The 56,687-nt window shown below is 58.8% G+C and carries 55 protein-coding genes (2 of these 55 running past the window's edge); 20 read left to right on the top strand and 35 right to left on the bottom strand.

Features of this window, described 5'->3' with window-relative positions; genetic code table 11:
* Together ACZZ0G_RS20695 and ACZZ0G_RS20690 are read right to left on the bottom strand one after the other, a co-directional pair.
* Positions 1–9: the start of a methyl-accepting chemotaxis protein gene (locus ACZZ0G_RS20695; protein WP_463557351.1), read on the bottom strand. It extends 1,617 nt beyond the left edge of the window; 9 of the gene's 1,626 nt are visible here — the first part of the coding sequence; it begins with the start codon at positions 7–9; the stop codon falls past the left edge of the window.
* Positions 10–139: 130 nt separating this feature from the next.
* The gene (locus tag ACZZ0G_RS20690) at positions 140–1,195 is read right to left on the bottom strand and encodes an amidohydrolase family protein (RefSeq protein WP_463557350.1); all 1,056 of its coding nucleotides are present in this window, start codon (positions 1,193–1,195) and stop codon (positions 140–142) included.
* A 128-nt stretch (positions 1,196–1,323) separates the two neighbouring features.
* On the opposite strand from ACZZ0G_RS20690, the gene ACZZ0G_RS20685 reads away from it, so the two are divergent.
* Both ACZZ0G_RS20685 and ACZZ0G_RS20680 read left to right on the top strand, forming a co-directional pair.
* Positions 1,324–1,740 (top strand): OsmC family protein, encoded by a 417-nt coding sequence (locus tag ACZZ0G_RS20685; protein ID WP_463557349.1) that lies wholly within the window; start codon positions 1,324–1,326, stop codon positions 1,738–1,740.
* A gap of 61 nt (positions 1,741–1,801) precedes the next feature.
* Positions 1,802–2,668: a pirin family protein gene (locus tag ACZZ0G_RS20680; protein ID WP_463557348.1), complete on the top strand. Its 867-nt coding sequence runs from the start codon at positions 1,802–1,804 to the stop codon at positions 2,666–2,668.
* Positions 2,669–2,870: 202 nt separating this feature from the next.
* Here the strand turns inward: ACZZ0G_RS20680 and ACZZ0G_RS20675 are convergent, their stop codons facing one another.
* The 4 genes from ACZZ0G_RS20675 to ACZZ0G_RS20660 all read right to left on the bottom strand — a co-directional run bounded on the left by ACZZ0G_RS20675 (position 2,871) and on the right by ACZZ0G_RS20660 (position 6,579).
* Positions 2,871–3,599, bottom strand: coding sequence for a dienelactone hydrolase family protein (locus tag ACZZ0G_RS20675; protein WP_463557347.1), 729 nt, complete (start codon positions 3,597–3,599; stop codon positions 2,871–2,873).
* 68 nt (positions 3,600–3,667) lie between these two features.
* Positions 3,668–5,572: a molecular chaperone HtpG gene (gene htpG, locus ACZZ0G_RS20670; protein ID WP_463557346.1), complete on the bottom strand. Its 1,905-nt coding sequence runs from the start codon at positions 5,570–5,572 to the stop codon at positions 3,668–3,670.
* Between the two features lie 81 nt (positions 5,573–5,653).
* A complete protein-coding gene (locus ACZZ0G_RS20665; RefSeq protein ID WP_463557345.1) occupies positions 5,654–6,106 on the bottom strand; it encodes a PaaI family thioesterase in 453 nt (150 codons plus the stop codon).
* On the bottom strand, positions 6,103–6,579 hold the full coding sequence (locus ACZZ0G_RS20660) for a PaaI family thioesterase (protein WP_463557344.1): 477 nt from the start codon (positions 6,577–6,579) through the stop codon (positions 6,103–6,105). Before ACZZ0G_RS20660 ends, ACZZ0G_RS20665 begins: the two co-directional genes overlap by 4 nt.
* Positions 6,580–6,737: 158 nt before the next feature.
* Between ACZZ0G_RS20660 and ACZZ0G_RS20655 the strand changes: the two genes are divergently transcribed.
* Positions 6,738–6,974, top strand: a complete 237-nt coding sequence (locus ACZZ0G_RS20655; RefSeq protein ID WP_463557343.1) for a hypothetical protein — start codon at positions 6,738–6,740, stop codon at positions 6,972–6,974.
* A gap of 77 nt (positions 6,975–7,051) precedes the next feature.
* Here the strand turns inward: ACZZ0G_RS20655 and ACZZ0G_RS20650 are convergent, their stop codons facing one another.
* The 12 genes from ACZZ0G_RS20650 to sdhC all read right to left on the bottom strand — a co-directional run bounded on the left by ACZZ0G_RS20650 (position 7,052) and on the right by sdhC (position 21,521).
* Entirely contained in the window at positions 7,052–7,453 is a 402-nt protein-coding gene (locus tag ACZZ0G_RS20650) for an MAPEG family protein (RefSeq protein ID WP_064117358.1), read from the bottom strand.
* Positions 7,453–8,190 (bottom strand): DUF599 domain-containing protein, encoded by a 738-nt coding sequence (locus tag ACZZ0G_RS20645; protein WP_034156247.1) that lies wholly within the window; start codon positions 8,188–8,190, stop codon positions 7,453–7,455. Before ACZZ0G_RS20645 ends, ACZZ0G_RS20650 begins: the two co-directional genes overlap by 1 nt.
* A gap of 262 nt (positions 8,191–8,452) precedes the next feature.
* Positions 8,453–9,766, bottom strand: a complete 1,314-nt coding sequence (gene brnQ / locus ACZZ0G_RS20640) for a branched-chain amino acid transport system II carrier protein (RefSeq protein ID WP_463557342.1) — start codon at positions 9,764–9,766, stop codon at positions 8,453–8,455.
* Positions 9,767–10,169: 403 nt separating this feature from the next.
* The gene (gene sucD / locus ACZZ0G_RS20635; RefSeq protein ID WP_008082972.1) at positions 10,170–11,051 is read right to left on the bottom strand and encodes a succinate--CoA ligase subunit alpha; all 882 of its coding nucleotides are present in this window, start codon (positions 11,049–11,051) and stop codon (positions 10,170–10,172) included.
* Positions 11,051–12,217 carry an ADP-forming succinate--CoA ligase subunit beta gene (gene sucC, locus ACZZ0G_RS20630; RefSeq protein ID WP_007919879.1) on the bottom strand — a complete coding sequence of 389 codons (1,167 nt, stop codon included), beginning with the start codon at positions 12,215–12,217 and terminating at the stop codon, positions 11,051–11,053. Before sucC ends, sucD begins: the two co-directional genes overlap by 1 nt.
* Before the next feature lie 182 nt (positions 12,218–12,399).
* Positions 12,400–13,836, bottom strand: coding sequence for a dihydrolipoyl dehydrogenase (gene lpdA / locus ACZZ0G_RS20625; protein ID WP_102356807.1), 1,437 nt, complete (start codon positions 13,834–13,836; stop codon positions 12,400–12,402).
* Between the two features lie 108 nt (positions 13,837–13,944).
* The gene (gene odhB / locus ACZZ0G_RS20620; RefSeq protein WP_463557341.1) at positions 13,945–15,165 is read right to left on the bottom strand and encodes a 2-oxoglutarate dehydrogenase complex dihydrolipoyllysine-residue succinyltransferase; all 1,221 of its coding nucleotides are present in this window, start codon (positions 15,163–15,165) and stop codon (positions 13,945–13,947) included.
* 44 nt (positions 15,166–15,209) lie between these two features.
* On the bottom strand, positions 15,210–18,041 hold the full coding sequence (locus ACZZ0G_RS20615; protein WP_463557340.1) for a 2-oxoglutarate dehydrogenase E1 component: 2,832 nt from the start codon (positions 18,039–18,041) through the stop codon (positions 15,210–15,212).
* A gap of 251 nt (positions 18,042–18,292) precedes the next feature.
* Entirely contained in the window at positions 18,293–18,997 is a 705-nt protein-coding gene (locus ACZZ0G_RS20610) for a succinate dehydrogenase iron-sulfur subunit (RefSeq protein WP_003223007.1), read from the bottom strand.
* Between the two features lie 11 nt (positions 18,998–19,008).
* Positions 19,009–20,781 (bottom strand): succinate dehydrogenase flavoprotein subunit, encoded by a 1,773-nt coding sequence (gene sdhA, locus ACZZ0G_RS20605; protein WP_008077944.1) that lies wholly within the window; start codon positions 20,779–20,781, stop codon positions 19,009–19,011.
* Between the two features lie 3 nt (positions 20,782–20,784).
* On the bottom strand, positions 20,785–21,153 hold the full coding sequence (gene sdhD / locus ACZZ0G_RS20600) for a succinate dehydrogenase, hydrophobic membrane anchor protein (RefSeq protein ID WP_003222999.1): 369 nt from the start codon (positions 21,151–21,153) through the stop codon (positions 20,785–20,787).
* Entirely contained in the window at positions 21,147–21,521 is a 375-nt protein-coding gene (sdhC, locus tag ACZZ0G_RS20595; RefSeq protein WP_016773673.1) for a succinate dehydrogenase, cytochrome b556 subunit, read from the bottom strand. Before sdhC ends, sdhD begins: the two co-directional genes overlap by 7 nt.
* 363 nt (positions 21,522–21,884) lie before the next feature.
* On the opposite strand from sdhC, the gene gltA reads away from it, so the two are divergent.
* On the top strand, positions 21,885–23,174 hold the full coding sequence (gene gltA / locus ACZZ0G_RS20590; RefSeq protein WP_007919904.1) for a citrate synthase: 1,290 nt from the start codon (positions 21,885–21,887) through the stop codon (positions 23,172–23,174).
* Positions 23,175–24,201: 1,027 nt separating this feature from the next.
* Here gltA and ACZZ0G_RS20585 read toward each other — a convergent pair.
* From ACZZ0G_RS20585 to ACZZ0G_RS20575, 3 genes are all read right to left on the bottom strand, one after another.
* Complete coding sequence (locus ACZZ0G_RS20585) at positions 24,202–25,860, bottom strand: cation acetate symporter (RefSeq protein WP_463557339.1); 1,659 nt, start codon at positions 25,858–25,860, stop codon at positions 24,202–24,204.
* The gene (locus ACZZ0G_RS20580; protein WP_008087300.1) at positions 25,857–26,168 is read right to left on the bottom strand and encodes a DUF485 domain-containing protein; all 312 of its coding nucleotides are present in this window, start codon (positions 26,166–26,168) and stop codon (positions 25,857–25,859) included. Before ACZZ0G_RS20580 ends, ACZZ0G_RS20585 begins: the two co-directional genes overlap by 4 nt.
* A gap of 240 nt (positions 26,169–26,408) precedes the next feature.
* A complete protein-coding gene (locus ACZZ0G_RS20575) occupies positions 26,409–27,260 on the bottom strand; it encodes a glycine betaine ABC transporter substrate-binding protein (RefSeq protein ID WP_463397164.1) in 852 nt (283 codons plus the stop codon).
* Between the two features lie 286 nt (positions 27,261–27,546).
* On the opposite strand from ACZZ0G_RS20575, the gene ACZZ0G_RS20570 reads away from it, so the two are divergent.
* Positions 27,547–29,142: a glycoside hydrolase family 17 protein gene (locus tag ACZZ0G_RS20570; RefSeq protein WP_463557338.1), complete on the top strand. Its 1,596-nt coding sequence runs from the start codon at positions 27,547–27,549 to the stop codon at positions 29,140–29,142.
* 97 nt (positions 29,143–29,239) lie between these two features.
* Here ACZZ0G_RS20570 and ACZZ0G_RS20565 read toward each other — a convergent pair whose 3' ends face one another.
* On the bottom strand, positions 29,240–29,608 hold the full coding sequence (locus ACZZ0G_RS20565) for a hypothetical protein (RefSeq protein ID WP_463557337.1): 369 nt from the start codon (positions 29,606–29,608) through the stop codon (positions 29,240–29,242).
* Between the two features lie 224 nt (positions 29,609–29,832).
* On the opposite strand from ACZZ0G_RS20565, the gene ACZZ0G_RS20560 reads away from it, so the two are divergent.
* Together ACZZ0G_RS20560 and ACZZ0G_RS20555 are read left to right on the top strand one after the other, a co-directional pair.
* Entirely contained in the window at positions 29,833–31,131 is a 1,299-nt protein-coding gene (locus ACZZ0G_RS20560) for a serine/threonine protein kinase (RefSeq protein WP_463557336.1), read from the top strand.
* Complete coding sequence (locus ACZZ0G_RS20555) at positions 31,124–31,912, top strand: MlaA family lipoprotein (RefSeq protein WP_463557335.1); 789 nt, start codon at positions 31,124–31,126, stop codon at positions 31,910–31,912. The genes ACZZ0G_RS20560 and ACZZ0G_RS20555 overlap by 8 nt, the downstream gene beginning before the upstream one ends.
* Before the next feature lie 86 nt (positions 31,913–31,998).
* Here ACZZ0G_RS20555 and ACZZ0G_RS20550 read toward each other — a convergent pair whose 3' ends face one another.
* The gene (locus ACZZ0G_RS20550; RefSeq protein WP_463557334.1) at positions 31,999–32,913 is read right to left on the bottom strand and encodes a DUF808 domain-containing protein; all 915 of its coding nucleotides are present in this window, start codon (positions 32,911–32,913) and stop codon (positions 31,999–32,001) included.
* A 135-nt stretch (positions 32,914–33,048) separates the two neighbouring features.
* Between ACZZ0G_RS20550 and ACZZ0G_RS20545 the strand changes: the two genes are divergently transcribed.
* Positions 33,049–33,657 (top strand): TetR/AcrR family transcriptional regulator, encoded by a 609-nt coding sequence (locus ACZZ0G_RS20545; RefSeq protein WP_008083515.1) that lies wholly within the window; start codon positions 33,049–33,051, stop codon positions 33,655–33,657.
* A gap of 185 nt (positions 33,658–33,842) precedes the next feature.
* Here the strand turns inward: ACZZ0G_RS20545 and ACZZ0G_RS20540 are convergent, their stop codons facing one another.
* The 3 genes from ACZZ0G_RS20540 to ACZZ0G_RS20530 all read right to left on the bottom strand — a co-directional run bounded on the left by ACZZ0G_RS20540 (position 33,843) and on the right by ACZZ0G_RS20530 (position 36,144).
* On the bottom strand, positions 33,843–34,301 hold the full coding sequence (locus ACZZ0G_RS20540; protein ID WP_064390897.1) for an REP-associated tyrosine transposase: 459 nt from the start codon (positions 34,299–34,301) through the stop codon (positions 33,843–33,845).
* A 231-nt stretch (positions 34,302–34,532) separates the two neighbouring features.
* A complete protein-coding gene (locus ACZZ0G_RS20535; RefSeq protein WP_463557333.1) occupies positions 34,533–35,603 on the bottom strand; it encodes an alpha/beta hydrolase in 1,071 nt (356 codons plus the stop codon).
* A gap of 100 nt (positions 35,604–35,703) precedes the next feature.
* A complete protein-coding gene (locus tag ACZZ0G_RS20530; protein WP_038363926.1) occupies positions 35,704–36,144 on the bottom strand; it encodes a GlcG/HbpS family heme-binding protein in 441 nt (146 codons plus the stop codon).
* Between the two features lie 268 nt (positions 36,145–36,412).
* On the opposite strand from ACZZ0G_RS20530, the gene gcl reads away from it, so the two are divergent.
* From gcl to ACZZ0G_RS20490, 8 genes are all read left to right on the top strand, one after another.
* Positions 36,413–38,188, top strand: a complete 1,776-nt coding sequence (gcl, locus tag ACZZ0G_RS20525; RefSeq protein WP_463557332.1) for a glyoxylate carboligase — start codon at positions 36,413–36,415, stop codon at positions 38,186–38,188.
* Between the two features lie 178 nt (positions 38,189–38,366).
* Positions 38,367–39,149 (top strand): hydroxypyruvate isomerase, encoded by a 783-nt coding sequence (gene hyi, locus ACZZ0G_RS20520; protein ID WP_077571696.1) that lies wholly within the window; start codon positions 38,367–38,369, stop codon positions 39,147–39,149.
* Positions 39,150–39,310: 161 nt separating this feature from the next.
* Positions 39,311–40,204 carry a 2-hydroxy-3-oxopropionate reductase gene (locus tag ACZZ0G_RS20515; RefSeq protein WP_463557331.1) on the top strand — a complete coding sequence of 298 codons (894 nt, stop codon included), beginning with the start codon at positions 39,311–39,313 and terminating at the stop codon, positions 40,202–40,204.
* Positions 40,205–40,366: 162 nt separating this feature from the next.
* Entirely contained in the window at positions 40,367–41,641 is a 1,275-nt protein-coding gene (locus ACZZ0G_RS20510; RefSeq protein ID WP_463557330.1) for a glycerate kinase type-2 family protein, read from the top strand.
* Complete coding sequence (pyk, locus tag ACZZ0G_RS20505; protein WP_463557329.1) at positions 41,638–43,053, top strand: pyruvate kinase; 1,416 nt, start codon at positions 41,638–41,640, stop codon at positions 43,051–43,053. The genes ACZZ0G_RS20510 and pyk overlap by 4 nt, the downstream gene beginning before the upstream one ends.
* A gap of 152 nt (positions 43,054–43,205) precedes the next feature.
* Complete coding sequence (locus ACZZ0G_RS20500; protein ID WP_463557328.1) at positions 43,206–44,120, top strand: urea transporter; 915 nt, start codon at positions 43,206–43,208, stop codon at positions 44,118–44,120.
* 21 nt (positions 44,121–44,141) lie between these two features.
* Positions 44,142–44,966: an ion transporter gene (locus ACZZ0G_RS20495; protein WP_463557327.1), complete on the top strand. Its 825-nt coding sequence runs from the start codon at positions 44,142–44,144 to the stop codon at positions 44,964–44,966.
* 104 nt (positions 44,967–45,070) lie between these two features.
* Positions 45,071–46,081, top strand: a complete 1,011-nt coding sequence (locus ACZZ0G_RS20490; RefSeq protein WP_463557326.1) for a sulfate ABC transporter substrate-binding protein — start codon at positions 45,071–45,073, stop codon at positions 46,079–46,081.
* A gap of 240 nt (positions 46,082–46,321) precedes the next feature.
* Here the strand turns inward: ACZZ0G_RS20490 and ACZZ0G_RS20485 are convergent, their stop codons facing one another.
* Complete coding sequence (locus ACZZ0G_RS20485; RefSeq protein WP_463557325.1) at positions 46,322–46,933, bottom strand: DUF5666 domain-containing protein; 612 nt, start codon at positions 46,931–46,933, stop codon at positions 46,322–46,324.
* A 243-nt stretch (positions 46,934–47,176) separates the two neighbouring features.
* On the opposite strand from ACZZ0G_RS20485, the gene ACZZ0G_RS20480 reads away from it, so the two are divergent.
* Positions 47,177–48,364: an MFS transporter gene (locus ACZZ0G_RS20480; protein ID WP_463557324.1), complete on the top strand. Its 1,188-nt coding sequence runs from the start codon at positions 47,177–47,179 to the stop codon at positions 48,362–48,364.
* Between the two features lie 69 nt (positions 48,365–48,433).
* Here the strand turns inward: ACZZ0G_RS20480 and ACZZ0G_RS20475 are convergent, their stop codons facing one another.
* Together ACZZ0G_RS20475 and ACZZ0G_RS20470 are read right to left on the bottom strand one after the other, a co-directional pair.
* Entirely contained in the window at positions 48,434–48,838 is a 405-nt protein-coding gene (locus ACZZ0G_RS20475; protein WP_463557323.1) for a type II toxin-antitoxin system HicB family antitoxin, read from the bottom strand.
* Positions 48,838–49,050 carry a type II toxin-antitoxin system HicA family toxin gene (locus ACZZ0G_RS20470; RefSeq protein WP_108226823.1) on the bottom strand — a complete coding sequence of 71 codons (213 nt, stop codon included), beginning with the start codon at positions 49,048–49,050 and terminating at the stop codon, positions 48,838–48,840. Before ACZZ0G_RS20470 ends, ACZZ0G_RS20475 begins: the two co-directional genes overlap by 1 nt.
* A 220-nt stretch (positions 49,051–49,270) precedes the next feature.
* On the opposite strand from ACZZ0G_RS20470, the gene ACZZ0G_RS20465 reads away from it, so the two are divergent.
* The 3 genes from ACZZ0G_RS20465 (at position 49,271) to ACZZ0G_RS20455 (ending at position 51,701) form a co-directional block, all read left to right on the top strand.
* Positions 49,271–49,927, top strand: coding sequence for a peroxiredoxin-like family protein (locus ACZZ0G_RS20465; RefSeq protein WP_463557322.1), 657 nt, complete (start codon positions 49,271–49,273; stop codon positions 49,925–49,927).
* A gap of 27 nt (positions 49,928–49,954) precedes the next feature.
* Entirely contained in the window at positions 49,955–50,674 is a 720-nt protein-coding gene (locus ACZZ0G_RS20460; RefSeq protein WP_463397176.1) for an SDR family oxidoreductase, read from the top strand.
* Positions 50,675–50,822: 148 nt separating this feature from the next.
* Positions 50,823–51,701, top strand: coding sequence for a LysR family transcriptional regulator (locus ACZZ0G_RS20455; RefSeq protein WP_463557321.1), 879 nt, complete (start codon positions 50,823–50,825; stop codon positions 51,699–51,701).
* 65 nt (positions 51,702–51,766) lie between these two features.
* Here ACZZ0G_RS20455 and ACZZ0G_RS20450 read toward each other — a convergent pair whose 3' ends face one another.
* The 6 genes in view from ACZZ0G_RS20450 to ccmE are tightly spaced (at most 25 nt apart) and all read right to left on the bottom strand, a layout consistent with a single transcriptional unit that may run on beyond the window.
* Complete coding sequence (locus tag ACZZ0G_RS20450; RefSeq protein WP_158830025.1) at positions 51,767–52,171, bottom strand: hypothetical protein; 405 nt, start codon at positions 52,169–52,171, stop codon at positions 51,767–51,769.
* Positions 52,172–52,196: 25 nt separating this feature from the next.
* On the bottom strand, positions 52,197–53,399 hold the full coding sequence (gene ccmI / locus ACZZ0G_RS20445; protein ID WP_463557320.1) for a c-type cytochrome biogenesis protein CcmI: 1,203 nt from the start codon (positions 53,397–53,399) through the stop codon (positions 52,197–52,199).
* Complete coding sequence (locus ACZZ0G_RS20440; protein ID WP_463557319.1) at positions 53,396–53,866, bottom strand: cytochrome c-type biogenesis protein; 471 nt, start codon at positions 53,864–53,866, stop codon at positions 53,396–53,398. Before ACZZ0G_RS20440 ends, ccmI begins: the two co-directional genes overlap by 4 nt.
* Positions 53,863–54,399: a DsbE family thiol:disulfide interchange protein gene (locus ACZZ0G_RS20435; protein WP_016987490.1), complete on the bottom strand. Its 537-nt coding sequence runs from the start codon at positions 54,397–54,399 to the stop codon at positions 53,863–53,865. Before ACZZ0G_RS20435 ends, ACZZ0G_RS20440 begins: the two co-directional genes overlap by 4 nt.
* Positions 54,396–56,384 (bottom strand): heme lyase CcmF/NrfE family subunit, encoded by a 1,989-nt coding sequence (locus ACZZ0G_RS20430; protein ID WP_463557318.1) that lies wholly within the window; start codon positions 56,382–56,384, stop codon positions 54,396–54,398. The genes ACZZ0G_RS20435 and ACZZ0G_RS20430 overlap by 4 nt, the downstream gene beginning before the upstream one ends.
* Before the next feature lie 3 nt (positions 56,385–56,387).
* A protein-coding gene (gene ccmE / locus ACZZ0G_RS20425; protein ID WP_463557317.1) for a cytochrome c maturation protein CcmE crosses the window boundary here: on the bottom strand, positions 56,388–56,687 show its 3' portion. The gene runs 156 nt beyond the window's last position; only the last 300 of its 456 coding nucleotides appear in the window; its start codon lies beyond the right edge, outside the window; the stop codon is at positions 56,388–56,390.

The following is a 56,687-nucleotide window of genomic DNA, read 5'->3' as shown; positions in this document are numbered from 1 at the left end:
GATACTCATTGCTCTGGTTCCTTCCAAAAGCGCTGCATCAACCCTGCAGCTGGTTGCTTAAGAAGGTATCGGCCCGGTGAAAATTTGCGTAAGACCAAAACGTGATATCAAAAGGCCTTAATACTCCGAACCGTCGGCATTAACGATTCAGCGTGGTTTTGCCGGACTTGAGCTCCGTTCGCGGCAAGATCGCCAGGAAGTTATCTCTGGCGACTTTTTTAGCAACACCTTCAGGCAGCGCATCAAGGAACGGTTTAAAACTGTGCATTTCCTCACCGAGCTTGTTGAAACGCCCTACCACGTCGGAGCCAAGCATAAAGCGCTCGGGGTATTTCTCGACCAGTGCCAACCATTCCGGGCGCGGCTTGCCCTGCTCATCCAGCAAGTACGGCGTAAGCATGCTCCATGACAGGTCAATAAACAGATTCGGATAGGCTTCCAGCATGCGGGTCAGGGTTGACAGCAGGAACTTCAGTTGCGTTTGATGCCGATGAATTTCAGCGCTGGTCCCAGCGTGAGCCCAGATGAATCGCGTGTGCGGATGATTACGCAGCGGCTCTTCGACTTCCTTCAGGTACAGTGGATTTTTCTCACGCTTGGAGGTGATGTTCGAATGCAACATCACCGGTAGATCGTTCTCGGCTGCGAGGTGATAAATCTTGGTCATCGCTTCGTTGTTGGCGCGCGGTGTGTCGCCGGACGTCAGCGCCGTAAGATCGTCATGCCGGGTAAACACTTCACCGATGCCCTGCCATAGCCCCGGATACAGATCGAGCATGCGCTGGATGTGCGCGGCGGAGTTCTTGTCGTTGGGGTTGAAGCCCGAGAGGAACGGATGAAAGTAGGGGCGCTGCTCGGCTGACAGCTTTTGCACCGCATCGGCGACGATCACATCGGTCGCGCTGTACCAATAGGCATCGGCGTCATCCCCGGCGTAATAGCGCGGGCGCTTGGGTTCGTCCTCATGCCACTTCTTGGCAACTGGAATGCCGGAAATCATCACATGCTCGATGGAATTGTCCTTCATCGCCGTCAGCAATTTCGCCATGCCCGCGCTTTCCTGGAAAAAATCCACGTAATGCAGGTGCGCATCGCTGTAGGTGTATTCGCGGGCGCTGACGTTGCCGGCAAATACCAACAAACAGGCAAGACTCAAACGATACAGGGACACAAGTAATCTCCAGGAAGTGGGCATAGCCTAGACCGCGCCCCGACAACAAGGGTTCATCCCGCAGGAAAGTGGAACGCGTACCGGTGGGAATGCTCTATAACTGCAAGGTCTTGTTTGATTGAACGACTTTTCCTACTGCCTGTGAGGTTCCCATGACTGTTACCGTCAATACCGTCTCCGCTGAAGGTTTTCGTCACACCGTACAAATTGATGACCACGGACTGTTTACCGACGTGCCGAAGTCGGCCGGCGGCGAAGGCTCGGCACCTGAGCCGCACGACTACTTCGATGCGGCCCTAGGCGCTTGCAAAGCGCTGACCCTGAAGATGTACGCGAAGAAGAAAGACATCCCGCTGACCGGCGTTGGTGTCGACGTCAAACGCGACAACAGTGAAGAGCAGAAAGGCAAATACGTGCTGCACGTTACTCTCACTCTTAAAGGCGTACTCACCGACGCCCAGCGCGAGGAGTTGCTGCGCGTCGCCGACCGTTGCCCGATTCACAAGCTGATGACCACCACTGACGTGACCATCGAAACCCATGCACCGCAGGGCTTCGACAGCCAGTAACCCTCCTCATGCCAGCGGCGGGTTATGCTTCTGGCATCACCCGCTCAGCCTGGAATGCGCCATGGATACGCAACCTCTGATCATCCGCCCGCGCGCCGAAGACGTCGAAGGCCAGCCGATTCTGCGCCCGTTGCCGTCAGCCAAATGCCGCAGCGTCGGGCCTTTCGTGTTTTTTGATCACATGCTCGAGACGGTTTATCCGACGGGCAAAGGCATGAACATCCGACAGCACCCGCACATCGGTCTGTCGACGTTGACGTATTTGTTTGAAGGACAGATCCAGCATAAGGACAGCCTTGGCTCCGATCAGGTGGTCAGTGCCGGCGATGTCAGCTGGATGACCGCCGGCAGCGCGATTGCACACGTTGAACGCACGCCTGAGCCGTTGTGGGACCAGAGCTTTACGATGCACGGCTTGCAGATCTGGCTGGCGTCGCCCAAGGATCATGAGCAAGGCCCGGGGCACTACAGCCATCACCCGGCGGCGACCTTACCGGTCAGCGATAACCTTGGCATACAGATTCGCATGATTGCCGGGTCAGGCTTTTGCCTGGAATCGCCGGTGCCGGTGCTTTCTCCTACGTTGTATGCAGAAGTGAAGATGCAAACGGCGACCACTTTGCTGATTCCGACCGAGCATGAAGAGCGGGCGGTTTATGTGCTGAGTGGGGATGCGCAGTTGAATGGCGAGGCGATTGAGCCGCATGCGTTGGTGGTGCTGCCGGCCGGGGAAGAGATGAGCCTGTTTGCCGAAAGCGATGTGCACGCAGTGGTGTTCGGTGGCGCGGCGCTGGACGGGCCTCGGCGGATCAACTGGAATTTTGTTGCGAGCGATCCGGCGGCGATTGATGAAGCGCGGCGCAAGTGGGCGGCCGGGGACTGGCCGATGGTGCCGGGGGAAGTTGAGCGGATCGAGTTGCCGCGTTAAGCCTTGACCCTCACCCCAGCCCTCTCCCAGAGGGAGAGGGGGCCGACCGAGGTGTCTTGAGTCATACATCGACCTGAAAAATCCTGGCGATTATGGATTCAGCACAGCCGTTTCAGGTCGGCGTAACCCTCAAGCATCCCCCAATCAGTCCCCTCTCCCTCAGGGAGAGGGCTAGGGTGAGGGGCTTGTGCTTTTCAGGCTTTTAGCCCTTGAACACTTCATCCAGCAAATCATGCATCGATTTGAACGCACGCTTGGCGGTCTTCGCGTCATACATCATCTTGCCCGGTACATTGGCATGCGGATCAGTAAACGAGTGCACCGCACCGCCGTAGCTCAGCAACTGCCAATCGACATTCGCCGCGTTCATCTCGTCTTCAAACGCCGGCAGCTGCTCTTTCGGCACCAAAGGATCGGAAGCACCATGCAACACCAACACCGAACCTTTGATGTTCTGCGCATCCGCCGGGTTCGGCGAATCCAGCGTGCCATGGAACGACACCGCCGCCTTAACCGGCGCACCGGTACGAGCCAGATCCAGCGCACAGCAACCGCCAAAGCAGAAACCGAACACCGCCAGTTTCGACGTATCAACCGCCGCTTCGCCCTGCTTCTGCAACTGCTCGAAGGCCGCCTGCATACGCTTGCGCAGTAACGCACGATCATCCTTCAACGGCATCATCGCCGCGCCAGCCTGATCAGCGTTTTGTGGACGCACAGCCTGACCATAAACGTCAGCAATCAACACTACGTAGCCCTTGGCCGCGACCGACTTGGCGATCTCTTCAGCACCCGCGCTGACACCCATCCAGTTCGGCGCCATCAACAAACCCGGACGCGCGCCCGTGTGTTCGGCGTCGAACGCTAGACGACCTTCATAAGGCTGGCCATCAATCTGATAGACCACGGAACGTACAGTGACTTGGCTCATTTCTGACTCCTGATTGGTTAAACACCAGAATGAAAAAACCCGCCGAAGCGGGTTTTTCTACGACTTGATTAAACCGACAGTTCAACCAGCAGCTTGTTCAGGCGGCGCACATAGGCGGCCGGATCCTTCAAGCTGTCGCCAGCAGCCAATGCTGCCTGATCGAAGAGGATGTGCGACAGGTCGCCAAAACGCTCTTCGCTCTGCTCGCCGTCGAGTTTCTCGATCAGCGGGTGGCTTGGGTTGAACTCGAAGATCGGCTTCGAGTCCGGAACCTTCTGCCCGCTGGCTTCAAGGATCTGACGCATTTGCAGACCCAGATCCTGCTCGCCGATGGCCAGGATGGCCGGCGAGTCGGTCAGACGATGCGATACGCGGACTTCAGCCACGGAATCGCCCAGCGCAGTTTTCAGACGCTCGACCAGACCTTCTTTCGACTTGGCGACTTCTTCTGCCGCTTTCTTGTCCTCTTCCGAGTCCAGGTTGCCCAGATCGAGGTCACCGCGTGCCACGTCAACAAAAGTCTTGCCGTCGAACTCGCTGAGGTAGCTCATCAGCCACTCGTCGATGCGATCAGTCAACAGCAACACTTCGATGCCTTTCTTGCGGAAGACTTCCAGGTGCGGGCTGTTCTTGACCTGCGCGTAGGTTTCGCCGGTGAGGTAGTAGATCTTGTCCTGACCTTCCTTGGCGCGTGCCAGGTAGTCGGCCAGACCAACGACCTGCTCGCCGTCGTCGCCGTTGGTCGATGCGAAACGCAGCAGACCGGCAATTTTTTCCTTGTTGGCGAAGTCTTCTGCCGGGCCTTCTTTCATGACCTGACCGAAGTTCTTCCAGAAGCCTTTGTATTGCTCAGGCTCGTTTTTCGCCAGTTTTTCCAGCATGTCGAGCACACGTTTGGTCAGCGCGGTCTTCATCGAATCGATGATCGGGTCTTTCTGCAGGATTTCCCGCGACACGTTCAACGAAAGGTCGTTGGAATCGACCACGCCTTTGATGAAGCGCAGGTACAGCGGCAGGAACGACTCGGCCTGATCCATGACGAACACGCGTTGCACGTACAGCTTCAGGCCTTTCGGCGCTTCACGCTGGTACAGGTCGAACGGTGCGCGGGCCGGCACGTACAGCAGCGAGCTGTATTCGAGCTTGCCTTCGACTTTGTTGTGGCTCCAGGCCAGCGGGTTTTCAAAGTCGTGAGCGATGTGCTTGTAGAACTCCTGGTATTCCTCGTCCTTCACTTCAGTGCGAGGGCGAGTCCACAGGGCGCTGGCGCGGTTGACGGTTTCCCATTCAACGGCCGGCGCCTCTTCGCCTTCTACTGCTGCCGCTTCTTTCGGCAGTTCGATCGGCAAAGCGATATGGTCGGAGTACTTCTTGATGATGTTGCGCAGACGCCAGCCATCAGCGAATTCGTCTTCTGCCGCTTTCAAATGCAGGACGATGCGGGTGCCGCGTTCTGGTTTGTCGATGTTCGCAACTTCGAACTCGCCCTCGCCTTTCGACGACCAGTGCACGCCTTCGCTGGCTGGGGTGCCGGCGCGACGGCTGTACACATCAACCTGGTCAGCCACGATGAAGGCGGAATAGAAGCCCACACCGAACTGGCCAATCAGGTGCGAATCTTTCTTCTGATCGCCCGAGAGATTCTTCATGAAATCAGCGGTGCCGGATTTAGCGATGGTCCCCAAGTGGGTGATCACATCGTCACGGTTCATGCCGATACCGTTGTCTTCGAGGGTGACGGTCTTGGCGTCCTTGTCGAAGCTCACACGGATTTTCAGATCTGCACCACCTTCGAGCAACTCTGGCTTGGCCAGGGCTTCAAAGCGCAGTTTGTCGACAGCGTCAGAGGCGTTCGAGATCAATTCGCGAAGGAAGATTTCCTTGTTGGAATACAGCGAATGGATCATGAGGTGCAGCAGCTGCTTTACCTCGGTCTGGAAGCCCAGGGTTTCCTTTTGAGTTTCCACACTCATGGTCATCAAACTCCAATCAGATGGTATTGGCCGCGACCCGAATGGTCGGCGGCGGGTTGTCTTGTGAGTTTGGGGCGCTGTTCAGGATTTCAAGGGCTCATCGATTTTGAAGTGCGCGCGAGCGGTGGCAATCGGTTCGCTTTCGGTACTTTGCCAGGCGGTGATAGCGACGTTGGCTACGCGACGACCCTGACGACACACCTGACATTTGGCCCAGGTGTCGCGAAACTGCCCGGCGCGCAGGTAATCGAGAGAGAAGTCGATGATCTTAGGCACGCCAGGCGCACCGGTGAAGATCAACAGATGCAGGGCGGCAGCCAGCTCCATGAACCCGGCAATCACCCCGCCATGGATCGCCGGCAATAAAGGGTTACCAATGTTGTCCTTGTTCGCCGGCAGCTTGAACAGCAGTTCATCGCCGACGCGCGAGCATTCGATGCCGATCAGCCCGGCGTACGGGATCAGTTGCAGCAACGGCGCATAGTCGCCTTGTGCATGGGCCTGCTGCAGTTGTTGCTTGAGGTCTTCGCTCACCGACTTTCTCCCTTGATCACGCCGCCGAAACCTTTGGTCCCTTTAAGGCCCTTGCCCATGCGCATGAAGGTGCCGACAACATGGGCGATGGGTTGCTCGGGATCATCCTGGTAAGCGAAGCCACGGGCGAAGATCACATCGGTGGTCACGCGATAGCACTGGGCGAAGCCATACACTGCTTTATTCGGCTCGGCGGCGTGCATGTAATCGATGCGCAGGTCGAGGGTCGGACAAACCTCGAATTCCGGCAGCACACACAATGTCGACATCCCGCAGGCGGTGTCCATCAACGCCGTGATCGCGCCGCCATGGATCACGCCGGTTTCGGGGTTGCCGACGATTTGCGGGCTGTACGGCAGAATAACCGTGAGCCCTTCGCTGGAGGCGTTGTGCACTTGCAATCCAAGTACCTGACAGTGACGCAGCGCGGAGAGAAACCGCGTCGCACGCTCAAAAACGGTGTTCTCGGCCATTTGATAATTACTCTCGTTAAAGCCTTTTGCCAGTAGTGAGCGAAACAGCAAAAGTTCCATGTAAAAACAAACTTATATATCTGAAAGAAATGAGGAACTTAACCTGTAGCGTCGAGTTCTTAAGGCCAGTAGTTATTTTCCATAAGGAGAAACACCCCATGCGTAAGACTTTTGCTATTGCCTTGATGTTGACCGCTTCCCTCGGTCTCGCTGCCTGCGATAAAAAATCCGAGGACAAAGCTCAAGATGCCACCAACCATGCTGAACAAGCTCAGCAAGACATGAACAAAGCTCAGGATAAAGTGAACGACGCTGCGAAAGAAAACGCCGAAGCTGCCAAAGCTCAGGCTGAATCGAACGCTGCTGCACAAGAAGAAGCTGCCAAGAAGCAATAATTCGCTTTTTGCTGCAGAAAAAGAAAACCCGCCAAGTGCGGGTTTTCTTTTGCCTGTCATTTAGCGGCCGAAGAGACTTACAGCAAGACAGTTCTAAAAGTCGGACTAATCATCAGCAACAGCGAGCAGACTAAGCCAACTAGCCAGACCAGACTGCGCAGCTTGGGCAGATCGGCCAGGTAGAACCACAAGTAAAGGATTCGCGCGATCACAAAGATGATCGCCAATGTATCGATCAGCCAGCCCGCCGTTTGCGTGGTGTGCGCCATCAGCACACCGACTGCGAACAAAATGAATGCTTCGATACTGTTCTGATGCGCCGCCAGCGCCCTCGCGCCGTAACCGGTCAGTTGCGCCTGTTGCTGACGCGGCAGGTGATTGTTGTAACCACCCTGCTCTTTCATCGCCTTGCCCACTGGCATACGCGCGATATAAATCAATAGCGCACTGATAAACACACACCAGAACGGAATACTCATCAAGCGACCTCTTTATTTGTCTCGGGAATGGGGGCTTCTGTAGGGGTATAGACCATGACGTCGAGAACGTCGGAATGAAATTCGCGACGGTACAACACCAATACCACTCCGGCGCTCATCAGCATGAACAGCCACGGGCTGACGAACCACGCCAGCATGGTCATGCCGAAATAGTAAGAGCGCAGCCCGAAGTTGAACTGGTTGGCTGCCATCGAAATCACCCGCGCCGCCCGCGCAGCGAACGCCTTGCGCTCCTGTTCGGAGACATGCCGTTCACCGATCATCGGTGCCGATCCGACCAACACGGCCGCGAAGTTGTACTGCCGCATACACCAACTGAAGGTGAAGAATGCGTAGACGAACACCATCGCCAGACACAGCAACTTGATTTCCGACATACCCTGCGACGCCTGCTGCACCATCGGGATGTCTGCCAGCAACGACACCGCCCGCTCCGACGCGCCAAGCACTGTGAGAATGCCGGCGAGGATGATCAATGTGCTGGAAGCGAAGAACGAGGCATTGCGCTCCAGGTTGCCAATCACACTGGCGTCGGCAATGCGGTTATCGCGCAGCAACATGCGGCGCATCCAGTCTTCGCGGTACAGGTGCAGCACACTGGCCAGGCACGCTGTATCGCGGCCCTTCCAGGAGGCATAACGGGTATAGCCGCCCCAGCAGATGACAAACCAGACGGCGGCGAGCAAGTGGATCAGGTTGGCTTGGATGAACGACATGCAATTCCTGTTAATAGAAGCGGAAACCGGGAACCTGTGGGAGCGAGCTTGCTCGCGAAAGCGGTGTATCAGGCAATATCGATGGCGACTGACACCACGCCTTCGCGAGCAAGCTCGCTCCCACATGAAAATCTGGCACATCTTCGACGTTAGCTCAGGGAAAAAGACACTGCCTGACGCGCATAAAAAATGCCCCGTATCGATTGATACGGGGCATTTCTGTTTAAGCGTTGAAGACCCGCTTATGGCGAGTCAGGCAACATCAGGCAACCGCTTCGCTGCGCTTGCCCAGCATGCGGTCGCAAACGACTGCGACCACCAGAGTCATCACGCACGGCACCAGCCACGCCAGGCCCTGCTCGCTCAGCGGCAGGTGGGACAATTGCGCTGGCATCCAGTCGGCCAGACCGGCGCCTTTCAGCGCGTCGATGGTGCCGAACACGAACGACACCAGCATCACCGGACCGAGAATGCGGCCGTGCTCATGCCAGAAGTCTTTGCAGAAGCTCAGCGCCACCAGCACGATGCACGGCGGATAGATCGCGGTCAGTACCGGAATCGAGAAGGCAATCAGCTTGGTCAGGCCCAGGTTCGATACCAGCAGCGAGAACGCTGCGAGAATGATCACCAGGGTCTTGTAGGACAGTGGCAGCACGCGGCTGAAGTATTCGGCACAGGCGCAGGTCAAGCCTACCGCCGTCACCAGACACGCCAGCGAGATCAGTACCGCGAGGAAACCGCTGCCCAGCGAACCGAAGGTGTGCTGCACATAGGCGTGCAGTACCGCTGCGCCGTTGGACGCGCCCGCTGCTACTTCGTGGCTACCAGAACCAAGGCGGAACAGGCTGACATACACCAGCGCCAGACCGACACCGGCAATCAGGCCAGCGATGATCGCGTAACGGGTGATCAGCGCCGGCGACTCGACGCCACGGGAGCGGATCGCGTTCACGATAACGATGCCGAACACCAGCGCCCCGAGGGTATCCATGGTCAGGTAACCATTGATGAAGCCTTGGGAGAACGGCGCGGCGACGTACTCTGGCGTGCCGTGGCCGATGTCACCCGCCGGCAAGGCGAATGCAGCGATACCCAGCACCGCCAGCGCGATGATCTTCAACGGCGCGAGAAAACGGCCAACCGTGTCCAGCAAACGCCCAGGGTAGAGCGAGATGAAGAACACCAGCAGGAAGTACACCGAGCTGTAGAGGAACAGTGCCAGCGGGCTTTCGCCAGTCAGCGGCGCCAGACCTACTTCAAACGATACGGTTGCGGTACGCGGGGTGGCGAACAGCGGGCCGACCGCCAGGTAGCACGCCGCAGCCAGAATGCCGCCAGCGATCTTGCCGATCGGGCTGCTCAGCGCATCCATCGCCCCACCGACCTTGGCCAGTGCAACGACGGTGATCACCGGCAAACCGACGGCGGTGATCAGGAAGCCCAGCGCGGCCATCCAGACGTGAGGTCCGGCCTGCAAGCCCACGATCGGCGGGAAGATGATGTTGCCAGCCCCAACGAACAGGGCAAATGTCATAAAGCCAAGTGCCAGGATGTCCTGACCTTTCAAAACTTTCATTAAGGTAATACCACACTACTGAATCGGAATTTAGAGGGGGATTGCCCTGTGTAATTAGGGAAATGCTGTCGATCCGTATGGGACTGACCCTTAAAGCGCGTTGCATGCCTTGTGGGCGGCAGACGCAAAAATGGCTGCTAGCCTAACGAATTTGCCGTGTAAACGCACTGTTAGAGGGCGAACTATCCGATACGCGACGTTTCCGTGTCGCGTTTTTGCATGTAATTGGGTAGATGTCTATAAATCGCCTTCGCGAGCAAGCTCGCTCTCACATGGAAATGCGTACAAATGTGGGAGCGAGCTTGCTCGCGAAGGCGATATAACTGATGACGCAGGTGCCAGAAACGACAAAGGCCACCCGAAGGTGGCCTTTGTTTGGTGAAGCGTCAGCTAAGCGCGAGGCTTACTTGACAGCCCAACCAGTCAGCTCGGCCAGGGCCTTGCCGATGTCTGCCAGCGAACGCACGGTTTTAACGCCTGCGTCTTGCAGCGCAGCGAACTTCTCGTCTGCAGTGCCTTTGCCGCCAGAGATGATTGCGCCAGCATGGCCCATGCGCTTGCCCGGAGGAGCAGTCACACCAGCGATGTAGGAAACAACCGGCTTGGTCACGTGTGCCTTGATGTAGGCAGCCGCTTCTTCTTCAGCCGAACCGCCGATCTCACCGATCATCACGATCGCTTCGGTCTTCGGGTCTTCCTGGAACAGCTTCAGGATGTCGATGAAGTTCGAACCCGGGATCGGGTCACCACCGATGCCGACGCAAGTCGACTGACCGAAACCGGCGTCAGTAGTCTGCTTCACAGCTTCGTAGGTCAGGGTGCCGGAACGCGAAACGATACCGACCTTGCCTGGCAAGTGAATGTGACCTGGCATGATGCCGATCTTGCACTCGCCCGGAGTGATAACGCCTGGGCAGTTAGGGCCGATCAGGACTACGCCCAGCTCGTCGCACTTAACTTTAGCGTCCAGCATGTCCAGGGTAGGAATGCCTTCGGTGATGCAAACGATCAGCTTGATGCCGCCGAATGCCGCTTCCAGGATCGAATCTTTGCAGAAAGGAGCCGGAACGTAGATCACGGAAGCGGTAGCGCCGGTGGCTTCTACTGCGTCTTTGACGGTGTTGAACACTGGCAGACCCAGGTGCTCGGTGCCGCCTTTGCCAGGAGTTACGCCGCCAACCATCTTGGTGCCGTATTCGATGGCTTGCTGGGTGTGGAAACTACCTTGCGAACCGGTAATACCCTGGCAGATAACTTTGGTGTCTTTATTGATCAGGACGCTCATTATTTGCCCTCCGCAGCTTTGACAACTTGTTGAGCAGCGTCGGTCAGGCTGGTAGCAGCGATGATGTTCAAACCGCTTTCTGCCAGTACTTTAGCGCCCAGCTCAGCGTTGTTGCCTTCAAGGCGAACAACAACCGGGATTTTCACGCCGACTTCTTTCACAGCGCCGATGATGCCTTCGGCAATCATGTCGCAGCGAACGATGCCGCCGAAGATGTTGACCAGTACTGCAGCGACGTTGGTGTCGGACAGGATGATCTTGAACGCTTCAGTTACGCGTTCTTTGGTAGCGCCACCGCCTACGTCGAGGAAGTTGGCTGGCTTGCCGCCATGCAGGTTGACGATGTCCATGGTACCCATGGCCAGGCCAGCACCGTTGACCATGCAGCCGATGTTGCCTTCCAGTGCTACGTAGTTCAATTCGAACTTGGCAGCGTGCGCTTCGCGCGGATCGTCTTGCGACGGATCGTGGAAAGTCTTCAGCTTAGGCTGACGGTACATGGCGTTGGCGTCGATGTTGATCTTGGCGTCGAGGCAGTGCAGATCGCCGTCAGCCTTGATCACCAGCGGGTTCACTTCCAGCAGAGCCAGATCGTGATCCTTGAACAGTTTGGCCAGACCTACGAAGATCTTGGCGAACTGAGCAACCTGCTTGCCTTCCAGACCCAGCTGGAATGCCAGCTCGCGACCCTGGAATGGCTGAGCGCCAACCAGTGGATCGATAGTGGCCTTGAGAATTTTTTCTGGAGTGTCGTGAGCGATTTTCTCGATGTCCACGCCACCTTCGGTGGAAGCCATGAACACGATGCGACGGCTCGAACGGTCAACGACAGCGCCCAGGTACAGCTCTTTAGCGATATCAGTGCACGATTCAACCAGGATCTTGGTGACTGGCTGGCCATTGGCGTCAGTCTGGTAAGTCACCAGACGCTTGCCCAGCCACTGCTGTGCGAAGGCTTTGGCGTCTTCTTTGCTGCGAACCAGCTTGACGCCGCCCGCTTTACCGCGACCACCGGCGTGGACCTGGGCTTTGACAACCCACTCGCTGCCGCCGATTTTGTCGCAAGCTTCTGCTGCTGCTTCCGGGGTGTCTACTGCGTAACCAGTGGAAACTGGCAGGCCGTATTCAGCGAACAGCTGCTTACCCTGATACTCGTGAAGATTCATGCTTTTTACCGTCTTCGTTAGGTACTGCGCATTCGGCGCTGCGCTCGATTGAGTGCCGCGCCACCTGTGACTGCTGCTTGCGTAGCTGAGCTACGCAAGACTGCGTCCAGCGGACATTCCGCGGTGAGACTTGCTCGCAAGGCTCACGACGGGCCGTTACCGCCGTGGTTTCTTATTGTCTGTTAACGCTTTTTGCGGTTGGCAATGTGGATGGCGCCGCCATTCACAGCCAAAGCAGCTTCGTGCAAGGCTTCAGACAGGGTCGGATGGGAGAAAACCATCATGCCCAGGTCTTCAGCGCTGGTGCCGAATTCCATACCGATCGCGCCCTGCTGAACCAGTTCTGCAGCGCTCGGACCAATCACGTGCACGCCCAATACGCGGTCAGTCTTGGCATCGGCGATGACCTTGACGAAACCACCGGTATCGTTGGCAGCCATGGCACGGCCGGAAGCCGCGAACGGGAAGGTGCCGACGTTAACTTCAACGCCTTCAGCTTTCAAGGCCTGCTCGGTTTTGCCAACCCACGCGATTTCCGGGTGAGTATAAATAACCGAAGGGATCAGGTCATAGTTCATCTGGGCTTTGTGGCCCTTGATGCGCTCGACAACCATGATGCCTTCTTCGGAGGCCTTGTGCGCCAGCATCATGCCGCGAACCACGTCTCCGATGGCGAAAACGCCCGGTACGGTGGTCGCGCAGTGATCGTCAACGTGCACGAAACCGCGCTCGTCGAGGGTCACGCCGCTGTCGGCAGCCAGCAGATCAGTGGTCACCGGACGGCGACCAACGGCTACGATCAGCTTGTCGAACGTGATGGTCTGTTCGCCGTTGGCATCGGTGTAGTTCACAACGACTTCGTCGCCGTTCACTTTCGAGCCGGTCACGCGAGCGCCCAGTTTGATGTCCAGACCTTGTTTGGTCAGGGTTTTCAGCGCTTCCTTGGAAACAGCGGTGTCCGCTGCCATCAGGAAGGTGTCCAGTGCTTCGAGGACAACTACTTCCGAACCCAGACGCGACCACACCGAACCCAGTTCCAGACCGATTACGCCAGCGCCGATCACGCCCAGACGTTTAGGTACGGTTTGGAATTCCAGTGCGCCAGTCGAATCAACGATGACTTTCTGATCGACCGGAGCCGGTGGAATGTCGATCGGACGCGAACCTGGAGCCAGGATCACGTTTTCAGCTTCGATGACTTCAACCGAGCCGTCTGGCTTGGTGACTTCGACTTTCTTGCCAGCCAGCAGTTTGCCGTGGCCCTGGATCGAAGTAACGCCGTTGGCCTTGAACAGGGTGGCAACGCCGCCGGTCAGGTTCTTGACGATGCCAGCCTTGCGGCCAACCATCGCAGCGACGTCCATTTTGACTTCGCCAGTCGAGATACCGTGAACGTTGAAGCTTTCTTTCGCTTCCTTGTATTTCCAGGAGCTGTCGAGCAGCGCCTTGGAAGGAATGCAGCCTACGTTCAGGCAGGTGCCGCCCAGGGCTTGCTTGCCTTCAGCGTCGGTGTACTTCTCGATGCAGGCAGTGGTCAGACCCAGCTGCGCGGCCTTGATGGCAGCCACGTAGCCACCAGGGCCAGCACCGATCACTACTACGTCAAATTTCTGCGACATTCAAAAAATCCTCTTTAGCAATAAAGCTACAAGCCGCAAGCCCCAAGCTCCAAGCCCACCCCGCTCACTTGAGCTTGTGGCTTGAAACTTGAAGCTTGCCGCTGTTTTTTAGATATCCAGCAACAGACGAGCCGGATCTTCCAGCAGGTTCTTGATGGTCACCAGGAAGGTCACAGCTTCTTTGCCATCGATCAGACGGTGATCGTAGGACAGTGCCAGGTACATCATCGGACGGATAACGACCTGACCGTTGATGGCCATAGGACGCTGGATGATGTTGTGCATGCCCAGAATCGCTGCCTGCGGCGGGTTGACGATCGGGGTCGACATCATCGAACCGAAGGTACCACCGTTGGTGATGGTGAAGGTACCACCGGTCATCTCGTCCATCGACAGTTTGCCGTCACGGGCTTTTTTGCCGAATGTTGCGATGCCGCCTTCGATTTCAGCCAGGCTCATCAGCTCGGCGTTACGCAGAACCGGAACAACCAGGCCACGGTCGCTGGAAACGGCAACGCCGATGTCCGCGTAGCCGTGGTAAACGATGTCGGCGCCGTCGATCGACGCGTTGACAGCCGGGAAGCGTTTCAGTGCTTCGGTCGCTGCTTTGACGAAGAACGACATGAAGCCCAGGCGTACACCGTTGTGCGACTTCTCGAACAGGTCCTTGTACTTCGAACGCAGGGCCATGACTTCAGTCATGTCGACTTCGTTGAAAGTGGTCAGCATCGCCATGTTCGACTGTGCTTCAACCAGACGCTTGGCCACGGTGGCACGCACGCGGGTCATCGGTACGCGCTTCTCGATGCGGTCGCCAGCAGCGAACACAGGAGCGGCAGCCGAAGGAGCAGCAGCCTTGGCAGGCGCGGCAGCCGGAGCGGCTTTCTTGGCAGCAACAGCAGCAACCACGTCTTCCTTGGTCACACGACCGCCCTTGCCGGTGCCGGCAACGGAAGCGATGTTGATGCCGTTTTCTTCAGCCAGCTTGCGCGCGGCAGGAGCAGCAACAGGATCGTCTTCGCCTTCAGCAGCAGCCGGTGCAGCGGCAGCAGCGGCCGGAGCAGCAGCGGCGGCTGGAGCGGCAGCAGCGCCACCCTCTTCGATCGAGCCCAGTACCTGGTTGGAAAGAACGGTATCGCCTTCGTTGGCAACGATTGCGCCCAGCACACCGTCAGCTTCAGCCAATACTTCGAGCACGACTTTGTCGGTTTCGATGTCGACGATCAGGTCGTCACGCTTGACGGCCTCACCTGGTTTCTTGTGCCAGGTGGCAACGGTGCCATCGGCAACCGATTCCGGGAATGACGGGGCTTTGATTTCGATAGCCATTATCTGTGGGTCCTTAAAATTCGGTTTCAGTCAGCGCGAAGGCGTTAAACAGTGAAAGCATCTTGCAGCAGTTTTTCCTGCTGCTCGGCGTGCATCGATGCGTAACCACAAGCAGGTGCAGCAGACGCCTCGCGGCCCGCGTACTCAAGTACGAGAGACTTGTCGAGGTTGGCGATGCTGCGACGCAAGTGATGCTGGCTGCAGTACCAGGCACCCTGGTTCATCGGCTCTTCCTGACACCAAACGGCATGTTTGACGTTGGTGTATGGAGCCAGGACTTCTTTCAAGTCGTCCTCAGGGAATGGGTACAGCTGCTCGATACGCACGATGGCGATATCGTCACGGCCTTCGGCACGGCGTTTTTCCAGCAGGTCGTAGTAGACCTTGCCGCTACACAGAACAACGCGCTCGACCTTTTTCGGGTCCAGGGCATCGATTTCCGGGATCACGGTCTGGAACGAACCTTCGGCCAGATCTTCCAGGGTCGAGATGGCCAGCTTGTGGCGCAGCAGCGACTTCGGAGTCAGAACGATCAACGGCTTGCGCAGCGGACGAATCACCTGACGACGCAGCAAGTGGTAGATCTGTGCTGGCGTGGTCGGTACGGCGACCTGAATGTTGTGCTCGGCGCACAGTTGCAGGTAACGCTCAAGACGTGCCGAGCTGTGCTCAGGGCCCTGACCTTCGTAACCGTGTGGCAGCAACATGGTCAGACCGCAGAGACGGCCCCACTTGTGCTCGCCGCTGGTGATGAACTGGTCGATCACAACCTGTGCACCGTTGGCGAAGTCGCCGAACTGGGCTTCCCAGATCACCAGCGCATCCGGCGTGGTGGTCGAGTAACCGTATTCGAACGCCAGTACCGCTTCTTCCGACAGGAACGAGTCGTACAGGTCAAAGCGTGGCTGACCGTCGTACAAGTGCGCCAGCGGAATATAGGTGCCCGCGTCTTTCTGGTTGTGCAACACAGCGTGACGGTGCGAGAACGTACCGCGGCCGATGTCCTGACCGGTCATGCGAATCGGGTGACCTTCGAACGCCAGGGTCGCGTACGCCATGGTTTCGGCGTAACCCCAGTTGATCGGCAGGCCGCCGGCTTGCATTTTCTGACGGTCTTCGTAGATCTTCGCAACCTGACGCTGAACCACGAAGCCGTCCGGAATTTCCAGCAGCTTGGCGGACAGTTCTTGCAGGGTTTTCAGATCGAAACGCGTGTCGTGACGCGCAGTCCAGGCGTGGCCCAGATACGGACGCCAGTCCACGAACAACTCTTTGTTCGGCTCTTTGACCAGCGATTTCACGACGTGCAGACCGTTGTCCAGCGCGTTGCGGTATTCGTCGACTTTCGCCTGAACACGCTCTGCGTCCAGCACACCGCCCTGGGTCAGACGATCAGCGTACAGCTCACGGGTGGTGCGCTGTTTGGTGATCTGCTGATACATCAGAGGCTGGGTGCCGCTCGGCTCGTCAGCTTCGTTGTGGCCGCGACGACGGTAGCAGACCAGGTCGATCACCACGTCACGCTTGAACTGCATGCGGTAGTCGATGGCCAGCTGAGTCACGAACAAAACGGCTTCCGGATCATCACCATTCACATGGAGGATCGGCGCCTGGATCATCTTGGCAACGTCGGTGGCGTACTCGGTGGAACGCGAGTCCAGCGGGTTGCTGATGGTGAAACCAACCTGGTTGTTGATCACGATGTGCACGGTACCGCCGGTCTTGAAACCGCGGGTCTGCGACATCTGGAAGGTTTCCATGACCACGCCCTGACCTGCGAAAGCAGCGTCACCGTGGATGGAGATCGGCAGAACCTTCTCACCGGTCGGGTCGTTACGACGATCCTGACGGGCGCGCACCGAACCTTCTACCACCGGAGAAACGATTTCCAGGTGGGACGGGTTGAACGCCATGGCCAGGTGAACTTCACCGCCGGCGGTCATCACGTTGGACGAGAAGCCCTGGTGGTATTTAACGTCACCGGAACCCAGCTCGACCTTCTTCTTGCCTTCGAACTCGTCGAACAGCTCGCGCGGATTCTTGCCGAAGGTGTTGACCAGCACGTTCAGACGGCCACGGTGGGCCATGCCGATGACGACTTCCTTGGTGCCGTAGGAACCGGAACGCTGGATCAGTTCGTCGAGCATCGGAATCAGGCTTTCGCCGCCTTCCAGACCGAAACGCTTGGTGCCCGGGTATTTGGTGCCCAGGTATTTTTCCAGGCCTTCACCGGCAGTCACGCGCTCGAGCAGGTGGCTCTTGATGTCGGCGGAGTACGTCGGACGACCACGCACGCTTTCCAGACGCTGCTGGAACCACTGGCGCTGCTCGGAATCGGTGATGTGCGTAAATTCAGCGCCGATGGTGCGGCAATATGTCTGCTGCAACGCTTCGTGAATTTCGCGTAGGCTCGCTTCCTCTTTGCCGATGAACAGGTCGCCGGCACGGAAGGTCGTATCAAGATCGGCATTGGTCAAGCCGTAATGATTGATCGACAGGTCTGCAGGTGCAGGACGCTGCCACAGCCCCAGCGGGTCAAGCTGGGCTGCCTGGTGGCCACGCATACGGTAGGCCTGGATCAATCGCAGCACTTCAACTTGCTTCTTCTCGTGCTCACTGCTCACGCTGCCGGCGGAAACCGGTTGGGCGCGGCGCTGGTTCTTTGCCAGCAGCACGAAATGATCGCGAATTGTCGAGTGCGAAACATCAGTGGCAGAGTTGCCGTCGGCAGGCAACTTCTGAAAGTAGGTGCGCCACTCTTCTGGCACAGCGTTAGGGTCGTGCAGGTAGAGCTCATAAAGCTCTTCCACATAGGCAGCGTTTCCACCTGAAAGGTAGGCGCTGTTCCACATGCGCTGCATCACGCTTTCTTGCATGCTTGGTCACCCTCGGTTAGGGGAACACCATCGATGTCGACACCGAGCAAACTTGCAGAAGTCCGAATGCAGCGACTAAAACAAGCCACTTAGGATCACACTGATAGTCCGGGTACCAGCCCGGATGCCCCTGCTTGTCTCATTTCTTCAAAATAAGAGCGGCAGCTTGTGACTGCTACTCTGGTTATAGCCATGACGCGGGTTGAAGCCCGCGCCACAGCCTCTACGGTACAGCGGTTACAGCAGCTGAATCACACGCCGCTCGAAAGCAGCATGTTACGGATGTGACCGATGGCCTTAGTCGGGTTCAGGCCTTTCGGACATACGTTGACGCAGTTCATGATGCCCCGGCAGCGGAAAACGCTGAACGGGTCATCGAGCGAAGCCAGGCGCTCGGATGTCTTGGTGTCACGGCTGTCTGCCAGGAAGCGATAAGCTTGCAGCAGCGCAGCTGGACCCAGGAACTTGTCCGGGTTCCACCAGAAGGACGGGCAAGAGGTCGAGCAGCAAGCGCACAGGATGCACTCGTACAGACCGTCGAGCTTTTCACGCTCTTCTGGCGACTGCAGACGCTCGATGGCCGGAGCCGGCGTGTCGTTCTGCAGGTAAGGCTTCACCTTCTCGTATTGCTTGTAGAAGATGCTCATATCAACGACCAGGTCACGGATAACCGGCAAACCTGGCAGCGGACGAACGATCAACTTGTTACCTTTTACAACGGCAGACAGCGGCGTGATGCACGCCAGACCGTTCTTGCCGTTGATGTTCATGCCGTCGGAACCACAAACGCCTTCACGGCAAGAGCGACGATAGGAGAAACCCTCGTCCTGCTCTTTGATCAGGGCCAGTACGTCCAGCACCATCAGGTCTTTACCACCGGTATCGACCTGGAATTCCTGCATGAACGGCGCGGCGTCCTGATCAGGGTTGTAACGATAAACGCTGACTTGCAACATGGCGGCCACCCTTAATAAGTCCGAATCTTAGGTTCAAAAGTCGGAACAGTCTTCGGCGAGAAGTTCACGGCACGCTTGGTGACGCGCTTGTCACCCGGGAAGTACAGGGTGTGACACAGCCAGTTTTCGTCGTCACGATCTTCGAAGTCTTCACGGGCGTGAGCGCCGCGGGACTCTTTACGTACTTCGGCAGCGATGGCAGTAGCTTCAGCCACTTCCAGCAGGTTTTGCAGTTCCAGCGCTTCGATACGGGCAGTGTTGAACGCCTGCGACTTATCGTTGATCTTCACGTTGGCGATGCGGGTACGCAGGTCAGCAAGCTGAGCGATACCTTTCTGCATGTATTCGCCAGTACGGAATACACCGAAGTAGTTCTGCATGCAGTTCTGCAGCTCGCGACGCAGGGTTGCCACATCTTCACCGTCGGTACGGCTGTTCAGCGCGTTCAGACGCGACAGGGCAGCTTCGATGTCGGCTTCGGTAGCGTCGTCGTATTCGATGCCGTCGGTCAGGGCTTTTTCCAGGTGCAGGCCGGCAGCGCGGCCGAATACCACCAGGTCGAGCAGCGAGTTGCCGCCCAGACGGTTGGCACCGTGAACCGACACGCAAGCCACTTCGCCCACAGCGAACAGACCAGGAATGATCTTGTCGACGCCTTCAGCGTCCTGGGTGATCGCCTGGCCATGAATGTTGGTGGCAACGCCGCCCATCATATAGTGGCAAGTCGGAACAACCGGAACCGGCGCAACAACCGGGTCAACGTGTGCAAAAGTCTTCGACAGTTCGCAGATGCCTGGCAGACGGCTGTGCAGCACTTCCTCGCCCAGGTGGTCGAGTTTGAGCAGTACGTGGTCGCCATTCGGACCGCAACCGTTGCCGGCGATGATTTCTTTAACCATCGAGCGAGCAACTACGTCACGACCGGCGAGGTCTTTGGCGTTCGGAGCGTAACGCTCCATGAAACGCTCGCCGTGCTTGTTGATCAGGTAACCACCTTCACCACGGCAACCTTCGGTAACCAGTACACCGGCGCCGGCGATGCCGGTCGGGTGGAACTGCCACATTTCGATGTCTTGTACCGGCACGCCAGCACGCAGAGCCATGCCGACGCCGTCACCGGTGTTGATCAGGGCGTTGGTGGTGGATGCGTAGATACGGCCTGCACCGCCGGTAGCCAATACGGTGGCTTTAGCGCGGATGTAGGTGGTTTCGCCGGTTTCGATGCAGATTGCAATCACACCGACGAAGTCGCCTTCCTGGTTTTTCACCAGGTCGACAGCGTAGTACTCGTTCAGAAACGTGGTGCCGGCTTTCAGGTTGCCCTGATAAAGGGTGTGCAGCAGCGCGTGACCGGTACGGTCGGAAGCCGCGCAAGTACGTGCAGCCTGCCCGCCTTTACCGTAGTCCTTGGACTGACCACCGAACGGACGCTGATAGATGCGGCCTTGTTCGGTACGCGAGAACGGCATGCCCATGTGGTCCAGCTCGTAAACGGCAGCCGGGCCTTCCTGACACATGTATTCGATAGCGTCCTGGTCACCGATGTAGTCGGAACCCTTGACGGTATCGTACATGTGCCAGCGCCAGTCATCATTCGGGTCAGCGGACGCGATTGCGCACGTGATGCCGCCCTGAGCGGATACAGTGTGCGAACGGGTCGGGAAAACCTTGGTGATCACGGCAGTCTTGTGACCGCCCTGTGCCAGTTGCAGCGCAGCGCGCATGCCGGCACCGCCACCACCAATAATGATGGCGTCGAAAGAAATCGTTGGAATGTTAGCCATGACTCAGATACCCCAGAGAATCTGCACACCCCAGACGAAGTAAGCGAACATCGCAACGCCGCATACTGCCTGGAAAAGGAAACGTATCGCCGTTGCGGACTTGCCGAACGCCATTGGCGTCAGGTAGTCAGTCGCGATGGTCCACATGCCGACCCAGGCGTGAGCGCCGAGAGCAACAAGGGCCAGGAGGCTGAAAATACGCATCCCGTTGTGGGCGAACAGTTCATGCCACTGGGCATACTCGAGGCCAGGGTGGGCCACGACGTATCCGATCAGAAAGATGAAGTAAGCCGCGAGAACGACCGCAGACACACGTTGCGCCATCCAGTCATAGAGGCCCGAACGCGACAGGTTCGTGACGTTAGTTACCATATCCAAACTCCTGCCAGAACGATTACCACCACGGAAACGGCGATAACGATTTTCGAGCCCAGCTTGCCGCCTTCCAGCGTCTCACCGATGCCCATGTCCATGATCAAATGGCGCACACCGGCTACCAGGTGATACAGCAGAGCGGACAGGATGCCCCAAATCACTAGCTTGGCTAGCGGACTGGTCAGACACGCTTTCACCTGACCGAAGCCTTCCTCGGAGCTCAGCGACTTGTCCAATGCATAAAGCATGATGGCAAGGCACACGAAGAGGATGACACCGGAGATACGGTGAAGAATGGACGTGTAAGCAGTGACTGGGAGTTTGATGGTCCTTAGGTCTAGGTTTACAGGTCGTTGGCTTTTCACGGCTTTTTTTTCACACTGAAGAGCCCCTAACAATCAGGGCAAAGTTGTTGGGGAGTGCACTGGTCAGGTAACCACCACCCAGGGATGCGACCCCCAATGAAAGCAAGCCCAAAAGCCCTTGGCGGTCGGTGGCCGAGTATAGACAGTTAGGCTACTAATGACAACGCAATCACCTACCCCCAATAGCTGATTGCACAAGTTGCATAAAAGGCGTAAATGGCAGTCAATTTCGAGGAAAAAGTGCGCTTAAAGCCTTCTGGAGCAAGACTTTAGGCAAATTGACATTCGAATTTATCTCACTATAGTGGTGCGGGCCCTGCGTGGGGGGTCTGTCTGATGGTTCAAGCATAAATAGGAGGCCACATGGCTGACAAAAAAGCGCAGTTGATCATCGAGGGCGCAGCCCCCGTCGAGCTGCCCATTTTAACCGGCACCGTTGGTCCCGATGTAATCGATGTTCGGGGCCTGACGGCCACGGGCCGCTTCACGTTCGACCCGGGTTTCATGTCGACCGCTTCGTGCGAATCGAAGATCACCTATATCGACGGCGACAACGGCATTCTGTTGCACCGCGGCTACCCGATCGAACAGCTGGCTGAAAAGTCGGACTACCTGGAAACCTGCTACCTGCTGCTCAACGGCGAATTGCCGACCGCAGAACAGAAGGCCCAGTTCGTCAGCACTGTGAAAAACCACACCATGGTTCACGAGCAGCTGAAAACCTTCTTCAACGGTTTCCGTCGCGACGCCCACCCGATGGCCGTCATGTGCGGTGTAGTCGGCGCCCTCTCGGCCTTCTACCACGACTCCCTGGACATCAATAACCCGCAGCATCGCGAAATCTCCGCGATCCGTCTGGTTGCCAAGATGCCGACCCTGGCAGCGATGGTTTACAAGTACTCCATGGGCCAACCCATGATGTACCCGCGCAACGACCTGACGTACGCGGAAAACTTCCTGCACATGATGTTCAACACCCCGTGCGAGATCAAACCGATCAGCCCGGTGCTCGCCAAGGCCATGGACCGGATCTTCATCCTCCACGCCGACCACGAGCAGAACGCATCGACTTCCACCGTACGTCTGGCAGGTTCTTCGGGTGCCAACCCGTTCGCCTGTATCGCCGCCGGTATCGCCGCACTGTGGGGCCCTGCCCACGGCGGTGCGAACGAAGCCGTGTTGACCATGCTTGACGAGATTGGCGATGTGTCGAACATCGACAAGTTCATCGCCAAGGCCAAGGACAAGAACGATCCGTTCAAACTGATGGGTTTCGGTCACCGCGTTTACAAGAACCGCGACCCTCGCGCGACTGTCATGAAGCAGACCTGCGACGAAGTACTGAAGGAACTGGGCATCAACAACGATCCGCAACTCGAACTGGCGATGCGCCTGGAAGAGATCGCGCTGACCGACCCGTACTTCATCGAGCGCTCGCTGTACCCGAACGTCGACTTCTACTCGGGGATCATCCTCAAGGCGATCGGCATTCCGACCAGCATGTTCACGGTGATTTTCGCGCTGGCACGTACTGTTGGCTGGATTTCGCACTGGAAAGAAATGCTCTCCAGCCCGTACAAGATTGGCCGTCCGCGCCAGTTGTATACCGGTTATGAGTCGCGTGATATTTCCAAGCTGGAAGACCGCAAATAAGACCTGTCTTGCGATAACGTCTTAAGTTGTACCGGGAACGGCCTCTATTTATATAGGGGCCGTTTTTGTTTGCCTGGGGTTTGGGATTTGGGGGCATATCCGTTGCTGCGGGTGCTGCCGCTGGCGGTTTCGCTCTTACAGAGACTCACTTTTCCAGACGCCGGAGTGCCGGCCCAGCGAAAAGCAAGCAAAAGGCTTTGCCCCTGGCGTACGGCACTTCGCTTAGGCTCAGTGTTCCCTCGCTACGGTGGGGCAAAAGATCAAAAGCCGAAGCAAGATCAAAAGCCAGATCAAAAGCCCCTCACCCTAGCCCTCTCCCCGAGGGAGAGGGGACTGACCGAGGTGTTTGGGAGAGCTACGCCGACGTGCGATACCGCGCTGAACTCAAGCTTTGAAAGCACCCAAATCGGCTCCCTCTCCCTCCACTCCCGGAGGGAGATGGGACTGACCGCGTGGACTGGAAGAGATACGCCGACGTGCGATTCCGAGTTGAACTCAGGCTTTGAAAAGCCCACAAATCAGCTCCCTCTCCCTCGGGAGAGGGCTGGGGTGAGGGGAAAATCCACCACAAATCCAAAGCCGAACATCCGCTCTTCACCACTCAATAAGCCGAGTGTCAGCTCGCCTGCTCTTGATCCTGAACCACGGGCGACGTCGGAAGGCTGAGTGGAGGGATTGATCAGGGCGTGGGAGCGCAGCGACCGTTTGGCGCAGCCAAACACAGCGAGAGGAGGTGCAGCGAAGCAAACCGTAGGCGCTGCGCCCGGATCGATCCCGGAGCGAAGGAACCCCGAGCCCCAGCGAGCGGGCCGCACGTAGGAGCAAGCGTTTTTTGCTTACTTTTTTTGGCGTTTGAAAAAAAGTGAGTCGCCGTAAGGGCGAAACCCTAATCAGCCGTTACCGCAGCAACGGATATACACCCAATAAAAAACACACCAAAGTCCGATAACCGCCCAATAAAAATGCCCCGATCTCTCAACCGGGGCATTCAGCACAACATTTACAAAATTATCAAATCATCAAACCATCAATGCGAAACCGCCCCACTCGCCCCCAACCCAGTCTGTGAACGCACAAACTGCGGGAAGAACAGCGCCCGCTCTTTGTCCGCTGCCGCCGACTTGTCAGTGATCGAGAAGAACCAGATCCCCACAAACGCAATGATCATCGAAAACAACGCCGGATACTCGTAAGGGAAGATCGCCTTCTCGTGATGCAGGATCTGCACCCAAATGGTCGGGCCGAGGATCATCAGACCCACCGCACTCACCAGCCCCAACCAGCCGCCAATCATCGCGCCACGGGTGGTCAGCTTCTTCCAGTACATCGAAAGCAGCAACACCGGGAAGTTACAGCTCGCCGCGATGGAGAACGCCAGGCCAACCATGAACGCAATGTTCTGGCTTTCGAACAGAATACCCAAGCCAATCGCCAACACCGCCAAGGCAATGGTGGTGATCTTCGAAACGCGAATCTCGTCCTTCTCGTTCGCCTTGCCCTTCTTGATCACACTGGCGTACAGGTCGTGAGAAACCGCCGAAGCACCCGCCAGGGTCAGACCTGCCACAACCGCCAGGATGGTCGCGAACGCCACCGCCGAGATGAAGCCGAGGAAGATACTGCCGCCGACCGCGTTGGCCAAGTGCACCGCCGCCATGTTGTTGCCGCCCAACAGCGCGCCAGCCGCATCTTTGAAGGCCGGGTTGGTGCTGACCAGCAGGATCGCGCCGAAGCCGATGATGAACGTCAGGATGTAGAAGTAGCCAATGAAGCCGGTTGCGTAGAGCACGCTCTTGCGAGCTTCTTTTGCGTCACTCACGGTGAAGAAGCGCATCAGAATGTGTGGCAGGCCAGCCGTACCGAACATCAGCGCCAGACCCAGCGAGAACGCCGAAATCGGATCCTTGACCAGACCGCCCGGGCTCATGATCGCTTCGCCTTTGGCGTGAACCTTGATCGCTTCGGAGAACAGCGTGTTGAAGTCAAAGCCTACGTGTTTCATGACCATCAACGCCATGAACGAGGCGCCGGACAGCAACAGCACAGCCTTGATGATCTGCACCCAAGTGGTCGCCAGCATGCCGCCGAACAACACGTACATGCACATCAGCACGCCGACCAGAATCACCGCAACGTGGTAATCAAGGCCGAACAACAGCTGGATCAACTTGCCGGCACCGACCATTTGCGCGATCAGATAGAACGCCACCACTACCAGCGAACCGCAGGCAGACAGGGTGCGGATCTGGGTTTGCCCGAGGCGGTAGGACGCCACATCGGCAAAGGTGTATTTACCCAGGTTACGCAGGCGCTCGGCGATCAGGAACAGAATGATCGGCCAGCCCACCAGGAAGCCGATCGAGTAGATCAGGCCATCGTAGCCGGAGGTGAATACCAGCGCGGAAATCCCCAGGAAGGACGCCGCTGACATGTAGTCACCGGCAATTGCCAGACCATTCTGGAAACCAGTGATCTTGCCGCCCGCTGCATAATAGTCGGCCGCCGAGTTGTTTTTCTTCGAGGCCCAGTAGGTGATGTACAGCGTCGCACCGACGAACGCCACGAACATCAGGATCGCCGGAATGTTCAGCGGCTGTTTGGCCACCTCCCCCGTCAACGCTTCAGCCGCCCAGACACTCGGCGCGAAAGCCGCAACACTCAATAAAGCCAGTAGACGCCGGATCATTGCTGAGCCTCCTTGAGAATCGCATTGTTCAGGTCGTCAAACTCGCCATTGGCGCGGCGCACGTAGATCCCGGTGAGGATGAATGCCGAAAGAATCAGGCCGACACCGATCGGGATGCCCCAGGTAATCGAGGACTCAGGACTGAGTTTCGCACCCAGTATGTGCGGCCCGTAAGCAATCAGAAGGATGAAGCCAGAGTAAAGCCCGAGCATGATTGCCGAGAGAATCCAGGCGAATCGTTCCCTTTTCTGAACCAGCTCCTTGAATCGGGGACTGTTTTGAATCGAGAGGTAAATGCTGTCGTTCATTGTTTTTATCCTCGCAGCACAGATTATTGTTGGAACATAGCTAATGTATGCGGCTGCGAGCGCGGTAACAGACGACCTTAGTAGTAGAACGCCATGACACTTTTGCCAATTTCCGGTACACACAAAACAACTGTGGGAGCGAGCTTGCTCGCGAAGGCATCAGATCAGTCGATATTTGTATCAACTGCCAGATCGCATTCGCGAGCAAGCTCGCTCCCACAGAGTTAGGCGGTGAAGCGGTTATTTGGTCCAGTCAGCCACGCGATCCGGGTGTTTGGCGACCCAATCCTTGGCCGCCGCGTCAGGCTTGGCACCGTCCTGAATCGCCAGCATGACTTCGCCGATTTCGTCTTTCGATGCCCACTGGAAGTTCTTCAGGAACTTGGCCACTTCCGGTGCTTTGGTCGCCAGCTCTTTGCTGCCGATGCTGTTCACGGTTTCAGCCGCGCCATACACGCCTTTCGGGTCGTCGAGGAAGCGCAGTTTCCACTTGGCGAACATCCAGTGCGGCACCCAACCGGTGACCGCGATGGATTCGTTCTTCTTCTCGGCACGGGTCAGCTCGGCGATCATGCCGGCGCCGGAACTGGCCTTGAGGGAGTATTTGTCGAGGCCGTAATCCTTGATCGCTTGATCAGTCTTGAGCATCACGCCTGAGCCGGCGTCGATGCCGACGATGCGGTTTTTGAAGGTGTCGTCGGTTTTCAGGTCTTCGATCGACTTGGCTTTGACGTACTCAGGCACGATCAGGCCGATTTTCGCATCCTTGAAGTTCGGGCCGTAATCGACGACCTGATCCTTGTTTTTCGTCCAGTATTCGCCGTGGGTCACTGGCAGCCAGGCCGACAGCATCGCGTCGAGTTTGCCGGTGGCCACGCCTTGCCACATGATCCCGGTGGCGACGGCTTGCAGTTTCACGTCATAGCCGAGCTTCTGTTTGATCACTTCGGCCGCCACGTGGGTGGTCGCGACGCTGTCGGACCAGCCGTCAACGTAACCGATGTTCAGGGTCTTGGTTTCCGCGCTGGCCAGTGTTGCGCCCATCGCAAGCGCCAGTGCGGCACCTGCGCCTAAAAGTCGTCGCATCTTCATCGTTACTTCCCCGAAATGCTGCGCCCGACGGATGACGGGCGGCGTCAACGTATTGTTATGGTGCACAGCGCCCCCATCACGCCTGACCGCAAACTCGTTCGAACATCAGCGGAGTACTGATGGTTTGATCATCAACCTGACGCCGGTCGCGACCTGCTCTGTCAGCGACATCAAGACAATAAGAAACGACATCAGAAGGCCATTAACTCCCTCCGGATAATTGACGCCAGACAATCCGCCCGAACTTTGCATGTCAAAATCGTGCGAGCCACCAACCCCTCTATAAATGCAGGTAACATGCGTCGCTTTGCAGCCACTCGGCCTGACCATGTCCGCGACCTCCCGCTTCCCCTTTCTGCCTTATCTCTTCGCCTGCCTGCTGGGGCTGTTTGCCCTTGGGGGGTTCTGGTACGGCCTTGGCCAACCGGTGATTCTGCCGGACGCCGCGACGCCGACGCACAAGCTGCAATGCGCTTCCTATACACCATTCGATAAAGACCAGTCGCCGTTCGACGTGCCGTTCAAGCTGCGCCCTGAGCGCATGGACGCTGACCTCGCGTTACTGGCGACACGCTTTGAATGCATCCGCACCTATTCGATGACAGGCCTGGAAGCGCTGCCGGATCTGGCGCGCAAACACGGTCTGAAATTGATGATCGGCGCCTGGGTCAACAGCAACCCGGTGGACACCGAGAAAGAAGTCGATCTGCTGATCCAGTCGGCCAACGCCAACCCGGATGTGGTCAGCGCGGTGATCGTCGGCAACGAAGCCTTGCTGCGCAAGGAAGTGACTGGCGCGCAACTGGCCCGGTTGATCAACAAGGTCAAGAGCCAGGTCAAGCAACCGGTGACGTACGCCGATGTCTGGGAGTTCTGGCTCAAGCATCCGGAAGTCGCGCCAGCGGTGGACTTTCTGACCATTCACCTGCTGCCGTATTGGGAAGATGATCCTTCGAACATCGACGTCGCCCTGCAACATGTCGCCGATGTGCGCCAAGTGTTCGGCAATAAATTCGCCCCCAAAGACGTGATGATCGGCGAAACCGGCTGGCCGAGCGAAGGCCGCCAGCGCGAGACCGCCCTGCCGAGTCGGGTCAACGAGGCCAAGTTCATACGTGGTTTTGTTGCAATGGCCGAGAAAGAAGGCTGGCATTACAACCTGATCGAAGCGTTTGACCAGCCGTGGAAGCGCGGCAGTGAAGGCGCGGTCGGCGGGTATTGGGGTTTGTTCGATGCTGATCGTCAGGACAAAGGCGTACTCGCCGGGCCGGTGACCAACGTGCCGTTCTGGAAGGAATGGCTGGCGGTCGGCGGGCTGATCTTCCTCGGCACGCTGCTGGTCGGCGGTCGGGTTCGCACAACGCGCTCGGCGTTGGTGTTGCCGCTGCTGGGCGCCCTCGCCGCTTGCTCGATTGGCGCCTGGGGTGATCTCGCGCGAGTGACCGCGCGGTTTGCCAGTGAGTGGCTGTGGGTCGGGTTGCTGACGGCGCTGAATCTGTTGGTGTTGGCGCACGCTGCATTGACGCTGAGTGCGCGTGCCGGTTGGCGCGAACGGGCGTTCAATCTGCTGGAGCGTCGTGCGGGCTGGCTGGTCGCGGCGGCAGGTTTTGCCGCGGCGGTGATGATGCTCGAGATGGTCTTCGATCCGCGTTATCGCAGTTTTGCGAGCATGGCATTTGTGCTGCCGGCGCTGGTGTATCTGTGCCGTCCGGTCAGCGTGCCGCGTCGGGAGATTGCGTTGCTGACGTTTATTGTCGGGGCGGGGATTGCGCCACAGTTGTATCAGGAAGGTCTGCAGAATCAGCAGGCGTGGGGTTGGGCGTTGGTCAGCGTGTTGATGGTCGCTGCTTTGTGGCGCTGCCTGCGGGTTCGCAAGGACTGATTTACAGCGAGGCTAAAGACCTCTTCGCGAGCAAGCTCGCTCCCACAGGAGAATGCATTCCAAATGTGGGAGCGAGCTTGCTCGCGAAGACTGACTGTCAGGCGCTACGAGACTCGCGGACCAGACGCAACCCGGCAATCACCAACGCAAACACCGCCAGTGTGGTGTTGTACAACGCCAGTGCCGGCGCCCCGAACACCAGCGCCAGCAACGCCAGCCACCACCCCGCCCGCCCGGGCAAGACAAACCCGATCAACGCCGCGCCCAGCGCCGTCCAGCCCAGCACTTTGAAATGAATCATCAAACCCAGGTTCGAACGCACCTGGCACTCCCAGCGACTGGCCTCGTCCACGCAGATACCGACCCACTTTCCGTCCTCCATAAAGCCATAACGCACGCCATAACTGGCGGCCAGCCACAACGACAACAGAACGAGCAGCACAATCACGGGCAAGCGGCGGGACATGAAGCACTCCAATCATGAGAAATCGGCGGCCAGCTTAATCTGCCGTCATGCATACGCAAGCGCTAACAACACTTAACTGTTCATTCAGACCGTGCAAAGTGTATCGTCCAGCTACTATTACCCCGAATTCTGCCTGTTTGGTGCCGCAGCATGGCACTTTGGCGCGAACCCGGTGGTCATAGCCTGCGAACTTCATTCGGCACCTTCCTCTAAGGGATCTAGTCATGCTCCGTTCCTTGCGCTTCGCCGCGCTGTTCAGCGGCCTTATTCTGAGTGCGTCCGCACTGGCGGTGGATATCGACGCCGCCAGCTATGGCTACCCGCTGACCAACCCGTTCGAGGCGACCATCGCCACGACTCCGCCGGACTTGCGCCCGGAATTGCCGCTGGACGACGACATCAATCAGTCGGACCGCAGCCTGACGTTGCGCCCGGAGCGAGAGTTCATCCTGCCGGACAATTTCTGGGCGGTGAAAAAGCTCACTTACCGCATCGCCACACAAGACAAACCGGCACCGCTGATCTTTCTGATTGCCGGCACTGGCGCGCGCTATGACAGCACCCTCAACGAATACCTGAAAAAGCTCTACTACAAGGCCGGCTATCACGTCGTGCAGTTGTCGTCGCCAACCAGCTTCGACTTCATCAGCGCCGCCTCACGCTTCGCCACCCCGGGCGTGACCAAGGAAGATGCCGAAGACATGTACCGGGTGATGCAAGCCGTGCGCGCGCAGAACCCTAACCTGCCGGTGACCGAGTATTACCTGACCGGCTACAGCCTCGGCGCTCTCGATGCCGCGTTCGTTGCGCATCTGGACGAGACGCGCCGCAGCTTCAACTTCAAGAAAGTCCTGCTGCTCAATCCGCCGGTCAACCTCTACACCTCGGTGACCAACCTCGACAAGCTCGTGCAAACCGAGGTGAAAGGCATCAATACCAGCACCACATTCTATGAGCTGGTGCTGTCCAAACTGACCCGCTACTTCCAGCAGAAAGGCTACATCGACCTCAACGATGCACTGCTCTACGACTTCCAGCAGTCCAAGCAGCACCTGACCAACGAACAGATGGCGATGTTGATCGGCACCTCGTTCCGCTTCTCGGCAGCCGACATTGCCTTCACCTCGGACCTGATCAACCGCCGCGGTCTGATCACCCCGCCGAAATTCCCGATCACCGAAGGCACCAGCCTCACGCCGTTCCTCAAGCGTGCGCTGCAGTGTGACTTCGACTGCTACCTGACCGACCAGGTGATTCCGATGTGGCGTGCGCGCACCGACGGCGGCAGCCTGCTGCAACTGATCGATCAGGTCAGCCTGTATGCACTGAAGGATTACCTGCACGACAGCCCGAAAATCGCCGTAATGCACAACGCCGACGACGTGATCCTCGGCCCGGGCGACCTCGGTTTCCTGCGCAAGACCTTCGGTGATCGACTGACTGTTTATCCACTGGGCGGCCATTGCGGCAACCTTAACTACCGCGTCAACAGCGACGCCATGCTGGAGTTCTTCCGTGGCTAAACATCTCCTGCTGATTGCAGCGCTACTCTGCGCAGGCGTGGCCCAGGCCGACAACAGTAAAGCCAACGCGCCGGTGGTGGTCGACAGCGACGGCTTCAAAGAGCCGCTGTCCAAACTCAAATTCAACCCGGGGCTGGATCAGCGTGAATTCGAGCGTTCGACGCTCAACGCGCTGAACGTCTACGACCCGTTGGAGTCGTGGAACCGCCGGGTTTACCACTTCAACTATCGCTTCGACCAATGGGTGTTCCTGCCGGTGGTCGATGGCTATCGCTACATTACGCCAAGCTTCGTGCGTACGGGCGTGAGTAACTTCTTCAACAACCTCGGTGACGTGCCGAACCTGGTCAACAGCCTGTTGCAGTTCAAGGGCCAGCGCTCGATGGAAACCACCGCGCGCCTGCTGCTCAACACCACGATCGGCATCGCCGGCCTGTGGGACCCGGCCACCGCCATGGGCCTGCCGCGTCAGAGCGAAGACTTCGGTCAGACCCTGGGCTTCTACGGTGTACCGGGTGGCGCTTACTTCGTACTGCCGATCTTCGGCCCGTCGAACATCCGCGATACCGCTGGCCTGGCCGTGGATTACACCGCCGAGTCGGCGATCGACTTCCTCAATGTCTCGGAAGTCAGCTCCAACCATCCAGAAATCTGGGCCCTGCGCGCGGTCGACAAGCGTTATCAGACCAGCTTCCGCTACGGCCAGATGAACTCGCCGTTCGAGTACGAGAAAGTGCGCTACGTGTACACCGAAGCGCGCAAGTTGCAGATCGCCGAGTAATTTCGGCGGGCACAAAAAAGGGCCATTCGATGCGAGTCGAATGGCCCTTTTTCATGGCATCACCTCGCTCCCACAGGGTGATGTATTCAGCCTTTGACCGAACGCCAGATTTTGCCGACGACGGAAACAACCGCCAACACTACTGCACCGGCAATAATCCCCGCCACACCGTTGAGCAACATCGGCACCGCGAACCCGGCACTACCCGCCGCGGCGCCAACGCCTTCAATCCAGTGATGCAGCACCGGCACGCCATGGGTAAGGATGCCACCACCGACCAGGAACATCGCCGCCGTGCCGACCACCGACAAGGTTTTCATCATGTACGGCGCGGCGCTGAGGATGGCGCCGCCGACTTTCTTGGCGAACTGCCCAGGCTTCTGCGTCAGCCACAGGCCGAGGTCGTCGAGTTTGACGATGCCCGCCACCAGACCGTAAACACCGACCGTCATCACAATCGCAATGCCGGACATCACGATCACTTGCTGCGTCAGCGAGGCATCCGCCACGGTGCCCAAGGTGATCGCGATGATCTCTGCCGAAAGAATGAAGTCCGTGCGAATCGCACCTTTGATTTTGTCTTTCTCATACGCCACCAGATCAGTCGCCGGATCAGCCACAGCCTCGGTCAATTGCGCATGCTCAGCCTCATCTTCAGCCGCGCTGTGCAGAAACTTGTGCGCGAGTTTCTCGAACCCTTCGAAACACAAGTAAGCACCGCCGACCATCAACAGCGGCGTGACCAGCCACGGCACGAACGCACTGATCGCCAGCGCCGATGGCACCAGAATCAGTTTATTGACGAACGAGCCCTTGGCCACGGCCCAAACCACGGGAATTTCCCGCTCGGCACGCACGCCGGAGACCTGCTGGGCATTGAGCGCCAGGTCGTCGCCGAGCACGCCGGCGGTCTTCTTGGCGGCCATTTTGCTCATCAACGCCACGTCATCCAGCACAGTGGCAATATCGTCGACCAGCACCAGCAAACTGCTTCCTGCCATGAATCCTGTTTCCTTTTATGTATGAATGTTGCGAAGCATAACGCGACCACAGACCACGCGGGGCATTCTTGAGCGCCGCGCGAGGCCGGTGCTACCATGCGCAACCGCCAGAACAGGCAAGGAACCACCGGGTTTATGAGCACAATCCGCGAGCGCAACAAAGAACTGATCCTGCGTGCCGCCAGTGAGGAGTTTGCCGACAAGGGCTTCGCTGCGACCAAAACCAGCGACATCGCCGCCAAGGCGGGATTGCCCAAGCCCAACGTCTACTACTACTTCAAGTCCAAGGAAAACCTTTACCGCGAGGTATTGGAAAGCATCATCGTGCCGATTCTGCAGGCCTCGACGCCGTTCAATCCTGACGGTGTGCCAAGCGAAGTGCTGAGCGGCTACATCCGCTCGAAGATCCGCATCTCCCGCGACCTGCCCTTCGCCTCGAAAGTGTTCGCCAGCGAAATCATGCACGGCGCGCCACATTTGAGCGCCGATCTGGTCGAGCAGCTCAATGGCCAGGCCAAGCACAACATCGACTGCATCCAGAGCTGGATCGACCGCGGGCAAATCGCCCCGATCGACCCTAATCACCTGATGTTCAGCATCTGGGCCGCGACCCAGACCTACGCGGACTTTGACTGGCAGATTTCTGCGGTCACTGGGAAGGACAAGCTGGACGAGGCGGATTACGAGGCGGCGGCACAGACGATTATCCGGTTGGTGTTGAAGGGGTGTGAGCCGGATCAGTAAGACCGCGGTGATGCTATCGCTGGCAAGCCAGCTCCCACAGGATTTGTGTTGTTTGCAAAACTTAATCCAACACAGGACTGGCTTGCCAACTCTCACAATCACTCATGCAGAAATGCAAAATCTTTGTCCAGCACAAAAACCTGTGGGAGCTGGCTTGTCAGCGATGAAGGCAACTCGGTTTCAGATCAAATCCAAATGGCATCCCACAGCGGATAATCACCCAGCTTTTCCACCAAGCCTGCCCGCAACGGGTTGGCCACTACATACCGCGCCATCTTCACCAAATCCTCCTCCCGCCGCAGTGCACGATCATGAAAGCCTTGCTGCCAAAGCGGCCCGCTTCGACCGCTGCACTCGTTCACGTCCCGAGCAATCAAAGATTTGGTTTCCCTCATCAGCCTTCTGAGCGAACAGTTTTCCAGCTCAATCAACCAATGAAAATGATCCGGCATGACTACCCATGCCAACGACTTTGCCAGCCCAACATTTTGCGCGCGACGAAATTGATGAACGACCAATCTGCCCAGAGAGAAATTGGCGAAGATGGGTTTTCGATCAAGTGTGTTCGTGGTCAGTAGATAGATGCGGTTGGGCTCGGCATAGCGACCGGCTCGCAGACGATGTGAAGCAGGAAGATCAGGCAATCCATTGCCCCTTCATGATGGGTTCATCAGAAGGCTAGACCTCTGTGGTCTATACGGCGGGCCGGTCTTTTTTCTTGATGTGTCAGTCAGGCCGCCATCGCTGGCAAGCCAGCTCCCATAGGTTTTTGTATTGGTTACAAAATCTGAACAAGACAAAAAACCTTGTGGGAGCTGGCTTGCCAGCGATGACAATCGATCAGACGCTAGCGATCAAACCGATACACCCGCATCTCAAACCTCCTCCCCCATCAACCAGCGCAGTGCCTGCGGCAGCGAGGTGCTCCAGTCGTCCGGGAAGGTGTGTCCGGCCTCGTGGGTGCGGGATTTGACCTCGTTGCCGTCGCTGAACAATTGGCGGAAATCGGCGCTCATCTGTTGATTGCCCGGCCCTTCTTTTTTGCCATTGATGACAAACACACGCTTGCCGCGCGCCTTGCTTTCGGTGGGCGTCGGTTGATTGCCGCCGGGTGATAGCAGCAGTGCGCCGGCGTAATCGTCCGGGTGTTGCGCCAACAGCGCGCCGGCGTGTTGCGAACCTTGCGAGAAGCCCATCAGAAACACGCGTTTGCGGTCGATGCATTGCTGGGCTTCGAGGGCTTTGAGGCCTTTCTGCACGGTTTCATGGGTGCCTTCGAAACCGGGGCCGATCCAGCGGAAGCTGTCGACCGCGTTGATCATTTGCGTGCCGTTTATCCCCAGAATGATTGCGCCGGTGTCGGCCAGCGGCTGGTAGTCTGCATCCAGCTCGCCATTGACGCCGTAACCGTGCAGCCACACCACCACCGGGCGGCAGGCTTTGGGCGCAGGGATCTTCGCCGACGGATTGAGCACGGAAATCGCGCCAACCTTGCCCTCGGCGATTTTCTTGTACCGCTGCTGCGCGCTGGCCAGTACGGATTTGTAGGTGGCGGTGTCGCGGAGCTCGGAGAAGTCTTCGTCCCCTGCCAGCAGCGGGCCGAACCACAGGCCACGGTCATCGGCCTCCTGCAGATAGCGCAGCGCCAGTCGGTCATCGCCACGGCGGGCAAACAGCGCCGCCACCTGATAAGGCGCCAGCAGTTGCTTGGGATCTTCACGGGAGGCTGCCAGGTAAACCGCAATTGCCTGCAACGTGTCGGTTTCTTCGAGCTTCTCGGCCCGCTCCATCAACTCCGGTACATCGTCGGCGTTGAGCAGTGCAGAAACCACCGGGCTCAGCGCGTTAAAGGCGATTTCGTCGGCGTCGGGGGCTTCCGTCGCATGCAGGACGGGCGTGCAGAGGGTGATGGCGGCGGCCATCGTCATGGCAAATAGCGTCTTCACGCAGATCTTCCTTGATACATAAACGAGAGGGGCGGCAGTCTATAGACCCCGCCCCGCTTCGTCATCATCACGCCATCAGACGTGCTGATTTATTTTCCGGTCAGGCCGCCACCCCCGCATCCGCGCGCAGCTCCAGCGCCTCCACCGCTTTAATGGCGACTTGCTCATCGATGTCCGACAGATCGCCGCTGATGCCGATCGCGCCCAGCACGTTCCCCGCCTGATCCCGAATCAACACGCCGCCCGGCGCCGGCACGACGCTGCCCTGGCCCATGCTGTTCAGTGCGGCAATAAAGGCCGGGCGTTGTTGCGCGTCGAGTGCCAGCAGGCGTGAGCCTTTGCCCAGGGCGATGGCGCCCCAGGCTTTGCCGATGGCGATGTTCGGGCGCAGCAGGCTGGCGCCGTCTTCACGTTGCAGGGTGATCAGGTGGCCGCCGGTATCGAGTACCGCAATGGTCAGCGGCGCAGCGTTGATGCCGCGCCCTGCGTTGATGGCTTCGTTGACCAGATTGACTGCGACTTTCAAGGTTAAAGCGCTCATGGTGCCGTCCTCATTTTGTTATAGGGAAAGTCGTGGACCTGCGCTTTTCTGCCGCAGGCCGATGCAACAAATAGAACACAATGAGTTATTTTTTTGTATACAATAATTTTCGAAAAGCGCCACATGCGACGAAAAGCCACACTCAGGCGGGCTTCCGACGAATGAAACAGGCGCTTGAGAAAATGGATTGACCTGCGCCGTCCGCCGTGAATACACTCTGCGCAAAGCCACTTGTATACAATTACAAAACGTAAAGAGGCACAAAACCATGAGCAAAATGAGAGCAATCGAAGCCGCCGTTCTGGTGATGCGCCGTGAAGGGGTTGATACCGCTTTTGGCATCCCGGGCGCTGCCATCAACCCGCTGTACTCCGCCTTGCAGAAAGTCGGTGGCATCGATCACGTCCTTGCTCGCCACGTTGAAGGCGCCTCGCACATGGCCGAGGGCTACACCCGCACCAAGGCCGGCAACATCGGCGTGTGTATCGGCACTTCCGGCCCTGCCGGTACCGACATGGTCACCGGGCTCTACAGCGCCTCGGCCGACTCGATTCCAATCCTCTGCATCACCGGCCAGGCACCCCGCGCCCGTATGCACAAGGAAGACTTCCAGGCTGTCGACATCACCAGCATCGTCAAGCCAGTCACCAAGTGGGCGACCACTGTCCTGGAACCGGGCCAAGTGCCTTACGCGTTCCAGAAAGCGTTTTTTGAAATGCGCTCCGGCCGTCCAGGCCCAGTGCTGATCGACCTGCCGTTCGACGTGCAGATGGCCGAAATCGAGTTCGACATCGACGCTTACCAGCCGCTGCCATTGGCCAAACCGACCGCGACCCGCGTTCAGGTCGAGAAGGCTCTGGATCTGTTGGATCAGGCTGAGCGCCCACTGTTGGTTGCCGGTGGCGGCATCATCAACGCCGACGCCAGCGATCTGCTGGTTGAATTCGCTGAGCTGACCGGCATCCCGGTGATCCCGACCCTGATGGGCTGGGGCACCATCCCGGACGATCACCCGTTGATGGTCGGTATGGTCGGTCTGCAGACTTCGCACCGTTACGGCAACGCGACCATGCTGAAATCCGACGTGGTGTTGGGTATCGGCAACCGTTGGGCTAACCGTCACACCGGTTCGGTTGACGTTTACACCGAAGGCCGCAAGTTCATTCACGTCGACATCGAAGGCACGCAGATCGGTCGTGTGTTCACGCCGGATCTGGGCATCGTTTCCGACGCCGCCGCTGCGCTGACCGTGTTCATCGAAGTGGCGCGTGAATGGCAAGCCGCCGGCAAGCTGAAAAACCGCAGTGCCTGGTTGCAGGACTGCCAGCAGCGCAAAGCCAGCCTGCATCGCAAGACTCACTTCGACAACGTACCGGTGAAACCACAGCGCGTTTACGAAGAAATGAACCAGGTGTTCGGCAAGGACACCTGCTACGTCAGCACCATTGGTCTGTCGCAGATTGCCGGCGCGCAGTTCCTGCACGTCTACAAGCCGCGTCACTGGATCAACTGTGGCCAGGCCGGCCCGTTGGGCTGGACCATTCCGGCAGCGCTGGGCGTGGTGAAGGCCGATCCGAGCCGGAAAGTCGTGGCCCTGTCGGGGGACTATGACTTCCAGTTCATGATCGAAGAACTGGCGGTCGGCGCTCAGTTCAAACTGCCGTACATCCACGTTGTGGTGAACAACTCGTACCTGGGCCTGATCCGTCAGGCACAGCGCGGGTTCGAAATGGACTACTGCGTGCAACTGTCCTTCGATAACCTGAACGCGCCGGAACTCAACGGTTACGGTGTTGACCACGTCGCAGTGGCTGAAGGCCTCGGCTGTAAAGCGCTGCGTGTGTTCGAACCATCGGAAATCGCCCCTGCCCTGCGCAAGGCCGAACAGATGATCGAAGAGTTCAAAGTGCCGGTGATCGTCGAGATCATTCTGGAGCGTGTGACCAACATCTCCATGGGTACCGAGATCAACGCCGTCAACGAATTCGAAGACCTGGCGCTGGTCGGCAACGATGCGCCAACGGCGATTTCGCTGCTTGATTGATTGCTTTTAGCCCCCTCTCCCCTTGGGAGAGGGCTGGGGTGAGGGAAAGGTTTTGCGGTGCTCGCACAATCGGGATCAGACTCAGGATCCCCCTCACCCTAACCCTCTCCCCCAGGGGAGGGGACTGATCGCGATCAATCTGACCAACCGTGTCACATCCGTTTTTTAGGAGACCACCATGCCGCGTTTCGCAGCCAACCTGTCCATGCTGTTCACCGAACAGGATTTCCTTGCCCGTTTCGACGCCGCCGCCAAGGCTGGTTTCAGCGGTGTCGAGTACCTGTTCCCGTACGACTTCAGCTCCGCTGAAATCAAGGCCAAGCTCGACGCCAACGGTCTGACCCAAGTGCTGTTCAACCTGCCGGCCGGTGACTGGGCCAAGGGCGAGCGCGGTATCGCGTGCCTGCCGGATCGGGTTGAAGAGTTCCGCGCCGGTGTCGATCTGGCCATCGCTTACGCGCAAGTGCTGGGCAACACCCAGATCAACTGCCTGGCCGGTATCCGCCCGCAAGGCGTTGATGATGCAACCGTAGAAAAAACCTTCGTCGCCAACCTGAAATACGCCGCCGACAAGCTGCAGGCAGCGGGCATCAAACTGGTGATGGAAGCGATCAACACCCGTGACATCCCGGGTTTCTACCTGAACAACACGGCGCAAGCCCTGTCGATTCGCGAGCAGGTCGGCAGCGCCAATCTGTTCCTGCAATACGACATCTATCACATGCAAATCATGGAAGGCGATCTGGCCCGCACCCTGCAATCGCACCTGGGCGAGATCAACCATGTGCAGCTCGCGGACAACCCGGGGCGCAACGAACCAGGCACCGGTGAAATCAACTACCGGTTCCTGTTCGAACACCTCGACCGCATCGGTTATCAAGGTTGGGTTGGTTGCGAATACAAGCCGCTGACCACGACTGAAGCGGGCCTGGGCTGGTTGAAAACCCACAACGCAATTTAAGAACACTGCAAAAAACCTGTGGGAGCGAGCTTGCTCGCGAATGCGGTGGTTCAGTCAACACGGATATTGAATGTTCCACCGCATTCGTGAGCAAGCTCACTCCCACACTGAACAGCTCCGCCCTATTTGCTTGAGCAAGACAAAAACAAGAGGATTTTCTCATGGCTAAAATCGGATTTATCGGCACCGGCATCATGGGCCACCCAATGGCTTCGAACCTGCAGAAAGCCGGTCACAACCTGTTCCTGTCGGCGCACCACGACGCCGCTCCTGCTGATCTGGTTGCCGCTGGCGCCGTCGCCCTGGCCAACCCGCGCGAAGTGGCACAGGAAGCTGAATTCATCATCGTCATGGTGCCGGATACCCCACAGGTAGACGACGTACTGTTCCGCGCCGACGGCGTTGCCGCCGGCCTGAGCAAAGGCAAAATCGTCATCGACATGAGCTCGATCTCGCCGACTGCGACCAAAGCTTTCGCCGCGAAGATTAACGAGAAAGGCGCGCAATACCTCGACGCCCCGGTTTCCGGCGGTGAAGTCGGCGCCAAGGCCGCGACCCTGAGCATCATGATCGGTGGCGACGCCGATGCCTTCGAACGCGCTCTGCCGCTGTTCCAGGCCATGGGCAAGAACATCACCCTGGTCGGTGGTAATGGTGACGGTCAAACCGCCAAAGTCGCCAACCAGATCATCGTCGCGCTGAACATTCAGGCCGTGGCTGAAGCCCTGCTGTTCGCCTCGAAAAACGGTGCCGATCCGGCCAAGGTGCGTGAAGCACTGATGGGTGGTTTCGCTTCCTCGAAGATCCTTGAAGTGCACGGCGAGCGCATGATCAAAGGCACTTTCGATCCAGGCTTCCGCATCAGCCTGCACCAGAAAGACCTGAACCTGGCCCTGCAAGGCGCCAAAGAGCTGAACATCAACCTGCCAAACACCGCCAACGCCCAGCAAGTGTTCAGCACCTGCGCCGCGATCGGTGGCAGCAACTGGGATCACTCGGCGCTGATCAAAGGTCTGGAACACATGGCCAACTTCTCGATTCGCGACAAAAAATAAGCCCTGCCCCGTCGCTCGTTCCCACGCTCTGCGTGGGAATGCAGCCCGGGACGCTCCGCGTCCCTGCCGAAGCGGACGCAGAGCGTCCATTGAGGCATTCCCACGCAGAGCGTGGGAACGATCATCAGCATTAACCAAGAACAATAAGATTGGGAGCCCGCCATGTCGGTCGATCCGCAACAACTGCTGCGCGAGCTGTTTGCCACAGCCATCGACGCGGCCCATCCGAACCAGGTCCTCGAAGCCCATCTGCCTGCCGATCGTACCGGCCGGGTGATCGTCATCGGTGCCGGCAAAGCCGCCGCCGCCATGGCGCAAGTGGTCGAGCGCAGCTGGGAAGGTGAAGTGTCTGGCCTGGTTGTGACCCGTTACGGTCACGGCGCCCCGTGCGAAAAAATCGAAGTGGTCGAAGCCGCGCATCCGGTGCCGGACGCTGCCGGTCTGGCCGTGGCCAAACGCGTGCTCGAACTGGTCAGCAACCTGACGGAAGACGACCGCGTGATCTTCCTGCTCTCCGGTGGCGGCTCGGCCCTGCTGGCGTTGCCGGCCGCAGGCATTACCCTCGCCGACAAGCAATCGATCAACAAAGCCCTGCTCAAATCCGGCGCGACCATCGGCGAGATGAACTGCGTGCGCAAGCACCTCTCGGCGATCAAGGGCGGCCGTCTCGGCAAGGCCTGCTGGCCAGCCACTGTCTACACCTACGCGATTTCCGATGTGCCGGGCGACCTCGCCACGGTCATCGCTTCCGGCCCGACCGTGGCCGATCCAAGCACCTCCGCCGAAGCGCTGGCGATCATCAAACGCTACGGCATCGAGATTCCGGTTTCGGTGCGCAGCTGGTTGCAAAGTCCTGAGTCGGAAACCGTCAAACCCGGTGATCCGAGCCTGGCGCGCAGCCACTTCCAATTGATCGCCCGCCCTCAGCAATCGCTGGATGCGGCGGCGGTGAAATGCCGTCAGGCCGGTTTCAGCACGCTGATCCTTGGCGACCTCGAAGGTGAGTCGCGCGAAGTGGCGAAAGTCCACGCCGGCATCGCTCGCCAGATCATCAATCACGGCCAGCCACTCGCAGCGCCGTGCGTGATTCTCTCCGGCGGCGAAACCACCGTGACCGTGCGCGGCAATGGCCGTGGCGGACGCAATGCCGAATTCCTTCTGAGCCTGACCGAAAATCTTAAAGGCCAGCCTGGCGTCTACGCGCTGGCCGGTGACACCGACGGCATCGACGGCTCGGAAGACAACGCCGGGGCGATCATGACCCCGGACAGCTACGCCTGCGCCGCCGCCCTCGGTTTGAGCGCCAGCGACGAGCTGGATAACAACAACGGCTACGGCTATTTCGCGGCGCTCGATGCGCTGATCGTCACCGAGCCGACCCGCACCAACGTCAACGACTTCCGCGCCATTCTGATCCTTGAGAGCTGCAAATCATGACGCCTGATAAAAAGGTCAAAATCCTCGCCACCCTCGGGCCTGCTGTCGATGGCATCGAAGACATCCGTGAACTGGTCGAGGTCGGGGTGAATATTTTCCGCCTGAACTTCAGCCACGGCGATCACGCCGACCACGCCAAGCGCTATCAGTGGATCCGCGAAGTCGAGCGCCAGCTCAACTATCCGCTGGGCATTCTGATGGACTTGCAGGGGCCGAAACTGCGCGTCGGCAAGTTCGCTGACGGCAAGGTGCAGCTGCATCGTGGTCAGGCCTTCCGTCTCGATCTGGACGCAACACCGGGCGATGAGCGCCGGGTAAATCTGCCGCATCCGGAGATCATTGCCGCGCTGGAAGCCGGTATGGATCTGCTGCTCGACGACGGCAAACTGCGTCTGCGCGTGGTAACCAAATACGCTGACGCGATCGATACCACCGTGCTCAATGGCGGCGAACTGTCGGACCGCAAAGGCGTCAACGTGCCGCAAGCGGTGCTCGACCTCAGCCCGCTGACCGCCAAGGATCGCCGCGACCTGAGCTTCGGTCTGGAACTGGGCGTGGACTGGGTCGCGCTGTCGTTTGTGCAGCGCCCGCAAGACATCGTCGAAGCCCGCGCACTGATCGGCGACAAAGCCTTTTTGATGGCGAAAATCGAGAAGCCTTCCGCCGTTGAACAGCTGCGTGAAATCGCTGAACTGAGCGACGCGATCATGGTTGCTCGCGGTGATCTCGGCGTTGAAGTGCCCGCCGAAAGCGTGCCGCAGATTCAGAAAAACATCATCACTATCTGCCGCGAACTCGGTAAACCGGTGGTGGTGGCGACGCAGATGCTGGAGTCGATGCGCTTCTCCCCTGCCCCGACCCGCGCCGAGGTGACTGACGTTGCCAACGCCGTGGCCGAAGGCGCCGATGCGGTGATGCTGTCGGCGGAAACGGCGTCCGGCGAATACCCACTCGAAGCTGTGCAGATGATGAGCAAGATCATTCGTCAGGTGGAAAACGGCCCGGATTATCAGACGCAGCTCGACGTCAGTCGGCCGAAGGCTGAAGCGACGGTTTCCGATGCGATCAGCTGCGCGATCCGTCGCATCAGCAACGTGCTGCCGGTCGCGGTGCTGGTCAATTACAGCGAGTCGGGTACCTCGAGTTTGCGTGCAGCGCGGGAACGGCCGAAAGCGCCGATCCTCAACCTGACGCCGAACCTGCAAACCGCGCGGCGTCTGAGCGTGGCGTGGGGGATTCACTCGGTGGTCAACGATCGCCTGCGTCAGGTCGATGAGGTTTGCTCGACGGCGCTGGAAATCGCCCAGGCTCAGGGTATGGCCGAGCGTGGTGACACGCTGCTGATCACTGCCGGCGTGCCGTTTGGTCAGCCTGGGTCGACTAACTCGCTGCGGATCGAAACGTTGATTTAACCGCCCACCATGATCGTTCCCACGCTCCGCGTGGGAATGCGGCCCGGGACGCTCTGCGTCCCAAGAGCAGACGCAGAGCGTCCTTTGAGGCATTCCCACGCAGACGGTTCGACGCCTCGACGTGGGAACGATCAGTAACGAATGAACTGCCCATGCCTGCCAATCATTTCAACACCCACTGCCCCGACTGGGCCGAGGCTTTGCTCAACGGTTTCAGTCAAATATTCCTCCAGCGCCATCCGCTGTGCGGCCTGCTGTGCCTGTTGGCGATCCTGCTGACCGCACCCGTGCTGTTCGCCGGAGCGCTGCTCGGTGCCGTCGCCGGTTTGCTCACTGCACAACGACGCAACTACGCCAAGGCTGATCGCCAGGCCGGACTGTTCAGCTACAACGGCATTTTGCTCGGTCTGCTGCTGAGCCTGTATTTCCCGTGGTCGCCGATGCTGCCGCCGCTGATTCTCGCCGCCGGCGGCTTGAGCGCAATGGCCACACAGCAATGGCTCAAACATGTCTACCGCAGCCGCTCCATTCCGGCTTATACCTCGCCGTTCGTGGCGCTGAGCTGGATCCTGCTGCTGTTCGCCGAACCGTCAGCGCCGATGGCGCACATCGAGATGAACACGCTGAACTTGCTCGCCGCCGAGCTGCGCGGTTTGGGCCAGGTGATGTTCCTTGGTCATCCGCTGGCCGGCGCGCTCATCGCCATTGGTTTGCTGATGGCTGATCGCCGGGCGTTCTGCTGGGCAATGCTGGCGTCAGCCATCGGTCTGGCCTCGAGCCTGCTGCACCACGAAACCAGCGCTGCGCTCTTGGGTTTGGGCAGCTACAACGCCGTATTGGCCGCACTCGCGTTCTCTGCGCAACGACAACAACCGTGGCTGCCGCTGCTCGGTATCGTTCTCGCGCTGCTGGTCACGCCGCTGTTTGCAGCGGTTGGCCTTGCGACCCTGACCGCGCCGTTCATCCTCGCCGGCTGGCTGATCCGCGCCGGTATCCAGATGCTCGGCAAAACCCCGGTCGAGCGTGCGCCTTGCGCTCATGGGGAGAATCAACCTAGGCTGCGCTGATCTTCGATTCAGGCGTTATCCATGGACAGCAGCAACAGTTGGCGCGAACGGCTTTACGTCATGATTTTCCAAAGCGACACCCTCGCCGGGCGTCGCTTCGACGGCATCTTGCTGTTGATCATCCTCGCCAGTCTGGTGATCGTGATGCTCGACAGCATCGACAGCATTCACCAGAACTACGCCGACGTGCTGGCCTACATCGAGTGGGGCTTCACGATCATCTTTCTCGGCGAGTACATCCTGCGTCTTTATTGCTCACCGAAACCCTTGCGCTACGCCTTCAGCTTTTACGGGTTGGTGGATTTGCTGGCGATCGTGCCCGGCATCCTCGCCCTGTATTACAGCGACGCGCAGTACCTGCTGATCATTCGGATCATCCGCATGCTGCGGATTTTCCGCGTGCTCAAACTCAGCCCGTACCTCAAGCAAGCCAACTATTTGATGTCGGCGCTGCGTGGCAGCAAGCAGAAAATCGTCGTGTTTCTGGTCAGCGTCTGCACGCTGGTGACGGTGTTCGGCACCTTGATGTACGTGATCGAAGGCCCGGAACACGGCTTCACCAGCATTCCCAAAGGCATCTATTGGGCGATCGTCACGCTGACCACGGTGGGCTTCGGCGACATCGTGCCGAAGACCGCGCTGGGCCAGGTGATTTCATCGCTGGTGATGATCACCGGTTATTCGATCATCGCCGTGCCGACGGGGATTTTCACCGCCGAACTGGCCAACGCCATGCGCGGTGAACAGCTGCAACACGACTGCCCGGTGTGCAAGAAAAACAGCCATGAACACGGCGCCGCGTTCTGCTCGCGATGTGGCAACGCACTGTTCAAGAAACTGGAATAAGCAAAGAGCTTTTTAATCTTTAAACGACTATGCGCACCCCGTTATAGTCAGTGGCAATTGAACATCACCCCCTGCTCCTACACCGATAAAACAAGGAATGCGCAGTGAAAAAACTCTTTGGCGCCTCACTTCTCGCCGCCGGCCTGGCCTTGGCCAACATCGCTCAGGCAGCCCCGACGCTGCTCAACGTTTCCTACGACGTGATGCGCGATTTCTACAAGGACTACAACACTGCGTTCCAGAAACACTGGCAAGCCGAGCACAACGAAAACATCACCGTACAGATGTCCTTCGGCGGTTCGAGCAAGCAAGCGCGCTCGGTGATCGATGGCCTGCCGGCTGACGTCATCACCATGAACATGGCCACCGACATCAACGCCCTCGCCGACAACGGCAAACTGGTGCCGGAGAACTGGGTCACGCGCCTGCCGAACAACAGCGCGCCGTTCACTTCGGCCACGGTGTTTATCGTCCGCAAAGGCAACCCGAAAGCCCTGAAAGACTGGCCGGATCTGCTCAAGGACGGCGTGCAAGTGATCGTGCCGAACCCGAAAACCTCAGGTAACGGCCGCTACACCTACCTCTCGGCCTGGGGTTACGTGCTGAAGAACGGCGGCGACGAGAACAAGGCCAAGGACTTCGTCGGCAAACTGTTCAAGCAAGCGCCGGTACTGGACACCGGTGGCCGCGCCGCCACCACCACGTTCATGACCAACCAGATCGGCGACGTGCTGGTGACCTTCGAAAACGAAGCGGAAATGATCGCCCGCGAGTTTGGTCGTGATCAGTTTGAAGTGATCTATCCGAGTGTATCGGCTGAGGCTGAGCCACCGGTGTCGGTGGTCGATAAAGTGGTCGATAAAGTGGTCGACAAGAAAGGCTCGCGGGCAGCGGCGGATGAGTACTTGAAGTATCTGTGGTCGCCGGAAGGTCAGGAGATTGCTGCGGCGAACTACCTGCGTCCGCGTGACCCGGCGGTGCTGGCGAAGTACACCGATCGTTTCCCGAAAGTTGATTTCCTTTCGGTTGAGAAGACCTTCGGCGACTGGCGCACCGTGCAAAAGACTCACTTCAATGATGGTGGGGTTTTCGATCAGATCTATACCGGCCAGTAACAGTTAAGCTGACATGAAAAAGGCGACCCTCAACGGTCGCCTTTTTTTGTGGCCGCTTTACCCTCACCCCAGCCCTCTCCCGGAGGGAGAGGGGGCCGACCGAGGTGTCTCGGGTCAAACATCGACCTGAAAGATTGCGTCGATTATGGATTCACTAAATCACGTTCAGGTCGGCGCACCTTCGAAGCATCCCCCAATCAGTCCCCTCTCCCTCCGGGAGAGGGCTAGGGTGAGGGGCTTTTACATCGGCGGGGTGACCCCATCCTTACCCGCAGAAATCGATTGCGCGGTCAACGTGCCATCCGCGCTCTGCGTTACAAACATGACAATCTTCACCCCGACCTTGAGCAAGCTCCGATCCCCCGGCTCCAGATTGACGATCGGCACATCCTCCGGCACCAGAATCTTCTGTTGCCCGCCCTTGTAGTTCACCGTCAGCACCCGCCCGTTGCTCACCACCAGATCGCCGACGCTGCCATTGGTCATGCTGCTGCCCTTGGCCAGATCGAACGGCCGATGACCGTCGCCACTGCCCGCCAGCTCCGGCGGGAATACATGAACTTCCAGCGCCTTGAGCGTGCCATCCTCCTGCGGAGTTGCCGCCGAACCGATGTAGCTGCCGGGCTTGATGTCTTCGATATTGGCCAGGGTGACGGCGCGAACCTTGGTCTCATCGGTCAACTGAATCACCACGTTCTCACCGCTGTTGACGTGGACTTTGAGGCTGTCGGCGCTGACCCCGGTGATCTCGCCGCGCACACCCATGCGCATCCCCGGTGCATCAGCGGCCTGCACGCTCGTCGCGCCGAGCAGGCTGATCAGGACAATCGTTGCGATAAGGCGAAGCTTCATGGCAATCCTCCGGTCATGAATGTTGAACAAGCCGATGCAAACATAAGCACGCTATCGAACAGGATGTAAGTGAATGTATCATCGACCCGCAACGGTCGGACGCAAGGTCCGCCGATGGATGACAAGTCGATAGCATCGGGTCATTCCGCAACGGAATAACTGATATCAACCGCCGGCGTCTTCTGCCTGCCCGGTTTGTCCCATAGCCTCACCGCACTCCCTTTCGCTGGATCGAGAAACCTTATGACCACCACCGCTCACGCAATGACCCGAGGCATGGTGCTGCTGTTCGCCTTCTGCTGCGGCGCCATCGTTGCCAACATTTACTACGCGCAGCCAATCATCGGTCTTATCGCGCCGGACATTGGTCTCTCCGACACCATGGCCAGCTTCATCGTCTCGCTGACGCAGATTGGCTATGCGCTGGGCCTGTTCTTTCTGGTGCCGCTCGGTGATCTGCTGGAAAACCGCCGGTTGATGATCATCACCACGGTGGTGGCGATTGCCAGCCTGTTGGCGGCGGCGTTTACCGATCAACCGAATGTGTTTTTGCTGATCTCTTTGTTGGTGGGCTTCAGTTCGGTGTCGGTGCAGATTCTGATTCCACTGGCCGCGCACTTGGCGCCGGAAGAATCCCGTGGTCGTGTGGTCGGCGGGATCATGGGCGGTCTGCTGCTGGGTATTCTGCTGGCACGGCCGGTGTCGAGTGTGGTCGCCGACCATTTCGGCTGGCGGGCGATGTTCATGATTGCTGCCGCATTGATGGCGGCAATCAGCGTTGTCTTGGCACTGACCGTGCCCAAGCGCCAACCCGATCACAGCGCCACCTATGGCCAACTGATCGGTTCGCTGTGGACGCTGTTGCGCCAGCAACCGGTATTGCGTCAGCGAGCGTTTTATCAGGGCTGCATGTTCGCCACGTTCAGCCTGTTCTGGACTGCGGTGCCGCTGGAACTGGCGCGTAACCATGGTTTGTCGCAAAGCGAAATTGCGATCTTCGCCCTGGTCGGCGCCATCGGTGCTATCGCCGCCCCCATCAGCGGACGCCTGGCCGACGCCGGCCACACCCGCATCGCCTCGCTGCTGGCCATGCTGTTCGCCAGCCTGAGCTTCCTGCCCGCCTTCATCCACCCGGCCTACAGTGTCATCGGCCTGGCCGTGACCGGCGTGGTGCTCGACTTCTGCGTGCAGATGAACATGGTCCTCGGCCAACGCGCTGTTTACTCGCTGGACGCGAAAAGCCGTGGCCGTCTGAACGCGCTGTACATGACCAGCATTTTCATCGGCGGCGCGTTTGGTTCGTCGGTGGCCAGTGCGGTGTACGAGCATGGCGGCTGGTTGTGGATCGTGATTGTCGGCAGTGTGTTTCCGCTGTTGGCGTTGTTGCGGTTTTTGAGTGCTTCGCAGCGCGGCTCATTGGCAACGGCGTAAGGCGTTAGAAGCTTCGCGAGCAAGCTCGCTCCCACAGGTTATTCACTACGCCCGTGGGAGCGATGACGTTCAATATCGAACCAGTTTTTCCATCGCCGCGTCCGCCAGAAAGGAGGAGCGGCTTTTGACGTTGTGTTCGCGCACATAACGATCGATTCGCTGGATCACGTAACCGGGCAGCGTCACGTTGACCTTCTCGGTCTTGCCGAGATACGGCGAGATATCCAGTTCCAGCATGCCCCAGCCCATATCGGCGAATTCCGGATTACTACGATGAGCAGATGCCGATGTCGGCATAGGAATCGAATCACCGTCCGCCGCAACCTCTTGCAGCATGATGTGGGCGATTTCAACCGCCGCATTGTAGGCATCTTCAAAGCTGTCCCCTGCCGTAACGGCGCCGGGAATATCGGGAATCTGAATACCGATGGCGGTATTTTCGTCACCCCATTCGATGCAGATTGGATATTGCATTATGGATCTCCTTGGTAACTGGCTGGCGGGTTGTACAACCCGGCACGCCTCCTGATGCTTTTGACCGTCCCCAGTGGCAAATCCTTTTTCGGGTGAGGGACGGGAATCGTGTACGGGTTGTATCGGTGAGTGAAGATGTGATGACTGCCGGTGATCCGATCCAGCACCCACCCAGCCTCCTCCAGCTCCTTGATCAATTGCCTGCTTTGCACCCATCGCCTCCTTGGCCTGGTCTTTTAAAAATAACCCTAGAGTTATCTTTACTCAAGCACAGAAAACCGCAAAGCGACGTCCGGTTGTTTTGCAGAGTGTGAGTTTTCATTCATTCCCGCCGAGCATGAATGCTATGCCCCGCACCGGCGTTCCCCCGCGCGCCCCTTACGGTCACTCTTGAACCCAGCCACTACCGGCGCTTCTTCAGGACTTTCGACCATGACCCTGCAAGCAAAACTCGATGCCTTCAAAGCTGACTTCAAGGCCGGCAAACCGCCTTACAACGCCCCTGCCGATATCCACCCGGTGATGGAGCGGGCCACCGCCGAACTGATTGCCTCCGGTGCTGCCAGCCGTGCCTTGAAGGTCGGCGACATGGCGCCGCTGTTCACTCTGAAAGATCCTGAGGGCAATGCGGTCTCTTCCGCCGATCGGCTGGCGCAGGGGCCGTTGGTGCTGACGTTTTATCGTGGCGTCTGGTGCCCGTACTGCAATATGGAGTTGCAAGCATTACACGCGTTTCTGCCGGTGCTTCAAAACGCCGGGGCGAGTCTGCTGGCGATTTCACCGCAGATCGCCGCCAACAGCCGCAAGTCGCAACGCATCAATGAACTGCAATTTCCGATCCTCAGCGACCCGCGTAATGACGTGGCGGCAGCCTTCGGGCTGCGCTTCGAGTTGCCGGACTACCTGATCGATCTGTACAAAAATCTGCGCAATGATCTGCCGAGCTTCAATGATGATCCGGCCTGGACCTTGCCGATGCCGGCGCGGTATGTGATCGGTCAGGATGGCGTGATTCGTTACGCCGAGGTCAACCCGGATTACACTCAGCGTCCCGAGCCTGAAGCGATGCTGGATGCATTGCGCGGCTGAATCGATGATCCATGCCCTGGAGTTGCCATGACCCGACGTACTTTCCTCATCACTGGCGCCAGCAAAGGCATTGGCCGGGCGCTGGCCGAACATCTCGACCGCGCCGGGCATCGGGTGGTGGGGATTGCTCGCCAGCCGGATCTGAGCTTTCCGGGCATTCTGTTTCCGCTGGACCTGAGCGATCGCAAGTTGACCGGTGAGGTTCTCGCAGAACTGGCGCGTACGTATGAGTTCGATGGGCTGGTGAACAACGTCGGGCTGGTACGACCGCAAGCGTTGGGCGATATCGATCTGGATGCCTTCGACGACGTGATGCGGCTGAATCTGCATTCGGCGTTGCAGGCGACTCAGGCACTGTTGCCGGGGATGCGCACACGCGGCTGGGGCCGGGTGGTGAATATTTCCAGCCTCACGGTGCTGGGGATTACCCAGCGCACGGCGTATGCAGCGGCAAAAGCGGCGTTGGTCAGCTTTACCCGTTCGTGGGCGCTGGAGTTGGCGCAAACCGGGATCACCGTGAACGCCGTGGCACCGGGGCCGACCGAAACCGAACTGTTCCGCGCCAACAATCCGCCGGGCAGTGAAGGCGAAGCACGCTATCTGGCCGGGGTGCCGATGGGACGGCTTGGTCAGCCGGAAGAGATTGCGTCAGCGATTGCATTTTTGCTGTCCGAGCAGAGCGGCTTCATCACCGGGCAAACCCTGTTTGTCGATGGCGGCGCCTCAGTCGGCAAAGCCGCATTCTAATCAACAACACAAATCCCCTGTAGGAGTGAGCCTGCTCGCGATAGCGTCCGTCCAGCGGACATCGATTTGACTGACACACCGCTATCGCGAGCAGGCTCACTCCTACAGAGGTTCCATGATGACTTCGAGATTTTAGTAAGGAACGCAGATGGACCGCCTCGCCGCCATGGAAACCTTCGTCTGCGTCGTCGAAACCGGCTCGTTTTCCGCCGCCGCCCGGCGCCTGAACATTGGCCAGCCCGCCGTCTCGAAAACCATCGCGCATCTGGAAAAACGCTTGGCCGTCAGCCTGCTCCTGCGCTCGACCCGAGGCCTGACCCCGACCGAAGCCGGACTGGCCTTTTTCGAACGGGCCAAACGCGCACTCGAGGAAGCCGACGAGGCCGACAACGCCGCCCGTGGCAGCGCCAGCGGTCTGAGCGGCAACCTGCGCATCAGTGCCGCCGTGACCTTCGGCCGCCTGCACATCGTGCCGCAACTGGGGCCGTTCCTCGATCAGCACCCACAACTGAACATCGACCTGATGCTCGACGACCGCAACATCAACCTGGTTGAAGAAGGCATCGACGTTGCCTTCCGCATGGGTGCACTCACCGACTCAGGACTCACCGCCCGCAAGATCGCCGACTGCCGCCGCGTGGTGCTTGGCACCCCGGCCTACTTTGCCAAGCACGGCGAACCGAGCTGCCCTGCCGAACTGAGCAAACACCAGGCGGTCGTCTACAACCTCGGCGGAGGTACCACCTGGGAGTTCGCCAAAGGTTCTGAAAAACAATCCGTCATCATCAGCGCACGCCTGCGCGTCAGCGCCGCCGAAGGTGTGCGCGAAGCCGTACTGGCCAATCAGGGCCTGACCCTCGCTTCCGAGTGGATGTTCGCCCCGGAACTGGCCAGCGGCGCGGTGAAAACCGTCATGCACGACTGGACCCTGCCCGATCTGGATTTATGGGCGGTGTTTCCAACGGGGAGAATGGCCAGTGCCAAGGCGCGGGCGTTTGTTGAGTATGTTCAGGGGGTGCTGACCTAGCGAATACCCGCGAACGTTTCAAACAACAGAAAAAAAACGGCGATCAAAAGATCGCCGTTTTCGTTTTACTGCCCGAACTGCTTGCCCAACCCCGGCGGTACGCCGTGGATGTTGGTGTCTTCCCACGGGCCGTTAGGGCTGATCGAGCGGCTCCAGCCGTTGTTCCAGCGGTAGTAGGTGCGTTGGCGGTAGAAGGTGTTGGTCTGGTCGTCGAGGACGTAGACGCCGAGTTTCTGATCCCAGTGGCTGTTGCCGCCCGGTGGCGGGGCGAAGCTGGCCGAAGTGCGCGGCACCGGTTTGGCTGGTTTCGCCGGGATGCTTTTGCCGGGCGTTGGTGAAGTCGACGGGGTCGGGCTCGGTTGCGACGGCGGGATCGGCGGCAGGTTGGTGGTCGGTTCAGGTCGTTGCACCGCACATGCACTCAAGCCCAGGGCCAGTGTGAGGACTGTGATTCGGGCGATGGTGTGCATGGCGGTGCTTTCCTGTTGTGCCCGGCTATTTGTCCGGGCTGTCGATGGTCAGTTTTTGTAGCGCAGTGGTGCTGCTGGCCAGCGGGCCGCTGCGACCGACCCATTCGCCGGCAGTCGGTTGGCCGGCGCGGGAGATGCGCGCAACCAGTTGGACTTCAGGGAAGTTCGACAGTTTCAATTGCGGCATCATTGCGTCGCCATCGCCGAGTTCGACGGTCATCGGCAGATCGGCCACGGTCAGGCGTTTGGCCGCCAGCGGGGCCGGTGGGCCAGAGGTGGCGCGGGCGAAGATGAACACGCTGTCGCCCGGTTGCACTTTGCCTTTGAGCTCGCTGGCCAGATCGACGCTGACTTTCAACAGCGCGGCTTTCGCGGCGACCGGGGCAGCAGCGACCTTGCCGCCGCTGGCTTCGAGACGCTCGGCGGCGCGTTTGATCCCGCCTTGCAGCGCGGCGCGGGAATTGTCTTCCGGCGGCAATTGCGCCAGCAAGCGAGTCCAGTAGTCGATGGCTTCCTGATAGCGCTCGCCTTCGAACGCAGCGATGCCGAGCAGACCGAGACTGGTAACTTCTTTCGGATCAGCCTTCAGCGCTTCGTCGGTCAACGCCTGAATCTTCGCCGACCATTTCTTGCCATCCGCAAAATACTGCGCCTGCGCCCATTGGCCGAGCAGTTCCGGCTGACGACCGGCCAAGTTGGCCGCGCGTTCGAACATCTTCGCCGCGTCCGCCGGACGCTCCTGAGCCATGTAGGTGCGGCCAAGGAAATACAGCCCTTCTGCAGAATCCGGTTGTGCCGCGACGGCACGCTCCAGACGCTGGGTCATCTCTTCCATCGACTGCGGCGCCTGGGCGAATTCGCGGGTCAGCTCGACTTTGTCGGCAGCGCCGAAATGCATGTACAGACCCAGGCCCAACACCGGCACCAACACGGCCGCCAGCAACGGCAACGGTTTGCCCAGTCGGGAAACCCGTGGCGCGCTGACACCCTCGGTATCCGCCAGCAACTCACGTGCAGCCTCGGCACGGCCACTGTCCATTTGCGCGGCGTCGAGCACGCCCTCGGCCTGTTGCGATTGCAACTCGGCAACACGCTCCTGATACAACGCAACGTTCAGGGCAGTTCGATCCTCTTCACGCTGGGCGCGACGTTCGCGCAAAACCGGGATCAGCAGAAAACTCAGGGCGACCAGAAGCAACAGCCCTGCGGCAAGCCAGAAATCAATCATTCTTGGTTTTTATCCAACAGTTGGTCGAGGCGCTGACGCTCATCGGCGCTAAGCGATTGCGGGGTTTCGGTACGCTGTCCGCGACGACGGCGGACGATCACCGCAATCACCACCAAACCACCGAGCAGCAGCCCGGCCGGGCCGAACCACAGCAGCGCTGTCTTGGCGTTGAGCGCCGGTTTGTAGCGGACGAAATCACCGTAGCGATCGACCATGAAGTCGATGATCTGCTGGTTATCCTTGCCCTCGCCGAGCATGCGGAAAATCTCTTTACGCAGGTCAGCAGCAATAGGCGCATTGGAGTCAGCGATGTCCTGATTCTGGCACTTGGGGCAGCGCAACTCTTTGGTCAACTCGCGGAAACGCTCGCGATCAGCTTCTTTGGCGAACTCGTAAGTGTCGATCGCGGCATGGGCCACACCGGCCAGACTAAAGCCCAATACCAGCGCCGCTAAAAAACGCTTCATGGCTTGGCCTCATCGACCAGCGCCTGATACTTGGCGGCAAGTTTTTCGCGCCAGACCTGCTCGTCGATCACACCCACATACTTGTCGCGGATGATGCCCTTGGCGTCGATGAAGAAGGTTTCCGGCGCGCCGTACACACCGAGGTTCAAGCCCAGCGAGCCTTCGTCGTCGCGGATGTCCAGCACGTACGGATTGTGGAATTCGGCCAGCCACTTCAAGGCATCGGCGTTGGTGTCCTTGTAGTTGATGCCGTAGATCACCACGCCGCGCTCGGCGAGTTTGTTCAGCACCGGATGCTCGACCCGGCAGGAAATGCACCAGGTGCCCCAGACGTTGACCAGCGCCGGTTTGCCAAGAATGTCAGCCTTGGTCAGGCTCTTGTCGCCCTGCACGTTCGGCAGGGAAAACTCCGGGAACGGCTTGTTGATCATCGCCGACGGCAACTCCGCCGGATCAAGGTACAGACCGCGATAAAGAAACACCGCCACCAGCAGAAAAATCGCCAGTGGCACCAGCATCAACCAACGTCTCATGCAGCCGCTCCCGTCATGCCCAGCGCTTCACGCACCTTGGCTTTCACCTTGACCCGATAACGTCGATCCAGTGCCGCCAGCAAACCACCGAAACCGGTGAGCAAGCCGCCGAACCAGATCCAGCGCACGAACGGTTTGACGTGTACGCGCACCGCCCAGGCGCCGTTGTCCAGCGGTTCGCCGAGGGCAACGTAAAGGTCACGGGTGAAACCGGCGTCGATGCCGGCTTCGGTCATCATCGAACTTTGCACGGTGTACAGACGTTTTTCCGGGTGCAGCACGCTGATTTCCTTGCCGTCGCGGATCACCCGAATGGTGCCCTTATCGGAGGTGAAGTTCGGCCCTTCGAAGTGTTTGGCGCCTTCGAAGACAAAGTGATAACCGGCCAGGTCCATCGACTCGCCCGGCGCCAGACGCAGGTCGCGTTCGGCACTGTTCTGACTCGACAAGACCACGCCCAGCGCACACACGGCGATACCGAGGTGGGCGATCTGCATGCCCCAATAACTGCGGGTCAGCGTCGGCAAACCTTTGATCAGGCCTTTGTGGCGAGTCTTGTCGAAGATGTCGCGCACGCCGGCCAGCAAAACCCACGCAGCGAGCAGGAAGGTCGCGATCACCGCCCAATTGAAATCGCCGTAAGCGACACCGGCCACCACCGCCAGTGCGACGCTGCCGAGCAGCACTGGCGTGAGCATGCCGGCCAGCCATTTCACTGGAGTGTCCTTCCAACGGACGATCACGCCGACCGCCATGACCATCATCAGCAGCGCCATCAACGGAATGAACAGCGCATTGAAGTACGGCGGGCCGACCGACATCTTGGCGCCGCTGATCGCATCGAGAATCAGCGGATACAGGGTGCCGAGCAGGATCATCGACGCGGCGACGACCAGCACCAGGTTGTTGCCCAGCAACAGGGTTTCCCGCGACCACAGGTTGAAACCGACCTGGCTCTTGACCACGGGTGCGCGCAGGGCGAACAGCGTCAGCGAGCCGCCGACCACGAACAACAGGAAGATCAGGATGAACACGCCGCGCTCCGGATCGGAGGCGAACGCGTGCACCGAGGTCAGCACGCCGGATCGAACGAGGAACGTCCCGAGCAGGCTCAGCGAGAACGCTGCAATCGCCAGCAACACCGTCCAGCTCTTGAACACGCCACGTTTTTCCGTGACCGCCAGCGAGTGGATCAACGCGGTGCCGACCAGCCAAGGCATGAAGGAGGCGTTTTCCACCGGGTCCCAGAACCACCAGCCGCCCCAGCCGAGTTCGTAGTAAGCCCACCACGAACCGAGGGTGATGCCGATGCCGAGGAAGGCCCAGGCGACGATGGTCCATGGCCGCGACCAGCGTGCCCACGCGGCATCAAGACGACCGCCCATCAACGCCGCGATGGCAAAGGCGAAGGCCACCGAAAAACCGACGTAGCCCATGTACAACATTGGCGGGTGAACGATCAGACCGATGTCTTGCAGCAACGGATTGAGGTCAGCGCCATTGCTGGGCATTTGCGGCAGGATGCGTTTGAACGGGTTGGACGTCAGGATCAGAAACAGCAGGAAGCCGGTGCTGATCATGCCCATCACCGCCAGCACACGGGCGAGCATGACTTGCGGCAACTGCCGCGAGAACACCGACACCGCGAACGTCCAGCCGCCGAGAATCAATGCCCACAGCAGCAGCGACCCTTCGTGAGCGCCCCACACCGCGCTGAATTTGTAATACCACGGCAAAGCAGTATTGGAGTTGTTGGCGACATAGGCGACGGAGAAGTCATCGCTCATGAACGCGTAGGTCAGAATGCCGAACGCAAACAGCAAAAACGCAAACTGCCCCCAGGCGGCCGGCTGGGCCAGACTCATCCAGAACCGATCGCCGCGCCAGGCACCGACCAATGGCACCACGGCCTGCACTAGCGCAAAACACAGCGCCAGAATCATCGCCAGATGGCCCAATTCAGGAATAAAAATCGCCGACGTCATCGATCAACGCTCCTTCGCAGGCGTTGGTGCGGATTGACCGCTGTCTTTCAAGGCTTTGGTCACTTCCGGCGGCATGTACTTCTCATCGTGTTTGGCCAGCACTTCATCGGCGACGACAACGCCATCAGCGTTGATCTTGCCCAACGCCACGATGCCCTGCCCTTCGCGGAACAGATCCGGGAGGATGCCGCGATAGGCGATGGTCACGGATTTATTGAAATCGGTGACGACGAATTTGACGTCAAGGGAATCCGGCGAACGTTGCAGCGACCCCTTTTCGACCATGCCGCCGGCACGGATGCG

Source organism: Pseudomonas sp. AC169, from assembly GCF_979258515.1.
The sequence above is the reverse complement of the archived record's forward strand: the minus strand, read 5'-3'. Positions and strand labels throughout refer to the sequence as shown.

Coding starts and splice junctions, on each gene's coding strand:
- hyi (WP_077571696.1), top strand. CDS start 38,367: ATGCCGCGTTTCGCAGCCAACCTGTCCATGCTGTTCACCGAACAGGAT.
- gcl (WP_463557332.1), top strand. CDS start 36,413: ATGAGCAAAATGAGAGCAATCGAAGCCGCCGTTCTGGTGATGCGCCGT.
- ACZZ0G_RS20495 (WP_463557327.1), top strand. CDS start 44,142: ATGGACAGCAGCAACAGTTGGCGCGAACGGCTTTACGTCATGATTTTC.
- ACZZ0G_RS20565 (WP_463557337.1), bottom strand. CDS start 29,608: ATGTCCCGCCGCTTGCCCGTGATTGTGCTGCTCGTTCTGTTGTCGTTG.
- ACZZ0G_RS20615 (WP_463557340.1), bottom strand. CDS start 18,041: ATGCAAGAAAGCGTGATGCAGCGCATGTGGAACAGCGCCTACCTTTCA.
- ACZZ0G_RS20650 (WP_064117358.1), bottom strand. CDS start 7,453: ATGAGTATTCCGTTCTGGTGTGTGTTTATCAGTGCGCTATTGATTTAT.
- ACZZ0G_RS20450 (WP_158830025.1), bottom strand. CDS start 52,171: ATGCACACCATCGCCCGAATCACAGTCCTCACACTGGCCCTGGGCTTG.
- gltA (WP_007919904.1), top strand. CDS start 21,885: ATGGCTGACAAAAAAGCGCAGTTGATCATCGAGGGCGCAGCCCCCGTC.
- ACZZ0G_RS20465 (WP_463557322.1), top strand. CDS start 49,271: ATGACCCTGCAAGCAAAACTCGATGCCTTCAAAGCTGACTTCAAGGCC.
- ACZZ0G_RS20475 (WP_463557323.1), bottom strand. CDS start 48,838: ATGCAATATCCAATCTGCATCGAATGGGGTGACGAAAATACCGCCATC.
- ACZZ0G_RS20530 (WP_038363926.1), bottom strand. CDS start 36,144: ATGAGCGCTTTAACCTTGAAAGTCGCAGTCAATCTGGTCAACGAAGCC.
- ccmI (WP_463557320.1), bottom strand. CDS start 53,399: ATGATTGATTTCTGGCTTGCCGCAGGGCTGTTGCTTCTGGTCGCCCTG.
- ACZZ0G_RS20675 (WP_463557347.1), bottom strand. CDS start 3,599: ATGAGCCAAGTCACTGTACGTTCCGTGGTCTATCAGATTGATGGCCAG.
- htpG (WP_463557346.1), bottom strand. CDS start 5,572: ATGAGTGTGGAAACTCAAAAGGAAACCCTGGGCTTCCAGACCGAGGTA.
- ACZZ0G_RS20515 (WP_463557331.1), top strand. CDS start 39,311: ATGGCTAAAATCGGATTTATCGGCACCGGCATCATGGGCCACCCAATG.
- brnQ (WP_463557342.1), bottom strand. CDS start 9,766: ATGAAAGTTTTGAAAGGTCAGGACATCCTGGCACTTGGCTTTATGACA.
- ACZZ0G_RS20480 (WP_463557324.1), top strand. CDS start 47,177: ATGACCACCACCGCTCACGCAATGACCCGAGGCATGGTGCTGCTGTTC.
- ACZZ0G_RS20460 (WP_463397176.1), top strand. CDS start 49,955: ATGACCCGACGTACTTTCCTCATCACTGGCGCCAGCAAAGGCATTGGC.
- ACZZ0G_RS20455 (WP_463557321.1), top strand. CDS start 50,823: ATGGACCGCCTCGCCGCCATGGAAACCTTCGTCTGCGTCGTCGAAACC.
- ACZZ0G_RS20430 (WP_463557318.1), bottom strand. CDS start 56,384: ATGACGTCGGCGATTTTTATTCCTGAATTGGGCCATCTGGCGATGATT.
- odhB (WP_463557341.1), bottom strand. CDS start 15,165: ATGGCTATCGAAATCAAAGCCCCGTCATTCCCGGAATCGGTTGCCGAT.
- ACZZ0G_RS20655 (WP_463557343.1), top strand. CDS start 6,738: ATGCGTAAGACTTTTGCTATTGCCTTGATGTTGACCGCTTCCCTCGGT.
- ACZZ0G_RS20680 (WP_463557348.1), top strand. CDS start 1,802: ATGGATACGCAACCTCTGATCATCCGCCCGCGCGCCGAAGACGTCGAA.
- ACZZ0G_RS20645 (WP_034156247.1), bottom strand. CDS start 8,190: ATGTCGTTCATCCAAGCCAACCTGATCCACTTGCTCGCCGCCGTCTGG.
- ACZZ0G_RS20580 (WP_008087300.1), bottom strand. CDS start 26,168: ATGAACGACAGCATTTACCTCTCGATTCAAAACAGTCCCCGATTCAAG.
- sucC (WP_007919879.1), bottom strand. CDS start 12,217: ATGAATCTTCACGAGTATCAGGGTAAGCAGCTGTTCGCTGAATACGGC.
- ACZZ0G_RS20690 (WP_463557350.1), bottom strand. CDS start 1,195: ATGCCCACTTCCTGGAGATTACTTGTGTCCCTGTATCGTTTGAGTCTT.
- ACZZ0G_RS20550 (WP_463557334.1), bottom strand. CDS start 32,913: ATGGCAGGAAGCAGTTTGCTGGTGCTGGTCGACGATATTGCCACTGTG.
- ACZZ0G_RS20570 (WP_463557338.1), top strand. CDS start 27,547: ATGCAGGTAACATGCGTCGCTTTGCAGCCACTCGGCCTGACCATGTCC.
- sdhD (WP_003222999.1), bottom strand. CDS start 21,153: ATGGTAACTAACGTCACGAACCTGTCGCGTTCGGGCCTCTATGACTGG.
- ACZZ0G_RS20485 (WP_463557325.1), bottom strand. CDS start 46,933: ATGAAGCTTCGCCTTATCGCAACGATTGTCCTGATCAGCCTGCTCGGC.
- ACZZ0G_RS20685 (WP_463557349.1), top strand. CDS start 1,324: ATGACTGTTACCGTCAATACCGTCTCCGCTGAAGGTTTTCGTCACACC.
- ACZZ0G_RS20585 (WP_463557339.1), bottom strand. CDS start 25,860: ATGATCCGGCGTCTACTGGCTTTATTGAGTGTTGCGGCTTTCGCGCCG.
- lpdA (WP_102356807.1), bottom strand. CDS start 13,836: ATGTCGCAGAAATTTGACGTAGTAGTGATCGGTGCTGGCCCTGGTGGC.
- pyk (WP_463557329.1), top strand. CDS start 41,638: ATGACGCCTGATAAAAAGGTCAAAATCCTCGCCACCCTCGGGCCTGCT.
- sucD (WP_008082972.1), bottom strand. CDS start 11,051: ATGAGCGTCCTGATCAATAAAGACACCAAAGTTATCTGCCAGGGTATT.
- ACZZ0G_RS20660 (WP_463557344.1), bottom strand. CDS start 6,579: ATGGCCGAGAACACCGTTTTTGAGCGTGCGACGCGGTTTCTCTCCGCG.
- ACZZ0G_RS20610 (WP_003223007.1), bottom strand. CDS start 18,997: ATGTTGCAAGTCAGCGTTTATCGTTACAACCCTGATCAGGACGCCGCG.
- sdhA (WP_008077944.1), bottom strand. CDS start 20,781: ATGGCTAACATTCCAACGATTTCTTTCGACGCCATCATTATTGGTGGT.
- ACZZ0G_RS20560 (WP_463557336.1), top strand. CDS start 29,833: ATGCTCCGTTCCTTGCGCTTCGCCGCGCTGTTCAGCGGCCTTATTCTG.
- ACZZ0G_RS20500 (WP_463557328.1), top strand. CDS start 43,206: ATGCCTGCCAATCATTTCAACACCCACTGCCCCGACTGGGCCGAGGCT.
- ACZZ0G_RS20575 (WP_463397164.1), bottom strand. CDS start 27,260: ATGAAGATGCGACGACTTTTAGGCGCAGGTGCCGCACTGGCGCTTGCG.
- ACZZ0G_RS20440 (WP_463557319.1), bottom strand. CDS start 53,866: ATGAAGCGTTTTTTAGCGGCGCTGGTATTGGGCTTTAGTCTGGCCGGT.
- ACZZ0G_RS20545 (WP_008083515.1), top strand. CDS start 33,049: ATGAGCACAATCCGCGAGCGCAACAAAGAACTGATCCTGCGTGCCGCC.
- ACZZ0G_RS20510 (WP_463557330.1), top strand. CDS start 40,367: ATGTCGGTCGATCCGCAACAACTGCTGCGCGAGCTGTTTGCCACAGCC.
- ACZZ0G_RS20435 (WP_016987490.1), bottom strand. CDS start 54,399: ATGAGACGTTGGTTGATGCTGGTGCCACTGGCGATTTTTCTGCTGGTG.